We start from the raw sequence: 55,481 nt of genomic DNA, 5'->3' as shown, positions 1-55,481 counted from the left end.
CATCGTGGTGGAGCCGGAGGGGCCGCCGTGCGCGTGCGGCGGCCGGGGCTGCCTGGAGGCCGTCGCGCGCGGGCCGGGCCTGGTCGCGTGGGCGCAGGCGCACGGCTGGCGGACCGGCGAGGAGATGACCGGCGTCGACCTCGCCGCCGACGCCCGGCGCGGCGTCCCGTCCGCCGTCCGCGCGCTGCGCCGGGCGGGCGGCGCGCTCGGCGTCGCGATCGCGTCCGCGACGCACCTGTGCGACCTGGACGTCGTCGCGATCGGCGGCGGGCTGTCCCAGGCGGGCGCCCCGCTGTTCGGCCCGCTCGCCGCCGCGCTGCGCGCCCACGCCCGGATGCCGTTCGCGGCGCGCGTCGAGGTCGTCCCCGCCGCCCTCGGCCAGGGCGCGGGCCTGGTCGGCGCCGCCGCGCTCATCCTGGCCGGCGACCGCTACTGGCCCGCGCCCTGAAGCCCGGCCGCGCGGTCAGCGGCGCAGCGTGACGAACTGGCCGATGACCAGTGGGAAGAACATCGCGCCGCCGCTGGCCGCGAACATGCAGAGGGCGTTGACCCGTCCGTTCATCGCGCCGCGCTGGTTGAGCATCGTGAACGCCGCCGGGAAGATCGACGCCATCGACAGGCCGAACGCGAACGTCCAGAACACGACGAACAGCGACGTCGACCCGAACAGCAGCAGCGCGGCGAGCGTCGTGCAGCACGCCGCGAGGCTGGTGAGCAGGATGCGCTCGGCGGGGGTCCGGCGGGCGATCGGCAGGCAGAGCAGCCGGCCGAGCGTCATCGCGATCCAGAACACCGACGTGTAGTACGCCGCCGTCCCGGACGAGTCCGTGATGCCCTGGTCGAGGGTGAAGGACGGCAGCCAGCCGGAGAAGCCGATCTCCGCGCCCTCGTAGAAGAAGAACAGGACCGCGACCGTCAGGACGATGCGCCGGTGCCGCGCCCGCAGGTCGGGTTCCTCGGGTTCGGGGGCGGTGGGGGCCGGGACGGGGAGCGCGCGCAGCCGGGCGACCAGCAGCACGGCCAGCCCGGTCATCGCCCAGTAGGCGAGGTGGAGCCCGCCGGTGGCGCCGAGGGCCTGCGCGATGAGGGCGGGCATCAGCAGCGAGCCGAGCCCGGCGAAGAACTGCGCCGCGTTGACGTACGGTCCCGCGCCCTCGCCGCGCTGCCGCATGAGCAGCGTGTTGGCCGTGACGAGGACGAAGATCTTGGACGCGCCGAGCGCCCACCAGCCGAGGACGAGCAGGAGCAGGGAGTCGGCCAGCGGGATCGCCGCCACGGCCGCCGCGAGGCCGCCGAGGCCGAGCGCCAGCTGGACGTGCGGGTCGAGGCGGTCGAACACGCGGCCCGCGAACAGCGAGCCGCAGACGGCCCCGACGGAGTCGGCCGTGAACAGCACCGACAGGGACGAGGCGGACAGGCCGGACGCGTCCGACAGCACGGGCAGCGACGGCCCGAGCATCGCCGATGTCGCGCCGACCATCGCGAAGCACACGAAGTAGGCGGTGGTGACCGACCGCGCCGCCGCGCCGCCGAGCCCCTTCTCTCTGGTTTCGAGCACATGACCTCCAAATCCGTCGCCGCCGGACCGCGGCATCGGTCGCCGTCCGGTCACCGGCGGGTGATCCGCTGTCTGGTGGCGCCGCCGGGCGCGTGCCCGGCCGGCGCCGCTTCCCCGGGGACGGGGACCCGCGCGCTGGAGGGATTCGCGCGGTATTCGCGCCGGGATGCTCCCGGAGACTTCATGTGCCGTTCCTGGGCGGCGGTGTTTGGAACGTTCCCACAGCGAGGCGAACAACGGCGCCCGCGCACTGCCGGTTTTTTCGGACGAGCACTCTCCCGAGCCGTCCGTACGAAACGGTCATTTTTCCTTCCTGCTGGTCTCACCTGGGACGTTGCCGGAGGTCGACCGCCTGTCGGGGAGCGGTGCACCGTTTTCGTCGGCAATGCCTATTTCCGTGGAGAAACTTTCTCCCACAAAACAAGGGTGGTATCAGCGCCGCTCCCGCGCAATGCCCTTGGCATTGATTGTCGGTGAGCAAATATTGGCGTCGCCCGGACGGGTCCCTCACTGCGGAAGTGAGTACAGGGAATGCACCGGACCGTCCAGGAGAGCCCGCCGAATTCCGGCGCCCGCCCGGCGCCGTTCGCGCGCCCGCGCGTGGAAGGATCGAAGGATGGCACCAGTCTCACTGGACGACGTGCGGACGGCCCGCGACCTGCTGCACGACGTGGTCGTCCCGACGCCGCTGCTCCACTCCCCGGCCCTGTCGGACCTGCTCGGCGGCCCCGTCTACCTCAAGTGCGAGAACCTTCAGCGCACCGGCTCGTTCAAGATCCGCGGCGCGTACCTGCGGATCGCGCGGCTGACCGACGCCGAGCGGGCGCGCGGGGTCGTCGCGGCGAGCGCCGGGAACCACGCGCAGGGCGTCGCGCTCGCGGCGGCGACGCTGGGCGCCCGCGCGACCGTCTACATGCCGAAGGGCGCGCCGCTGCCGAAGATCGCCGCGACGACCGGCTACGGCGCCGAGGTCCGCTTCCCCGGCCCGACCGTGGACGAGTGCCTGGTCGCCGCCGAGCGGCACGCCGAGGAGACCGGCGCGGTGTTCATCCACCCGTTCGACCACCCCGACGTCGTCGCGGGGCAGGCCACGATCGGGCTGGAGATCATGGAGCAGCTCCCGGGCGCCGCGACGATCGTCGGCGCGGTCGGCGGCGGGGGCCTCATGGCCGGGATCGCCGCCGCCGTGAAGGCGCTGACGGCCGAGCGCGGCGGCCCGGACGTCAAGATCGTCGGCGCGCAGGCCAAGCGGGCGGCCTCGTTCCCGCCGTCGCTGGCGGCCGGGCGGCCGGTGCGGGTCGAGGTGCGGCCGACGATGGCGGACGGCATCGCGGTCGGCCGGCCGGGCGACCTCACCTACGGCCTCGTCGCCGACCTGGTGGACGCCGTCGTCACGGTCACCGAGGAATCCCTGTCGCAGGCGCTGCTGCTCTGCCTCGAACGGGCCAAGCAGGTCGTGGAGCCCGCCGGGGCCGCCGGGGTGGCGGCCGTCCTGGAGCACGGGTACGCGATCCGGACGCCCGCCGTCGTCCTGCTGTCGGGCGGCAACATCGACCCGCTGCTGCTGTCGCGGCTGCTGCGGCACGGGCTGGCCGGGGCGGGACGGTACCTGGTCGTCCGCTGCCGCCTGAAGGACAAGCCGGGCGCGCTCGTCACGCTGCTCGGCGAGGTGGCCGACCTCGGGGTGAACGTCCTGGACGTCCGGCACGAGCGGGTCGCCGCGCGGCTGCCGGTGGAGGAGGCCGAGGTGGTGATGCACCTGGAGACGCGCGGCGCCGACCACAGCGAGCAGGTGGTCGCCCACCTGCGCGGACGCGGCTACACCGTCACGACGCCCTGACACCGGCCCATACCGGGTATTTATAAGGGAGCGCTTGCGATTCCGCGCGCGGGCCGCGTACCGTGTCCCACATCACGAAACTTGCGTCCTCTAAAATAGGACAGTGAAGGAGGCGCGGCGTGGCACCCCAACGCAGCGGAGCCCCGGAGCCGAAGATCGAGCGTTCGCTCACCCTGCACCTGCGGGGCGACTGGGGCGGTGCCAACCTGCACCGCATCTGCGGCTGGATCGCCCAGGAACTCGCCGACCGGTGCGGCCCGTACACGCGGATCGCGACGTGGAACAGCCGCGGCTTCGTGGACGCCGTCCGCGCCGTCGGACGCGGCGAGGTCCAGGTCGCGCTGGCCACCCCCGCCGCGTTCGTCACGGCCGCGCTGGACGGCCGGGGCCCGTACGCCGACGAGCACTACCCGGACCTGCGCGCCCTCGGCGTCCTGCCGCAGCGCGACCGGCTCGTCGTCGGCGTGCGGCGCTCGTTCGGCGTCCGGACGTTCGCCGAACTGCGCGAGCGCAAGCCCGCGCTGCGCGTCGCGACGTCGGTGAACGACGGCGTCAACCACGTCGGCGTGGCCGCCCACGCCCTGCTGGAGCGCGCCGGCGTGGACGTCACCGGCTGGGGCGGCGAGTTCCTGTCCGACGAGCGCCCGTTCGAGTCCTTCGACCACGTGCTGGCGGGACGCGCGGACGCGATCGTCCACGAGGCCATCATGCTTCCCGCCTGGCAGGAGTTCGGGAAGGACATGCACTTCCTGGAGGTCGAGCCGGACGTCCTGGAGGCGCTGGAGGCCGAGCAGGGCTGGCCCGCCGCCGACGTCGCCGACGGCTACTTCCCCGACACGCCCGCGTTCCGCACCCTCGACTTCTCCGACTTCCTCGTGCTGGCCCGCGCCGACCTCCCCGACGACGTCGCCTACGCCATCGCCTGGGTGCTCGGCGAGACCCGCGAGGTCATCGAGCGCCAGTACCGGCACATCCCGCCCGACCACAGTCCGATCACCTACCCGCTGGACCCGGTCGCGATCGGACGCACCCCCGTCCCGCTGCATCCGGGCGCCGCCGCCTACTACGAGCAGCTCGAAGCCTGACCGCGACCACCGAGGAGGAACGCATGGGGATCGTCCGGGAGGACGTCGCCGTCCTCGGCGCCGACGCGCCGCTGCGCACCGTCGAGCGCGACGAGGACCTGCTGCTCGCCGCGCCGCACCCAGGCCCGATGAAGCTGTGGCGCGATCACGACCCGCTGACCGTCGTCCACTACCCGCAGGAGTACGCCGCGCAGCCGTTCGCGCCGCCGCGCGGCGTCTACGAGAGCGAGTCGATCCGCGTCGAGTGGCAGACGATGAACAACCGTCAGCCCTTCTACCACCGCAACACCGACGTGGACGAGATCTCGTACCAGATCGCCGGTGAGCGGACGCTGATGACCGAGTACGGGGTGATCGAGCACCGTACGGGCGAGTTCTCCCGCCTGCCGCGCGGGCTCGGCCACGACAACTACGGACGCGAGGAGAGCCACCTGCTCTTCTACACGCCCGCGACGGTCGCCGAGGAGCGCGCCGCCGAGCGGACGTCCGAGCCGGTGTTCCCGCCGTTCCCCGGCTGGGAGCCCGGGAACGTCAACGAGGCCGTCACGCAGTGCATGGGCGCGCCCGGCCACGACATCACGGTGTTCCCGATCGACGAGCGGCTGCTGCTCGACCAGGTCCATCGCGAGAAGGAGCGGCTGAACGTCCTGCGCGCCGCCGAGGGCGCCGGGACGACCTGGCTCTACCGCTCGGACGGCTTCCGGCTCGGCGTCGTCCGGCTCGCCGCGTCCGACGGGACGGTCTACCGCCGCACCCTGGACGCCGACGAGGTCCAGTACCAGATCAGCGGCACGCGCACGCTGATCTCGCAGCGCGGGATCGTCGACCTCGGCCCCGGCGACTTCGTCCGGATCCCGCAGGGCCTCGCCCACACGTCCGTCACGTCCGGCGACGCCGAGCACATCGTGCTGCTGTCGGGCCGCGACCTGCCGCAGGTCGCCGCGACGGCCCGGACCGCCGAACCCCCCACCCCCGCGCGGGTCGCCGCCGCGCGCGCCGAAAGGACGAGCCGTTGAGCGAGATGCTGGCCGTGCGGGCGCACGCCGACTCCACCGAGCTGCACGTCACGAAGATCCCGGTGCCCGAGGTCGGGCCGCAGGACGTCCTCGTCCGCGTCGCCGCCGCCGGGCTCGCCCCCGGCATGATGACGCTGCTCGCGCGCGGCGCGTTCCGGCACCTGCCGACGACGCTCGGCCACGAGGCGGCGGGCACCGTCGTCGCGGTCGGCGACCAGGTCACGGGCGTCGCGGAGGGCACGCGGGTGCGCGTCCACCCGAACCTGACGTGCCGGTCGTGCGAGTACTGCCGCACCGACCGCGAGATGATGTGCGCGCAGCAGGCGATGATGGGACACGCGGCGTTCAGTCCCGTGCCGATGCCGCTCTACGCCGAGTACCACGACGGCGGGCTCGCCGAGTACGTCCGCGTCCCGCACTGGCTGGTGGACCCGCTGCCGGACAACGTGAGCTTCGACGTCGGCGCGAAGGTCCACGACCTCGCCAACGCCGTCCGCGCGCTGAAGCTCGCCGACCTGACGCCGGGCGCCACGCTCGTCGTCACGGCCGCGACCGGCACGATGGGCACCGCGACGGTCAAGCTGGCGCCGCACTTCGGCGTCGGCCGGCTCGTCCTCGTCGGACGGTCGGCCGAGCGGCTGGCCGACGTCGCGCGGATCAGCCCGCTGCCCGTCGAGACCGTCGCGTGCGAGAGCCTGCCGGACGGCTGGGAGAAGACCGCCGGCCTGACCCGGCGGCTGCGCGAGATCGTTCCGGGCGGCGCGCACGCGGTGCTCGACTTCGCCCCGGCGGGACGGATGACGGCGCAGTCCATGGCCGCCATGCGCACCGGCGGGACCATCGTCCACATGGGCGCGAGCCAGGAGCCGCTCGACCTGCCCGCCGCGGTCATGATGGTCAACTGCTGGCGGTTCGTGGGCACCCGCGCCTGCACCCGCACCGACGCGCGCGAGGTCCTGGCGCTGCTGGACTCCGGCGCGCTGCGGGTGGACGACCTCATCACGCACCGCTTCCCGCTCACCGACGCGCGGGCGGCCGTCGCGGCGATGCAGAGCCGCACCGAGCCGATCTGGATGGCGGTCGTCAACCCCTAGCAGGGGGCGCCGTTGAGGACGCAGGCGGAGGGCGAGCCGGGCGGCCGGCCCTCCGCCTGGAACCCGAGCTGGACGGTCGCGCCGGGCGCGAGCGGGCCGCCCGTGCCGAGCAGCCGGTTCACGTCGTGGTCGGCGCCGGTGCCCCACGCCCAGGTGATGCGGGCGCCGGGGAACGAGGCGCTCAGGTTCCAGGCGTTCACGGTCGCCTGGCCCGTGTTGACGACCGTGATCTGCCCGACGAAGCCCGAGTCCCAGCGGTCGCTGGTCGTGTAGGTGGCCTGGAGGCCGGTCGTCCGGGTGCGCCCCGGCGGACCCTGGCGGTACGGCGGCCCGTGGTGCTTGTGCCTCTTCCCGATCCCGGGCGCGGACGTCCGGGACGGGCGCGCGGACGCCGTGGCCGACGCCGACGGGGACGCGCTCGGCGACGGCGCGACGGTCTGCGCCTGCGGGCGCTCCTTCGTCCCGGTGGGCGAGACCGGCACGGTCGGCAGCGCGCACCCGTTGCGGCAGTCGCCCGGCGAGCCGCCGGGACGCGGCGCGGAGCCGTCCTCGGAGGCGGCGCGCAGCCCGAACGCGCTCGCGCCGGCGACCGCGACGCCCGCCACGGCCAGGAACACGACGGGCCGGCGGCGCCGCCCGTCCGGCCGCTCGCGGCGCCGTCCGCCCGGAGCGCGCCGCCGCCCTCGCCCGGTGGCCTCCGTCACTCGGATCCCTCGCTTCCGCCCTGCCCGACTTGTCACGGATTCGACGGGAATCTAGCAGGCGGACGATCGACGAGGGCGGCGGACGCGCCTAGTACGTCCGAAGCGCGGGTTTGCCGGACGTGTAGATCCAGTCCTTGAACAGGGCGCCGAGGTCCCGTCCCGACAGCCGCTCGGCGAACCGGACGAAGTCGGCGCTGGACGCGTTCCGTCCCTTGTAGGCGGCGGGCCACTCCTTCAGCAGCCGGAAGAACTTCTCGTCGCCGATCGTCTTCCGGAGCACCTGGAGCGTCATCGCGCCCCGCTCGTAGACGGTCGCGTCGAACAGCCCGTCGCGTCCCGGATCGGCGGTCCTCGGCTTCCACAGGTCGCCGCTGGACGGCGTCCGGTACGCCTTGTCGAAGTTCTTCTGGACGGGCGTGTCCAGGTACTTCGCGGCGTACAGCCACTCGGCGTAGGTGGCGAAGCCCTCGTTCAGCCAGATGTCCTTCCACCGCGCGGGCGTGACGCTGTCGCCGAACCACTGGTGCGCCAGCTCGTGCGCGAGCAGCTCGCCGTCGGGGATCTCGCCGGAGCCCCGGAGGTCGTAGACGGGCCGGCCCTGCGACTCCAGCGCGTACCCGACGCCCGCCTTCACGACGATCCCGCCGGTGGACGAGAACGGGTACCGGCCGAACCGCGTCTCCTCGAACGCGACGACGCTCGCGGTCTGCGCGTTGAAGGCGCGGGCGTTCTTCGCGGAGACCTTCGCCGCGTCCTGGACGGCCGTGACGTTCGTCCGGCCGCCCGCCCGGGTCGCCGTCACCGCGTACTTCCCGATCGCGATCATCGACAGCTCGCTCGCCATCGGGCTGCGCATCTCCCAGCGCGTCGTCACGGCGCCGCCGCGCGCGGACGTCCCGGCCGGGTCGCCGTTCGCCAGCGTCGTGAGGCCCCGCGGCGCCGTCAGCGCGAACGAGTAGGTCGCCTTGTCGCGCGGCGTGTCGTTCACCGGGAACACCGTCGCGGCGCCGGTCGGCTGGTTGAGCATGACGCCGCCGTCCGGCGTGGCGATCCAGCCCGACTCACCGAGCGCCGGATCGTTGATGCCGCGCGGCACGCCCGCGTACGCGACCCGCACCCGGAACCGTGTTCCCTTTCGCAGGCCCCGGCGCGGCGTGATCTGGAGTTCCTGCGCGCCGGTGCGGGCGAACTTGGCCGGACGCCCGTCCACCGCCAGCGCGGAGATCTTCAGCGGGCCGCGGAAGTCCAGGTTGAAGCGGGACAGGTCCTGCGCGGCCGTCGCATTGATCGTCGTGACGGCCCGGATGCCCTTCGTCCCGGGGTCGTACGTGAGGTCGACGGCGTAGTGGGCGACGTCGTAGCCGCCGTTGCCCATGTCGGGGAAGTAGGGATCGCCCGCGCCCGGGGCGCCCGGCGTGAAGTGCGCCGCCGCGTCCGCCGGGAGGGCCGTGACCAGCACGGCCGCCGCGACGGACAGCGCGGCGGCCGGGGTTCGGAATCTCATGGGCCAAGGCTTCCGGCCGGGGCCGCGCCGATCAAGCGCGGCCCGGTCTCGGGTTCGTCAGGACGGCTGGGGCGCGGGCGGCTTGGCGCCGGTGAACAGCCACGCGTCGAAGAACCGGTCCAGATCCTTGCCGGTCTCGCGCTCGGCGAAGGCGACGAAGTCCGTCGAGCCCGCGTTGCGGCCCGCGAACCGGGCGGGCCAGCCGCGCAGGACGCGGAAGAACGCCTTGTCGCCGACGGTCCGGCGCAGCGCCTCCAGCGTCATCGCGCCCCGGTCGTAGATCGCGAAGCCGTCGAACATGCCGCGCTGGCCCGGCTCGCCCGTCCTGATCGTCCACGCCTTGTCGGACGCGGGCTTGGCGTACAGCTTCGCGAACCGCTGCGCCGTGGACTTGCCGCCGTGCGCGGCCGTCCACAGCCACTCGGCGTAGGTCGCGAAGCCCTCGTTCAGCCAGATGTCCTTCCAGCGCGCCACGCTCACGCTGTCGCCGAACCACTGGTGGGCCAGCTCGTGGACGAGGATGATCCGGTCGGTCGTCCCCGGGTACACCGGGCGGTTCTGGGTCTCCAGGGCGTAGCTGACGTCCACGTCGTCGGCGACGCCGCCGGTCGAGCGGAACGGGAAGCGGCCGAACGTCCGGGCCTCCCAGTCGGTGACGGCGGCGGTGTCGCGCTGGAACTTCGCGCCGTTCACGTCCGTCAGGACCGGGTCGACGGCGGTGATCGTCCGGACGCCGCCGGGGGAGCGGCCGTCGCGCACCCGGAACCGCCCGATCGCGACCATCGCCAGGTACGGGGCCATCGGGTGGGACGAGCGCCAGCGGTAGGTCGTCCGGCCGTGCCGCGCCGCGATCCCGGCGGGCTCGCCGTTCGCCAGGGCGCGCAGCCCCTTCGGGACGGTGATCGCGTACGAGAACAGCGCCTTGTCGGACGGGTGGTCGCTCACCGGGAACCACGTCGAGGACCCGACCGGCTGCGACAGCGTGACGGCGCCGTCCTTGGTGCGGATCCAGCCCGTCTGGCCGAGTTCGGGGTCCTTGTTGGCGCCCGGACGCCCGTGGTACGTCACCGCGACGGTGAACTCGTGGCCCTGCGGCAGCCCGCGCGCGGGCGTGATGACGAGTTCGCCGCCGTCGCGCCGGTACCGCGCCCTGGCGCCGTCGACGGTGACCGACCCGATCGTGTTGCCGGCGAAGTCCAGGTCGAAGCGCGACAGGTTCTGGGTGGCGGTGGCCGTGATCCGGGTCGTCGCGGCGATCCGCCGCGTCTTCGGCGTGTACGCGAGCGAGATCGCGTACGACCCGACGTCGAACCCGCCGTTCCCCGCGTTCGGGAAGTACGGATCGCCCGCGCCGGGCGCGCCCGGCGTGAACGGACCGGACAGCGGCAGGACGGCCGCCGTCAGGACGGCGGCGAGCCCGTGGGACGCCACGGGAGGCAGGACCGGGAGCACGTGAGCGGGGCCTTTCCGTCGACCGCGCCCCCCGGCCGGAGAGCGCGCTCAACAGCGTGGCCACGCGCGCGCGGACCTGTCCCGGTCATCCGCACGCCTTTGACCTACCCTTGCCCCCCATTGACCACCCCTTGAGCCCTTGGACTCAGAGCTTGGGGCGGCCTCGGTCGTAGAGCCAGGACTTGAAGAAGGAGTCGAGGTTCTTGCCCGACACCTTCCCCGCCGTCGTGATGAACTCCGGCGTCGTGCCCGTGCCGTGCCGGTGCTCCTTGGCCCAGGTCTGGAGGATCTTGAAGAAGGTGCCGTCGCCGACCTTGAGGCGCAGCGCGTGCAGCGTCATGCCGCCCCGGTCGTACACCGACCGGCCGAACAGGTCGCGGCGGCCCGGGTTGCCCGGCGGGACCTCCCACAGCTCCCCGGCGTTCGGGTTCTTGTAGACGCTGTCGAACTGCTGCTGGACCTTCGGCCCGCCCGCCTTCTCGTTCCACATCCACTCGGCGTAGGTGGCGAAGCCCTCGTTCAGCCAGATGTCCTGCCAGCGGCGCAGCCCGACGCTGTCGCCGAACCACTGGTGGGCCAGCTCGTGCGCGACGACGGACTGCTGCAGCCCGAACGACCCGTACACCGGACGGGTCTGGGTCTCCAGCGCGAAGTCCACCGAGGCGTTGTCGATGAGCCCGCCGCTGGAGGTGAAGGGGAACGCGCCGAACCGCCGCGTCCACTCGTCGGTGACGGCGATGTTCAGCGCGTGGAAGGCGTCGAGGTCGGCGCCCGGCACGGTCGGGTCCACGGCGGTGATCACCGGGATCCCGGCGGGCGTGCGGCCGGTGCGGACCTGGAAGCGGCCGACGTCCACGGTCGCCAGGTAGGTCTGCATCGGGTCGGTGACCTTCCACGTGGTCGTGGACGGCCCCCGGCGGAACCCGGCGGGCACGATGGCGGGGCCGCCGCCCGGGTCGGTGGACGGCGGGACGCCCGGCTGCGTCGGTACCTGGGGCGTTCCACCGCCGCTGCTCGGGATCGGCGACGTCGGCTCGCCGTTGGCGATGGCGGTCAGGCCCTCGGGCACGGTGATGACGAACTCGAACGTCGCCTTGTCCGACGGGTGGTCGTTGGACGGGAACCAGGTGTGCGCGCCGCTCGGCTGGCAGGCGACGAACACGCCGTCCGGCGTGCGGATCCAGCCGTAGCGGCCGAGGACCGGGTCGGTCACCGGACGCGGCGTCCCCGAGTACTTCACGCTGGTGACGAACGTCGCGCCCTTGTTCAGCGGACGCGCCGGGCTGATGACCAGCTCGGTGCCGTCCCGGACGAACCGGGCGGGCGCCCCGTCCACGGTCACCGACGCGACGTCGAGCCCGGTGAGGTCCAGGTCGAACCGGTTCATCTGCTCGGTGGCCTTCGCGGTGATCTCCGCGGTGCCGTCCAGCTCCTTCGGCCCGCCGGGCGTGATCGCCAGCGTCAGCTTGTAGTGCTGGACGTCGTAGCCGCCGTTCCCGTCGCCCGGCGTGTACGGGTCCCCGACCGACGCCTGCCCGCCGGGCCCGGACGCCACGTCCGGCGGCGGCTCGGACGCCGGGTCGGTCGCGACCGCCCGGCAGCCGGCCAGCGCCGCGACGCAGCCGAGCGCGACGGCCGCGGCGGCGCCGCGCAGGGCCGGACGGCGGGGCCGGGGACGGACCGGCGGTGGCGGTGCTACTGGCGAGGACACGGGCCAAGCCTGCCGGTTCGTGACAGGCGCGGCAACTCGGATCTACCGGACGGCGATCAGTACCGTCCGCTGTGCCCGCCGTGCGTCCCGGCCACGAGGACGAGGATCCAGTAGATGATCCAGCCGACGAGCGCGAGGTAGCCGAGGACGAGCCCGGCGAGCGCCATGCCGCGTCCGCGCCGTCCGGTGGCCTGGATCCTGCGGATCGACAGGTGCCCGAGCACGACGGCGACGAGCGAGAGGATCCCGCAGGTGAACAGCCCGACGATCCCGGCGACGAGGCTCCAGATCGCCAGCGGCTCGGTGCGGCCGTCCCCGCCGGGCGGCTGCTGCCCGTAGTACGGGTTGCCGTACGGCGGCTGCTGCTCGCCGTACGGGCTGCCGCCCGGGTAGGGCTGTTGGCCGCCGTACGGGTTCTGCTGCTGCTCCCCGTACTGCGGGTAGTTGGGGTCGCGGGAGTACGACGGCGGCCGGGGCTGCTCGGGCTGGTCCCCGGGCTGTCCAGAATCATGCGGCGGTTGCGTCATATCGGTAGAAGTCCCCCAACGCACCGGCCGGACGGCACCGGTTGACCAGGACTTGGGCCGCCGCCAGGGCAAAGGTTGCCCGCCGGTGACCCGCTAGAGGTTCCCGCGCGCCTCCTGCTCCCGCTCGATCGCCTCGAACAGCGCCTTGAAGTTGCCCTTGCCGAACCCGAGCGACCCGTGCCGCTCGATCAGCTCGTAGAACACGGTCGGACGGTCCTGGACGGGCTGGGTGAAGATCTGGAGCAGGTAGCCGTCCTCGTCCCGGTCCACGAGGACGCCCCGCGAGCGCAGCTCCTCCACCGGCACCCGCACCTCGCCGATCCGGGCGCGCAGCTCGGGGTCGTCGTAGTAGGACGCGGGCGTGGACAGGAACGCGACGCCCGCCGCGCGCATCCGGTCCACCGACGCGAGGATGTCGTCGGTGGCGAGCGCGATGTGCTGCACGCCGGGACCGCCGTAGAACTCCAGGTACTCGTCGATCTGGGAGCGGCGCGGCCCGTCGGCGGGCTCGTTGAGCGGGAACTTGACGCGGCGCGAGCCGTCCGCGACGACCTTGGACATGAGCGCGGAGTACTCGGTGGCGATGTCGTCGCCGACGAACTCGGCCATGTCGGTGAAGCCCATGACGCGGTGGTAGTAGTCGGCCCACTCGTCCATGCGCTCCACATTGCCGACGCAGTGGTCGATGCCGGTGAAGAACGGACGGTCCGGCGCCGCGGCCACGGGATCGGCGGCGACGAATCCCGGCAGGTAGGGGCCGCTGTAGTTGGACCGGTCCACCAGCGAGTGGCGGGTCTCGCCGTACGTCGCGACGGCCGCGAGCACGACCTTGCCGTACTCGTCCTCCAGGACGTGCGGCTCCTCCACGCCGGTCGCGCCCCGCTCCAGCGCGTGCCGGTAGGCCGCCGCGACGTCCGGCACCGCGATGGCGAGGTCGGTCACGCCGTCGCCGTGCGCCGCGACGTGGCGGCCGAGATCGGTGCCCGCGCGCACCGGTCCCCGGAGCACGAACCGGGCCGTCCCGGACTCCAGGACGTGCACCGCCTCGTCCGGGCTCCCGTTCTCGGGGCCGCGATAGGCGACGCGGCGCATGCCGAAGGCGGTCGAGTAGAAGTGGGCGGCCTGACGCGCGTTGCCGACCGCGAACACGACGGCGTCCATGCCCAGCACCGGGAAGTCATCCATGACCCCAATGTCGACAACGCACGGCAGAGTGCGCAAGAGTAGTCGGAAACACTGGACAACCTGCCCAGCCAACGCACGAATCCACCGGACGATCTGCACAGACTGACCACGGGAGAGGACATGTCCCCGATCGACGCCCTCGACGCCCGCGTCCTGGAGCTGTTCGCCGCCGAGCCCCGGATCGGCGTGCTGGAGGCGTCCCGGCGGCTCGGCGTCGCGCGCGGGACCGTCCAGGCCCGGCTGGACCGGCTGGCGCGCACCGGCGTCGTCCGAGGCTTCGGCCCGGAGATCGACCCGGCCGCGCTCGGCTACGCGGTCACGGCGTTCGTCACGCTCCAGCTCGCGCAGGGCCGGGGGCACGACCCGGTCGCGGCGCGGCTCGCCGCAGTCCCCGAGGTCATCGAGGCGCACACGATCACCGGGTCCGCCGACATGCTCTGCCGCGTCGTCGCGCGCGGCAACCGCGACCTCCAGCGCGTCATCGACATGATCGTCGCGGTGCGGGGCGTCGAGCGCGCGTCCACGGTGATCTCGCTGGCCGACCAGATCCCGCACCGGACGCTCCCGCTCGTCCGCGCCGCCGCGCAGCAGCCCTGAAACGACGACGGACCCGCCGCGGCGCGCGCGGCGGGTCCGTCGGGGGTCCTGCGATCAGCCCCCCTGGTACGGGGTGGCGTCCAGGATCTCGACCGTCATGCTCCGGCCGTTCGGCAGCGAGTACGTGGCCTTGTCGCCGACCCGCTTGCCGTTGATCGCGGCGCCGAGCGGGGACTTCGGCGAGTAGACGTCGATCGGCCCGCTCTCCTCGCGGGACGCGAGCAGGAACGTGACCTCCTCGTCGTCGCCCTCGAAGGCGATGGTGACCGTCATCCCGGGGCCGACGACGCCCTCGGCGCGCGGCGCCTCACCGATCCGGGCGTTCTCCAGGATGCCCTGGAGCTGGAGGATGCGGCCCTCGATCTTGCCCTGCTCCTCCTTGGCCGCGTGGTAGCCGCCGTTCTCCCGGAGGTCGCCCTCCTCGCGAGCGGCCTCGATCTTCTTCGCGATCTCGGTGCGCCCCGGGCCAGACAGATGGTCCAGCTCGTTCTTGAGCCGGTCGTACGCCTCCTGGGTGAGCCAGGTGACGTTGTCAGCGCGGGTCTCGGTCACGGGTACTCCTCATCACATGGTGCGATCGTCGCACGCCCCGGACGGGCGGGGGCTCACATCGCCGGCAAGTGCGGCCGGATGAAATCTCAAGCCTATCCGGTGCGTGCGGGTAAAGGTTCCCTTAACGGGTGGTTCGCAATCCGTCCACGGCGTTCGGCTTCACCTGGCGTTTCGCCGGTGGGGCGCCGAGCGCGGGAACGGTCCCGGGATCAGACGGTCCGGCAGTCCCGGATCCGCGCCCCGGTCGCCTTGCGCGGCGTGGTCAGCGTCTGCTCGGCGGCGAGGCGCTCGCGTCCCGCCGGGACGATCACCTCGCGTCGGGCCAGGACCTCGAAGTTGGCGTCGAAGGCGTCCACCACGCACCGCACCCGCTCGTCCTTCGGCTTGACCACCGTGTACGAGACGTCAACGGCGGACGCGCTCCGGATGTTCCAGGCCGTGGCCTCGGCCGAGATGCCCGGCGTCTGCCCGACGTTCGCGTAGATCACCGCCCAGCCGGCCGCGAAGACGGCCGTCAGCCCGCCGATCACGATCCAGCCCAGCGGGCCGAGACCGCGCTTGTCCCGGGCCGGGGCCGCGGGGTCGGTCGCCGGTCCGGACGGTGCGCTGAGGGTCATCGCGTCGGAATCTCTCTGCGGGGTTCGGGCGTTGTCATGGACAATTCTCGTCTGCCGCGCCGGATGCTCCGAACCGGGGTGCCCCTCCGGCGCGTCCTGACGTTTCCACGATCGCGTTGACGAGGGAGTCCCACGGTGACCGAGGCCCTGGACCGCGCCGCCCCCGACCCGAGCCCGGGGGCCGGGAACCGGCTGCGGCTGATGGCGGTGCACGCCCACCCCGACGACGAGTCCAGCAAGGGCGCGGCGACGATGGCCCGCTACGCCGCCGAGGGCGTGGACGTCCTCGTCGTCACCTGCACCGGGGGCGAGCGCGGCAGCATCCTGAACCCGGCGATGGACCGGCCGGAGATCGAGGCCGACATCGGCCGCGTCCGCACCGAGGAGATGGCGCGCGCCCGGGAGATCCTCGGCGTCGAGCAGCGCTGGCTCGGCTTCGTGGACTCCGGCTTCCCCGAGGGCGACCCGCCGCCCCCGCTGCCCGAGGGCTGTTTCGCGCTGGAGCCGCTGGAGACGGCCGCCGAGCCGCTGGTGCGGGCGATGCGCGAGTTCCGCCCGCACGTCGTGCTGACCTATGACGAGAAGGGCGGCTACCCGCATCCGGACCACGTGAAGTGCCACGAGGTGTCGGTGGAGGCGTTCGACGCGGCGGGCGACCCCGAGCGCTATCCCGGGACGGGCGAGCCCTGGCAGCCCCTCAAGCTCTACTACCACATGAGCTTCAGCAAGGAGCGGACGCTCGCGTTGCACGACGCCATGGTCGGCGCGGGCCTGGAGTCGCCCTACGCCGAGTGGCTGGCCCGGTTCGCCGAGGACGACGCCCCGCCACCGTGGCAGGTCACGACCCGCGTCCCGTGCGGCGACTACTTCGAGACCCGCGACCGGGCGCTGCTGGCCCACGCCACCCAGATCGACCCGAACGGGTTCTGGTTCCAGGTCCCGCTGGACCTCCAGCGCGAGCACTGGCCGACCGAGGACTACCATCTGGCCAGGTCCCTGGTCGATACCGAGGTGCCGGAGGACGACCTGTTCGCCGGCGTCCGGGAGAAGGTGTTTTCGTAGTGCGAACCCTCGCCGTCCCCGTCCACGCGATCCCGCTGAACGACGACACGGTCTCCCCGGGCCTGCTCGGCTTCGGGGTGTTCCTGCTGCTCGCGGTCGCGCTGGTCTTCCTCGTCCGCTCGATGAACAAGCGGCTGCGGCGCATCGACGCCGCGCGCAACAAGGAGCTGTGGGAGGCGGACGAGGCCCCCGCCGAGAACCCCCGCTGACGCGGAACGGGTCCCCGTCCCCCGGCGCGGTGGGGGGCGGAGACCCGCGGGTCCTACTTGGGCGTCTGCCCGGTCATCTCCGACAGGCAGGCGCGCGTCGCCTCCTGCACCTTCTGCGCGTCCTGCTTGGCCGAGGCCGACGCGCTCGGCCCGGGGCTCGGCAGGACGACGCCGTGCTGCTTCATGCACGCGGTGAACTTGTCGGCGGCCTTCTTGATGTCCGCGCTGGTCGACGGCGTCGGGAACGGCGGGCTCGCCGGGGTGCCGGCGGCCGTGGGCGCGGTTCCGCTCGGGGCCGCCGCCTTCTCCCCTCCGCCGGAGCCGCCGCAGCCGGCGAGACCGAGGACGAGCGCCGGAACGAGGGCGGCGACGGCGAGATGACTGCGGTTCATGGGTGCCTCTCTGCGGGTGGGAGCGCCATGATGCGCGGCGCGGGCTTCCCTCCGATACCGGCCCTCCCGAACAAACGCGGACGGCGTTTTAGCACCTGGGCACACATTTCCGAGCCATCTGGACGTAACAGGACGCTCCGGACAAGCCATGCTCCCGTCTCCCCGACACCAGCCAACACTCGCCTCCCACGGGGTTTCAGCGGCGCCGCGCCCCTGGTAGACAGGAGGTCCCGGCGGCCCCGCCGGTCCCGAGCGACCGAGGAAGCCTGATGAAACGGACGACCGACGGCCGGGGACCGTCGCCGCTCCCGGCGCCGTCCGGCGTCACGGCCGCCGCCGTGTTCCGGCCCGTCCGATCGGGCAACGCGTTCGAGGAGACGGTCGAGCGGCTGCTCCAGGCGATCAAGCTCGGCGTCCTGGACCACGGCGACCGGCTGCCGCCCGAGCGCGAGCTGGCGCCGCTGCTCGGCATCGGCCGGGTCACGCTGCGCGAGGCGATCCACGTCCTCCAGCAGGAGGGTTACGTCGAGTCGCGGCGCGGCCGGTCGGGCGGCACGTTCGTCGTCTACCGGCGGCCCAAGCCCCGCGAGGACGACCTGCGCCGCGCCGTCGCGCGCATGGGCGACCGCCTGTCGGACACGCTGACCTTCCGGATGGCCGTGGAGACCGGCGCGGTCGAGGCCCTCGCCACCTCGTCGCTCAGCTCCGACCAGCGGACGCTGCTGCGCACCCGGCTGGCGGAGGTCAACGCGGCCCGGCCCGGCGAGTACCGGCGCCTCGACACGGTGTTCCACCTGACGATCGCGGAGCTGACGGGCTCGCGGCTGCTGGCCAACGCGTGCGCCGACGCCCGGATGCGCGTGACCGACCTGCTGAACGCGATCCCCGTCCTCGGCCCGAACATCGAGCACGCCGCGGCCCAGCACGCGGCCATCGTGGACGCGGTCCTGCTCGGCGATCCGGTGGCCGCCCGGACGGCCGTCGCCGAGCACCTGGAGGCCACCGCGTCGCTGCTGCGGGGCTTCCTCGGCTAGCCGCGCGCATGACGTACGCTGAGGACGTTCCTGAAGATCGCGGAGGGCGACGCGCATGATCTGGCTGGCCGGTGTGCTGATCCTTTTCTTCGGCCTGCTGGTGTCCATCGCGCTGCACGAGCTGGGGCACTTCTCGTTCGCCAAGCTGTTCGGCGTCCGCGTCCCGCAGTACATGGTCGGCTTCGGCCCGACGCTGTGGTCGAAGACCAAGGGCGAGACCGAGTACGGCGTCAAGTGGATCCCGCTCGGCGGCTACATCCGCATGATCGGGATGCTGCCGCCCCGGCGCGGCGACGCGTCCGGCAAGGTCCGCAGCGTCAGCACCGGCCCGTGGCAGGGCCTCATCGAGTCGGCGCGCGGCGCGGCCCTGGAAGAGGTGCGGCCCGGCGACGAGGACCGCGTCTTCTACAGCAAGAAGTGGTGGCAGAAGCTCATCATCATGTTCGCGGGCCCGGCCGTGAACCTGGTGCTCGCCGTCGTGATCTTCGCGTTCCTGCTGATGGGGCTCGGCGCGCAGACGCTCAAGACCGACCCGGTGGTGAGCAGCGTCGCCAAGTGCGTCGTCCCGGCGACGTCCACGGCCGAGACGTGCCCGTCCGACGCGCCGCTCACCCCGGCCGCCAAGGCGGGCCTCCAGGCGGGTGACACCTTCGTCACCTTCGACGGGCGGAAGGTCACCGACTACGCGCAGGTGCAGGAGCTGATCCGGCAGTCGGCGGGCAGGACCGTCACGCTCGGGCTGCGCCGCCACGGCGCGGACGTCACCACGCGCGTCTCGATCATCCCGAACCGGATGCCCGACCTGAAGGACGAGAACAAGACCGTCACCGTCGGGTACCTCGGCATCGCCCCGGTCACCCACGTCGCCTACGAGCGGCAGGGGCCGGGCGCCGTCGCCCGCTACATCGGCCAGCTGACGTCCCACACGGCGGGCGCGCTGGTGCGGATGCCGCAGCGGATGGTCGGCGTCTGGCACGCGGCGTTCGGCGGCGAGAAGCGCGACCCGAACGGCCCGATCGGCGTCGTCGGCGTCAGCCGGCTCGGCGGCGAGGTCGCGGCGGCGCACGAGCCGGTGAAGACCAAGGTCTGGCTGCTGATCAGCCTGATCGGGTCGCTGAACCTCGCGGTCGGGCTGTTCAACCTGATCCCGCTGCTGCCGCTGGACGGCGGGCACATGGCGGGCGCGCTGCTGGAGGCGCTGAAGAAGGCGTTCGCGCGGGTGTTCAGCCGTCCCGACCCCGGGCCGGTGGACGTCGCCAAGGCGCTGCCCGTCACCTACGTCATGGCGGCGGTCCTGATCGTCATGGGCGGGCTGCTGATCTACGCGGACCTGTTCAACCCGATCCGGCTGTCGGGCTAGCGCCCGTCGCGCGGAAGGCGCGCAGCCCGGCCAGGTACGGCGCGACGTCCAGGCCCTGCTGCGTCAGCCACGCGTCCGAGCCGTAGGTGTGGGCGTAGCGGTCGGCGCCGTCGCAGATCAGCGTGACGACGCTGCCGCGCTCGCCGCGCTCGACCATCTCCGCGATGAGCAGCGCGGCGCCCCACAGGTTCGTGCCGGTGGAGCCGCCGACGCCGAGCCCGGTGACCTCGGCGGCCCAGCGCATCCCGGCGACGGACGCGGCGTCCGGCACCCGGATCATCCGGTCGATCACCGACGGCAGGAACGACGGCTCGACGCGCGGGCGCCCGATGCCCTCGATCCGCGAGCCGGGCGCGGTGCCGTCGGTCGCGCCGCGCTCGTAGGCGTCGAAGAACGCCGAGCCCTCGGGGTCCACGACGGCGACGCGGGTGGCGAACCGGCGGTAGCGGGCGTAGCGGCCGAGGGTGGCGGACGTCCCGCCCGTCCCGGCCCCGACGACGATCCAGGACGGCTCCGGATACCGCTCCAGCGCCATCTGCTCGAAAATGGCCTCGGCGATGTTGTTGTTGCCCCGCCAGTCCGTGGCGCGCTCGGCGTAGGTGAACTGGTCCATGAAGTGGCCGTCGCACTCGCGGGCCAGCCGGTGGGACTCGGCGTAGATGGCCGACGGGTCGTCCACGAGGTGGCAGCGCCCGCCGTAGAACTCGATGAGCGCGATCTTCTCCGGGCTGGTGGACGCGGGCATGACCGCGACGAACGGCAGCCCGAGCAGCCGCGCGAAGTACGCCTCGCTGACCGCCGTCGACCCGCTGGACGCCTCGATGATCGTGGTGCCCTCGCAGATCCAGCCGTTGGCGAGGCCGTACAGGAACAGCGACCGCGCGAGCCGGTGCTTCAGCGACCCGGTCGGGTGGACGGACTCGTCCTTGAGGTACAGGTCGACGCCCCACGCGGCGGGCAGCGGGAAGACGTGCAGGTGCGTGTCGGCGCTGCGGTTGGCGTCGGCCTCGACGACGCGGACGGCCTCGGCGATCCACGCGCGGCGGCCGGGGTCGCAGCGGTCGGCGAAGTGGCCCATCCCCGCAGCGTACTGAGCCGCCCTGAAGCGTCAGCTCACCGGGCGCGGGCGGGGAACGCGAACCACGACGGCGCGTTCGGCGTCCCGACCTGGAAGCGCGGGCCCGGCGCGGTGAACGGCAGCAGCACCGGGCAGCGCTCCCGCGTCCGGTACGCCGGACGGGGCTCGGGCCGCTCGGGGCCGCCGCGCAGCACCAGCGGGTGGTAGACGGGCCGGGGCTCGGGCGCGGCGGCCGTGTCCCGGGTCCCAGCGGCGGGCGGCACCTTGTTCGGCGGCGGGCACACCCGGTCCGGCCCGGGACTGGCCAGCGCGGCCGTGCCGAGGGCCGCGCCGATCGTCGGCGCCGCGAGCGCGGCCCCGGCGAGCGCGGCCGGCAGGATGATCGCCATGCGGGTACCCATCGTCACCTCCGTACGACACCGGGTGACCATCCTCGCGGAGCGCGCCCGGCCCGTCCGGGACCGACAGGTAAAACCTCAGTCGATCACCGGGGCGACGGCGCGCACGGTCTCGACGGTGTCGGCGTCCGCCGCGCGCTTGTCCGGCCGGTAGCGCAGGACGCGCGCGAACCGCAGCGCCATCCCGCCGGGGTAGCGGGTGCTGCGCTGGACGCCGTCGAACGCGATCTCCACGACCAGCTCGGGCCGCACCCGGACGGTGTGCGCGTCCTCGTCCACGGCCAGCTCCCGCAGCCGCTCGGTCTGCCAGGCCAGCAGCTCGTCGGTCATGCCCTTGAACGTCTTGCCGAGCATGACGAACTCCCCGGTCGCCGCGTCGCGCGCGCCGAGGTGCAGGTTGGACAGGTAGCCGCGCCGCCGCCCGTGCCCCCACTCGGCGGCGAGGACGACGAGGTCGAGCGTGTGGCGGGGCTTCACCTTGATCCAGCCCGCGCCGCGCCGCCCGGCCGTGTAGGGCGTGTCCAGCGACTTGACGACGACGCCCTCGTGCCCGCGCTCCACGGCCTCGGCGAACAGGTCGGCGGCGCGGGCGGGGTCGGCGGTGACCAGGCGCGGCATCCGCAGCTCCTCGGGGACGACCCGGGCGAGCGCCGCGTGCCGTTCCGTGCCCGGACGGTCGAGCAGGTCCTCGCCGTCCAGGTGCAGGACGTCGAACAGGAACACCGACAGTGGGACGGGCCCCTCGGCGCGCCGGGTGGCGGCGCGGGCGGCGGTGACCTGGAACGGGTGCGGGGTGCCGTCGGGGCGGAGCGCGATCAGCTCGCCGTCCAGCACCGCGTCGCGCACCGGCAGCCGGGACAGGACGGCCGTGACCTCGGGCAGCCGCACGGTGATCTCGTCCAGCGTGCGGGTGAACACGCGGACCTCGCCGCCGGTGATGTGGATCTGGGCGCGGATGCCGTCGAGCTTCCACTCCACGGCGGCGGGGCCGTCGAGGCGGGCGAGGGCGGCGGGCAGGTCGGGCTCGGACGCGGCGAGCATCGGCTTCACGGGCCGTCCGACCTCCAGCCCGAACGCGGCCAGCCCTTCTTCCCCGGACGCGAGCGCGGCGGTCGCGACGGCGCCGAGCGAGCCGCGCAGCATGACCGCGCGGCGCACGGCGGCGGCCGGGACGGCGGCGGCGCCCGCGACGGCGTCGGCCATGACCCCGTCCAGCGCGCCCTGCCGCAGCTCGCCCGACAGCAGCCGGACGAGGAACCACTGCTCGTCCCGGGTGGCGCGGGCGAACAGCGCCGCGACCAGCTCCCGCCGCCGCGCGACCGACCCCGGCCCGGCGACGGCGCCGATGGCGGAGAAGGCGGCGTCCACCTCGGCTACCGTCAGCGTGGCGTCCGCGGCGGGCGCGGGCAGGTCGCGCAGGGCCGCGTAGCCGACCCCGATCTGCCGCTGCGGCAGCTCGCCGGACAGGTAGGCGACGACGGTCGCGGCCTCGGCGGGTTCCGCGTCGCGCAGGCAGGCGGCGAGCGCGGCGGCCTTGGCGCGCCGCGACGCGGTGCCCGCGACCGTCCCGGACGTTCGCGCGATCTCGGAGAGCAGCACGTTCCCATTGTGGAGCGCAGGTACGACACTCGGATCGTCCGGGTGCGGGACGGTGACCGGATCGCCTTTTCGGTGCGTAGGTCGTTGGGAAAAATGCGGTAAGGCTCGCCAAAAGGGGTGGTGGTGGGAAAAGGATCGGGGATCGGGCCGAAGCGCCCGCAGGAGCGGTTCGAGCGCGTCTACTCCGGGCCCGAGCGGCCCCGGGGACCGCGCCGTCCGCGCGCGCTCCCGCTCGTCCTCACGGCGGCGGCCGTCGTCCTGGCCGGGGGCGTCGCGCTCGTGCTCATGCCCGGCGGGGGATCGGGGGAGCGGCGCCCTCCGCCGCCGTCCGCCGTGCCGTCGCACTCGGCCGCGCCGCCTCCGGGCGCCCCGATCACGCGGCTCGGCGATCCCTGCGCCGGGGTCGGCCGCGCGACGCTGGACCGGCTCGTCCCGGGCGCGACGTCCCGGCGGCACACCGACGCGGCCACGGCGACCTGCACGTTCACGGCGCCGGGAAAGCGGTACCGGTGGCTGACGGTGGACGAACGGCTCGTAGCGGCGACCGGCGGCGATCCGTCCGGCGCCGCCCGGCAGACCTTCGCCGCCGCGCTGCGCCAGGCGACCGGCGAGCCCGCCCAGCGGACGCTCACGCTGGAGCGGATCGACGGGCTCGGCGACGAGGCGTTCCACTGGTTCACGGTGGACGAGCCGCCGAGCACCGTGACCGGGCAGGTCACCGTCCGCGTCCGCAACGTCGTGCTGACCGTCGCCTACAGCGAGGCGGCCCCGGAGAGCGGCGGGCCGGCCGCCGCGCGGCGCGCGTGCCTGGCGAACGCCGAGGGGGCGGCGCGGGAAGTGCTGGCGGGTTTTCGGTGAACCATTTATGACCTCAATCGGCCGATCATGGCATAAGAGAAGTCCCTCGCTTCTAAGGTTGTTTCGTGAAAGGGGAGGGAAGCGCCGGTCGCCGTCGGCCGTCGCAGGCTGGCACGGCGCGGCCGGTGCTCGACACGCCAAGGGGAGGAGGAGGCGTCGTCGTGACCGCACAACGCGCGGGAGTGTCCTGGGTGTAGATAACCCCAGGTGAAGGGGCGGGTACTCCGCCGCGAGGCCGCCGGGCCGCACGGGTCCGGCGGCCTCGGTGCTTCCCGTCGGTCCGATATATACGAAATAGTCTGAGATGTACTGAAGGTGTGCTCGGGAATGGGCGGCGGCGCCGCCGGAATGGGAGTCGGGGTGGAACCAGTCACCGTCTGGTGGGCGTCGCTGGACGCGGTGCGACCGGCCCACGCGGCACTGCTCGACCCGGTCGAGAAGGAGCGGCGCGCCAAGTACCTCCGCGACGCCGACCGCGACCGCTTCACGCTCGGCGTCGCGCTCACCCGGATCACGGTCGGTGCCCGGCTCGGCGTCGCGCCCGCGGCCGTCCCGGTCGACCGGACCTGCCCGGACTGCGACCAGCCGCACGGCCGGCCGGTGATCCCGGGCGGCCCGCACCTGTCGATCTCGCACTCCGGCGACCGGGTCGTCCTCGCCCTGTCCCCGCACGGGCCGCTCGGCGTGGACGTCGAGGAGGCCTCCGGACGGCTGAACGACAGCTTCGCCGACCACGTCCTCGCCGAGGGGGAGCGGGGGTCCGGCGAGACCGAACTGCTCGCCTACTGGACGCGCAAGGAGGCCCTTCTCAAGGCCACCGGAGACGGACTGCGCGAGCCGATGACGAAGCTGCGGGTTTCCGGTCCTTCCGAAAACCCCCAGTTGCTCGACTGGTCCGGACGGCCCGAACTCGTCGGGAGGATCACCATGCGCACGCTCGATCCCGGTCCGGGGTACGCCGCGTGCCTCGCGCTGCTCGACCAGCCCGCCGACGTCCCGGTGGAGGAGCGGCCGTTCACTCCAGCAGACCCCCGTTGACCCAGATCCGCCGGGCGGGTCCGTCCAGGTAGCCGACCTCGTCCAGGAACGCGGTGCACTTGCGGAACGACCACGCGAGCGTCGCGCGGCGGTGCGGGCTGGCCGCCGCCGCGCGCCGCGCCGCGCGCGGGTCCAGGCCCACCGCCGTGTAGCACGACGGATGGACGACCTGCGAGGTGATCAGCCGCGTCGCGTACGCCAGCCCGGCCGCCGCGAGCCGCCGGCGCGGCGCGGACGCCGCGGCGACCAGCCGCTTCAGCTCCTCGCGCGCGTACCGGATGTGCCGCGCCTCCTCGATGACGTGGATCCGCGTCACCTGCCGGACGAGCGGCTGGATCTCCTCGTCGGGGAAGCTGAGCCGCTGGAACGCGTCGGTGAACTCCTCCACGACGAGCGTCCCCGCGAACTTGACCAGCGGGTCGTACACCGCGCCCGACACCACGCCCGCCGAGTACTGGAGCGCGTTCGGCCGGTGGGTGCGCAGGCCGAACGTCCGGACCATCCGCCCGAACATGATCGAGTGACGGCACTCGTCCGCGATCTCGGTGAGCGCGTACGCCACGTGCTCGCTGTCGTAGCGGTGCCGGTGACAGTGCTGGACGAGCGCCTGCATCAGCATGAACTCGGCCCAGATGCCGAAGGACGCGATGCTCGCCATCTCCCGCTTGGACAGCTCGACGCGCTGCCGGTGCGTCAGGCCGTCCCACAGCGGCGTCTCGTACAGCGACACGAGGACGGGCGGCAGGTAGTAGACGTCGGGGTCCTGCGGGACGTCCCAGTCCACGTCCACGTCGGGATCGAAGGAGTGCTTGCGGGACGCGTCCAGCAGGCGGCGCGCGACGGCGTCGCGGTCGGTCAGCGCGAGCGTGTGGTCGCCGTCGCGGCAGCGGACGACCGCGGTGCGTTCGGGGGCGGTGGTGGGCATGCTCTCCTCCTCGCGGGGGGTCAGGACGACGCGGCCTCGGCGGCGATGACGGCGTCCACCTCGGCCTTGCGGGCGGCCTCCTCGGCGGCGAACCGCTCGGCGTCCAGGCGGTCGGCGATCTCCTCGTCGCCGCGCATGAGGGCGTCCAGGTCGGCGCGGGACGCGTCCAGCACGCCCATCTCCGCGAAGGTCTCCTGGATCCTCGGGCTCCACAGGCCGATGTCCTTCACGCACGGGACGATCCGGCTGAACAGCAGGCTCTGGAACATCCGCATGTACGGGGACTCGTCGATCAGCTTGCGGACCTCGGGGGTGGCGAGGCCGAAGTTCTCCCAGACCTCGCGGCTGCGGATGCGGTCGCGCATGAGGTGGCAGCCCTGGATCACGAACTCCTCGCGGTCCTTGCGCTCGGCGGCGGAGAGGTCGCGGTAGAGGTCGCGCAGCGCCATCCGGCCGAACGCGACGTGGCGGGCCTCGTCCTGCATGACGTAGGCGAGGATCTGGCGGGGGAGCGGCTGCGTCGTGACGTCCCGCATGACGCCGAACGCCGCGAGCGCGAGCCCTTCGATGAGCACCTGCATCCCGAGGAACGGCATGTCCCAGCGGGAGTCGGTCAGCGTCTCGGCGAGCAGGTCCTGGAGCTTGGTGTTGATCGGGTAGACGAGCCCGATCTTGTCCTGGAGGAAGCGGGCGAAGACCTCGACGTGGCGGGCCTCGTCCATCGTCTGGGTGGCGGAGTAGAACTTGGCGTCCAGGTCCGGCGCGGTCTCCACGATCTTCGCGGCGGTGACCATCGCGCCCTGCTCGCCGTGCATGAACTGGCTGAACTGCCAGGACGCCGAGTGCCGCCGCAGCTCAGCCCGTTCCTTCGGGCTGAGTTTGTCCCAGTACTTCGTGCCGTAGATGGCCAGCGACTGGTCGGGGATGCCGAGGACGTTGTACGGATCGACGTCCAGGTCCCAGTCGATGCGCTTGACCGAGTCCCACTGCCGGTCCTTGCCCTTCTGGTACAGGGCGAGCAGCTTCTCGCGCCCGTCGTCGTACTCCCATGTGAACCGCGTGCTTCCCGCGGGCGTGACCTCGCGGGTGGACTCGGGGACGGGGGTGATGTAGAGGTCGTGGGTCGACACGGCCGCCTCCTGGGGGAGCGCTGGCGTACGATGTACGTACGTACGTTGTACGTCACCGTGTCATGGGCCACTTACCCTGTCAACGGAAGCGGAGACCCGACCCGATGCCGAGACGAGTGACGTCCGCCACGCCGCCCCGGGCCGTCCTCACGCGCGACCGGATCGTCCGGGCCGCCGTGGACCTCATCGAACGCGACGGCGAGCACGCCCTGTCCATGCGCGCCGTCGCGGCGGAGCTGGACGTCGCCGTGATGTCGCTCTACAACCACGTCCCGAACAAGGCGGCGCTGCTGAGCGGCGTCGCCGAGCACGTCGTCGCGGGCATGGACCTGTCGTTCGACCCCGCCGAGGACTGGGCCGACCGCGCCCGCGCGCTCGCCCGCGCGTTCCGCAAGATCGCGGCGGACTACCCGCGCTGCATGACGATCGTCCTCACCCAGCGGATCGAGAGCATGGTGGGGCTGCTGCCCGCCGAGCGGGCGCTCGCGCTCGCCGCCGCGGCGGGCTTCGACGAGCAGACGGCCGTGCGCGTCACCCGTGCGCTCATGGCGTACACGCTCGGGACGCAGCTGCGCGAGGCAGGCATGGCCAAGGCGCTCGGGAACCGTCCGGACAAGTTCGAGGACCTGGACGCCGAGCGGTTCCCGCACGTCAGCGCGAGCGCCGCCGCGCTGGCCCGCCGCGAGCCGGACGCCGACTTCGAGTTCGGGCTCGACCTGCTGCTGGACGCGATCGACCGGCTGCCGCGCCGAAGCGACGGTCAGGCCACGTAGGGCGCGAGGCCCTGCCAGCAGAAGTCGATCATGTAGGCGGCGGCGTCGCGGGCGGCGACGTCGGGCCGTCCGGTCTGCCACAGCGCGAGCCGTTCGCTGCCGCCCATGATGATCTCGGTGAACGCGGCCAGCTCCGGTTCGGGGAGCGCGGGCGCGAACGTCCGCAGCACGCCCGCGATGAGGTCGCTCTGCTGCGCCCGCGTCTCCCGGATCGCCTCGACGCTCTCGGGCGGCCCGCCGTGGTCGGTGAGCAGCGTCGCGAACGACCGGCTGTGCGAGCCGACGAACTCGAAGTAGGCCGTCATGCCGCGCGTGAGGATGTCCTTCGGGTCGGTGGCGCCCGCCATCGCCTTGTGGGTGACGTCGAACAGCTCGGCCCGCGACCGGGCGATGCACGCGACGAGCAGGCCCTCCTTGGACCCGAAGTACTCGTAGATCATCGGCTTGGAGACGCCGCAGCGCTCGGCGACCTCGTCCATCGACGTCGCCGCGTAGCCCCGTTCGCCGAAGATCTCCTCGGCGACGTCCAGCATCTGCCGCTCGCGGTCCGCCCGCGACATGCGGCGGCGCCGGGGCGGCGGCGTGGCGGTGCTCACAGCGGTTCCCTCCGATCGGACCTACCGGGAGTAGCCTACTCATAGTAACTTACTGAGAGTAGGAAAACCGGGGAGAAGGTAGGCAGAACATGAACGAGCGCACCCCCGCCGTCGTGATCGTCGGGTCGGGCTTCGCCGGACTCGGCATGGGCATCCAGCTCCGCAAGGCCGGGTTCGACGACTTCGTCATCCTGGAGAAGAGCGAGGCCCTCGGCGGGACCTGGCACGACAACACCTACCCGGGGTGCGCGTGCGACGTCCCGTCCCACATGTACTCGTTCTCGTTCGAGCTGAACCCGGACTGGACGCGCATGTTCGCCCCCCAGCCCGAGATCCGCGCCTACCTGGAGCGCACCGCCGACAAGTACGGCGTCCGCGACCACATCCGCTTCGGCGCGGCCGTCGAGAGCATGGAGTACGACGACGCGGCCAAGCGCTGGAACGTGACGCTCGCCGACGGGTCCGTGCTGACGCCGAAGGCCGTCGTGTCGGGCGTCGGGGCGCTGCACGTCCCGTCCTACCCGGACCTGCCGGGCATCGAGCGGTTCCAGGGGACGGCCTTCCACTCGGCCGAGTGGAACCACGACTACGACCTGGCAGGCAAACGCGTCGCCGTGATCGGGACGGGCGCGTCGGCGATCCAGTTCGTCCCGAAGGTCGCCAAGCAGGCCGACCACCTCGTGCTGTTCCAGCGGACGCCGCCGTGGATCCAGCCGAAGCCGGACCGGCCGATCCCGCCGGCCGTCCGGACCGCCCTGGCCAAGGTGCCCGGCGCGGCCCGCGCGCTGCGCTCGTCCATCTACTGGACGCTGGAGGCCCGCGCGGTCGGCTTCACCATCGACCCGCGCCTGTCGCTGCCGATGGAGAAGCTCGCCCGCTGGCACATCAAGCGGCAGATCGCCGACCCCGAGCTGCGCGCCAAGGTGACGCCGGACTACACGATCGGCTGCAAGCGGGTGCTGCTGTCCAACGACTACTATCCGGCGCTCACCCGGCCGAACGTGGACGTGGAGACGTCCGCCATCGCCGAGGTCCGCGAGAACTCCGTCGTCACCGCGGACGGCCGCGAGTACGAGGTCGACTGCATCATCTACGGCACCGGCTTCAAGGTGACGGACGCGGTCGCCGAGCAGCGGATCGTCGGCCGCGACGGCCTGAAGATCCAGGAGGCGTTCGCGAACGGCATCGAGGTCTACCGGGGCACGACGATCCCGGGCTTCCCGAACCTGTTCATGCTGCTCGGCCCGAACACCGGCCTCGGCCACAACTCCGTCGTCTTCATGATCGAGGTGCAGATCCAGCACGTCCTGTCCTGCCTGCGCCTGCTCCAGGAGAAGGGCGCGGACGCGCTGGAGCCCAAGCCCGAGGCGCTGCGCGCGTTCAACGACCGCATGCACCGCCGCCTGCGCCGCGCGGTCTGGAACGAGGGCGGCTGCCAGTCCTGGTACCTGGACGAGAACGGCGTCAACCGCACCCTCTGGCCCGGCCACACCTTCGAGTTCTGGGCCGGCACCCGCCGCGCGAAGGAAGAGGACTACACCTTCACCTACTGACGGCCGAGCGAGGTCAGGCGGGCGGGGCGAACATGGGCTTGACGCCCTCGATGAGGCGGCGGATGACCGGGCGCTGTTCGGCGGGCGTCCGGCCCCGCAGGCCGAGGACGGGGTCCAGGCCGTCGTAGTACGGGGCGAGGGCGAGGTGCGGGAGCGTCATCAGCAGCAGGGTCGCGAGGACGTCGATGTCGGCGTCGGCACGGATGTCGCCCCGCTCCTGCCACAGCTTCAGCGTCGGGTGGACGACCTGCAGATAGTGCTGGTTGGCGGTGTCGCGGACGACCGACCGCACGCTGTTGTCCAGCTCGAAGTTGGTCGCGGCCGTGACCGCGCGCTCCAGCGGGTGGTCGCTCCAGTACTCCGTCCACTCGCAGAGGACGTCGAACAGCCACTCGTCGAAGGGCTGGTCGAAGTCGACGCGGGCGATGCGGCGCTCCATCTCCTCGCGGATGCGCCGGGACGCCTCGTCGCAGACGAACGCGAAGAACTCCAGCTTGTCGGTGAAGTACTGGAACAGCGAGCCCTTGGCGATGCCCGCCTCGCGCGCGATCGTGTTCAGGCTGCCGGTCGAGTAGCCGTGCTCCCCGAACTCGCGCATGGCCACCTCAAGGACCCGCTCACGCTTGGCCACGTTGAGGCGAAACCACGTCGAGGTTGGCATGGACCCCTTCGACTTTCCGTCATGTATCGGTAACCCGACGGTCAGGATAGCGGTACGTCGCCGGGCGTGCGAGGCGCGCCCCTCTCCCAGCTCACACCCCCCGCACCTGGAGTCCCGCACATCACCGCCCGGCCGAGACGATCACGGACGGCCCGCTGGACGCGGTCGAGCGCGTCCGGAAAGGCGGCGCGCGAAGTTCACCGCCGGCACGGCTCGGACAACGCCGAGGCGGGCGGCACTGGTGGGCGTGACCGGGTACGCGCGGCGCGAGCTGGTCGATCCGGTCGCGGGGCTAGACGCGGTCGGCGAGGTGGAGGGGTTCGGTGCGGTCGGCGGCGCAGTCCGGGCAGCGCGAGACCGCGGGCGCGCGGTGCGTACCGGGCGTCCCGAGCGTGATGACGAGCCCCGCCCCGAAGCAGGTCAGACAGAGGGGCGCGGGGACGACGGGCGATGCTTCCACGGTGTCGGTCATGACGGGCACGAGCTTGCCACACCGCACCGACATCCCGCCCGCGAATAACACAGCCGGTCAGCCCGGGCGGAACGCGGCACGAAACCCCTGCATGATCGTTCTTCCGGCGGGCACGGGTGCGGTGGCGGAGTCGTTTGCGGACGTGAACACCGGGAGGCGGTGCGGGTGGGGCCGGGCGAGGACGCGGTGGCGCGCAATCGGGCGCTCCAGGCCGAGTGGTACGGCGAACCGCTGGGGGACCGCGTCCGGCGGATCCTGGACGGGCTCGGCCTGTCCCAGTCGGCGCTCGCGCGCGTGCTCGGCCTGTCGCCGCCGATGTTGTCGCAGCTCATGTCCGGCCACCGCGCCAAGATCAGCAATCCGGCGGTGCTCGGGCGGCTGCTCGCCGTCGAGGACCTGGCCGCCGACCCGGCGACCGCCGCGCTGTCCGCCGGGGAGCTGCGCGCGCGCCTGGACGAGATCCGCTCGGTGGCCGCCCCCGCGCTCGGCAGGCCGCCGCTGGAGCGGCCCACCGCCGTCCGGGCGGTGCAGGCGCTGCTGCGCGAGGTCGCGTCCGCCGCCGAGATCGAGGCCGCCGCCGCGCTCATCGCCGCCGAATTCCCCGACCTCGCCGACGTCCTCCGCATTTACGGGACGGGCCGCGCCGGCGACGCCGAGGAGCATTTCCGCCGAATCCTCGGAAACTGACCCGGGGCCCGGGACGCCCCGCGTCCCATGCCGTGTGGCGCTCGTCTCAATAGCCAGCGGCCATAGGCAATGGTTATGGCCGAAACGAGGTCGAGCGGGCAAAGCGGACGGGCCGTATCTGTGGCCGGAGTCACACCAGAGGGCGGCTGTTATGTATGTCACAGTCGCACCACGGTGGCGTAAGGTCGCTTCGCTGGTAGCGCGAACGGCGCGTCCGCGCACGTCACCGAAGGCGGCGCGGCACGACGGCCGGACGCGTGGCCGCCCACCACGGGGGCCGTCACGACCCGAGCCCAGGGAGCGACCAATGAGCACACTGGAGGCGCCGGACAGGACGCGCGCCCGCATCGGGAAACGCACGCTCCGCAAGGACGACTGGCGCGTCTATCCCCTCACCACCCTCGTCATCTTCACCGCCTGGGTGGTCTACGCGACGATCCGGGCCTTCTGGGGAGCGGCGTTCTACGTCCCCGAATTCCATTACCTGACGCCGTTCTACTCGCCGTGCCTCAACGAGATCTGCGACAGCGTCACGGTGAACCACCACACCGGCAGCGCGGCGGAGTTCGGCACCTTCCTCCCGGCGGGCACGCGCGGCTGGATCCCGTTCGCGGCGATCTCCCTGCCGTTCCTGCTGCTGTTCCGCCTGACCTGCTACTACTACCGCAAGGCGTACTACCGCTCGTACTGGGCGTCGCCGCCCGCCTGCGCCGTCGCCGAGCCGCACAAGAAGTACACCGGCGAGACCCGGTTCCCGCTCCTCGGCCAGAACCTGCACCGCTACTTCTGGCTCGCCGCCGTCGCCATCTCCCTGATCAACACCTGGGACGCGATCCGCGCCTTCCACGGCTCCGACGGCGGCTTCGGCATCGGCCTCGGCACGCTCATCCTGGTCGCCAACGTCGTCCTGCTGTGGGCGTACACGCTGTCGTGCCACTCGTGCCGCCACATCGTCGGCGGACGCCTCAAGCACTTCTCCAAGCACCCCGTCCGCTACCGGCTCTGGGAGTGGGTGTCCAAGCTCAACGCGCGGCACGGCCAGTTCGCGCTGATCACGCTGGGCTCGCTCGTCGCGGCCGACCTGTACGTGGCGCTGGTCGCCAGCGGCACCATCTCCGACCTGCGACTGTTCAACTAGAGGGAGCCTGCGCGACATGACGGAGATCGAACGGCACCGGTACGACGTCGTGGTGATCGGCGCCGGCGGCGCGGGCCTGCGCGCCGCGATCGAGGCCCGGCTCCAGGGCAAGAAGACGGCGATCATCTCCAAATCGCTGTTCGGCAAGGCGCACACGGTCATGGCCGAGGGCGGCGCCGCCGCGTCGATGGGGAACGTCAACCCCAACGACAACTGGCAGGTCCACTTCCGCGACACGATGCGCGGCGGGAAGTTCCTCAACAACTGGCGGATGGCCGAGCTGCACGCCAAGGAGGCGCCCGACCGCGTCTGGGAGCTGGAGCACTGGGGCGCGCTGTTCGACCGCACCAAGGACGGCAAGATCAGCCAGCGCAACTTCGGCGGCCACGAGTACCCGCGCCTCGCGCACGTCGGCGACCGCACCGGGCTGGAGCTGATCCGCACCACGCAGCAGAAGATCGTCGCGCTCCAGCAGGAGGACCACCGCGTCCACGGCGACTACGACGCCCGCATCAAGGTCTGGGCCGAGACGACCGTCACCCGCCTGCTGCTGGACGGCGACCGCGTCGCCGGCGCGTTCGCCTACGTCCGCGAGACCGGGAAGTTCGTCGTGTTCGAGGCGCCCGCGGTGATCCTCGCGACCGGCGGCATCGGCAAGACGTTCAAGGTCACGTCCAACTCCTGGGAGTACACCGGCGACGGCCACGCCCTCGCGCTGCTCGCCGGCGCGACGCTCCTGAACATGGAGTTCGTCCAGTTCCACCCCACCGGGATGGTCTGGCCGCCGTCGGTGAAGGGCATCCTCGTCACCGAGTCGGTGCGCGGCGACCGCGGCGTCCTGAAGAACTCCGACGGCGAACGGTTCATGTTCAAGTACATCCCCGAGGTGTTCAAGGCGCAGTACGCCACCACCGAGGACGAGGCCGACCGCTGGTACGACGACCCCGACAACAACCGCCGCCCGCCCGAGCTGCTGCCCCGCGACGAGGTCGCCCGCGCCATCAACGCCGAGGTCAAGGCCGGACGCGGCTCCCCGCACGGCGGCGTGTTCCTGACGGTCGTCGACCGGATGCCCGGCGGCGCCGAGGAGATCCGCCGCCGCCTGCCCGCCATGCACCACCAGTTCAAGGAGCTGGCGGACGTCGACATCACCGCCGAGCCGATGGAGGTCGGCCCGACCTGCCACTACGTCATGGGCGGCGTCGAGGTGGACCCCGACACCGGCGCGGCGCTCGTCCCCGGCCTGTTCGCGGCGGGCGAGTGCTCGGGCGGGATGCACGGCTCCAACCGGCTCGGCGGCAACTCGCTCACCGACCTGCTCGTGTTCGGGCGGCGCTGCGGGCTCGGCGCGTCCGCGTACGTGGACGGCCTCGCCGAGCGTCCGGCCGTCGCCGACGACGAGGTCGCCCGCGCCACCGCCGAGGCCCTCGCCCCACTGGAGCGCGAGGGCGGCGAGAGCCCCTACACCGTCCACCTCGAACTCCAGCAGACGATGAACGACCTCGTCGGCATCATCCGCCGCGAGGACGAGCTGAAGCAGGCCGTCGAAGCCCTCGACAAGCTGCGCGAACGCGTCCGGACGGTGTCGGTGCAGCCCGTCGCCGTCGGGGCCGGCGGACGCGGCTACCACCCCGCCTGGCACCTCGCGCTCGACCTGCGGAACATGCTGCTCGTCGCCGAGGCGATCGCGAAGGCCGCTTTGGAGCGCGAGGAGAGCCGCGGCGGCCACACCCGCGACGACCACCCGTCGATGTCGCCGGAGTGGCGGAAGGTCAACCTCGTCTGCCGCCTCACCGGCGACCCCGCCGACCCCCGCGTCGAGCTGCGGCGCCAGCCGCTCGATCTGATGCGCGACGACCTCATCGCGCTGTTCGAGACGTCCGAACTGAAGAAGTACCTCACCGCCGAAGAACTCCCCGAGGAGGCCCGATGAGCTACGAGGCCAAATTCCGCGTCTGGCGCGGGGACGACGGTGACGGCGAGCTGGTCGACTACGCGGTCGAGGTGAACGAGGGCGAGGTCGTCCTCGACATCATCCACCGGCTCCAGCAGACGCAGGCGCCCGACCTCGCCGTCCGGTGGAACTGCAAGGCGGGCAAGTGCGGGTCGTGCTCGGCGGAGATCAACGGGATGCCGCGCCTGATGTGCATGACGCGGATGTCCACGTTCACCGAGGACGAGACCATCACCGTCACGCCCGTCCGGACGTTCCCGGTGATCCGCGACCTGGTCACCGACGTGTCGTTCAACTACGAGAAGGCGCGGCAGATCCCGGCGTTCGACCCGGGCGACGTCGCGCCGGGCGACATCCGGATGCAGCAGGTGGACGTGCAGCGCTCGCAGGAGTTCCGCAAGTGCATCGAGTGCTTCCTGTGCAACAACGTCTGCCACGTCATCCGCGACCACGACGAGAACAAGCCGGAGTTCGCGGGGCCGCGCTTCCTCATGCGGATCGCGGAACTGGAGATGCACCCGGCCGACGTCGCCGACCGCCGGAATATCGCCCAGAACGACCATGGGCTCGGATTTTGCAACATTACTAAATGTTGCACCGAAGTGTGTCCCGAGCACATCAAAATCACCGACAACGCGCTGATCCCGATGAAAGAGCGGGTCGTCGGCAAGAAATACGATCCGATCGTCTGGCTCGGCAGCAAGCTCGGCATCGTCCGCAAGGGCCAGGACACCCCGTCCGCGTGACGTGCGGGACGGGCGGCCGTGCCCCCGCGACACCGCCGCCCGTCCGTCCGCCGCTCCCCGGAGGGGACCGCGCCGCGCCCCCGGCGGGGCGGGTCCGGGCCGGCGGGGGAACGCGGGCACACCCGCCCCACTGTCGCCGTCCCGCGCCCCGGCGAATAGGAAGAAGTACACAGAACGCGTAATGGTTTCGTGATTGCCGCGCGGGCACGGTGCGGCGCCCGGCCCTCTAGCGTGGACGGCATGACCCCCTACGAGGAGGGATCGTTCCTCGCCGAACTGTCCCCGGACGACCGTGACGACCTGCAGCGCCTCGGCCGTCCCCGCGCGTTCCGGCGCGGCGAGACGATCTTCCGGGAGGGCGAGCACTCGACCTGGGCGGCGGTGCTGACGTCCGGTCACGTCAAGGCCTACTCCGACCGCGAGCAGGGCGGCGAGGCGCTGCTCGCGGTGCGCGGGCCCGGCGCGCTGCTCGGCGAGGTCGCGGTGATCGACGGCGGGCCGCGTTCGGCGACGGTCGCGGCGCTGGAGCCGGTCAAGCTGCTGACCATCACCGGCGAGCAGTTCATGGAGTTCCTGCGGACGCACGGCGGCGCGTCCGTCCTCATCATGCGGACGCTCTGCCAGCGGTTCCGCGACGCCGACCGCAAGCGCATCGAGTTCGGCATGTTCGACGCCACCGGACGCGTCGCGCAGCGCCTGGTGGAGCTGGCCGAGCGGTTCGGCGTCCCGGACGACACGGCGGCGGGCGGCGGCGTCCGCATCAACCTCAACCTGTCGCAGGAGGAGCTGGCGGGCTGGGTCGGCGCGTCCCGCGAGGCCGTCAGCAAGGCGCTCGGGACGCTGCGCCGGCACGGACTGATCGAGACGGGACGCCGCAAGTTCGTCGTCCGCGACCTGCCGGCGCTGCGCCGCCATGCGCGCTGACGGCCCGGCCGCGCTCGGCGGCGTTTCGGTCGCGCCGTAACCTGGGTCGGTGCAACTCCAGCAGCTCGCCTACTTCGTGGCCGTCGCCGAGGTCCGCCACTTCACCCAGGCGGCGGAGCTGCTGCGCGTCGCCCAGCCGTCGCTGTCCAAGCAGATCCGCGCGCTGGAGACCGATCTCGGCGCGTCGCTGTTCAGCCGCGCGCGCGGCAACATCACGCTCACTCCGGCGGGGGAGGCGCTGCTGCCGCTGGCCAAGCGCATCCTCGCCGACGTCGACACCGCGCGGCACGAGGTGCAGGAACTCGCGGGGCTGCGACGCGGGCGGGTGCGGCTCGGCGCGACGCCGTCGCTGTGCGCGGGGCTGCTCGGGGACGTCCTGCGCCGCTTCCACGACGCCTACTCCGGCATCGAGATCCTGGTCGAGGAGGGCGGGTCCCGCGACCTCGTGCGCGAGCTGACGCGCGGGCTGCTCGACCTCGCCCTGGTGATCCTGCCGCTGCACGGCGACGCGCCGCTGGACACCCGGCCGATCCTGCGCGAACGGCTCGTCGTGGCGTCCCCGGCGGACGGCGAGCGCTCCGTCCCCGGCCCGCCCGGCGGACGGCTGCCGCGCCGCGCCGTCCCGCGCCGCGCGACGCTGCGGATCGCGGACCTGCGGGACCGCCCGATGGTGATGTTCCGCTCCGGCTACGACCTGCGCGAGGCGACGATCAGCGCGTGCCGGGCGGAGGGCTTCGAGCCGCGCTTCGCCGTCGAGGGCGGCGAGATGGACGCCGTGCTGCGGTTCGTGGAGGCGGGCCTCGGCATCGCGGTGGTGCCGAGCATGGTGCTGGCCGGACGGCCGGGGCTGCGCGGGACGCCGCTCGTCCAGGCCGACGACGGCGACGGCGGCCACCCGTCCCTGCTGCGGACGATCGCGCTCGCCCACCGCAAGGACGTCTCGCTCACCCACGCCGCCCGCGCCTTCCAGGACACCCTGGAGACGTTCCTCGTGGAAGCGGCCCTCGCGGGCAGCCTCCCGGCCGGCGTCGAAACGCTCCTGGAACGCTGACCGCGGCGCAACGGTGAGCGCCCCGGGCCGGAGCCCGGGGCGCTGAAAGCCGTGACTACATGAACGCCACGGCAGGAGGGGCCCCGCAACGGAGACCGCCGGTCGGCTTCCGACGGTGGTTCTTACCGAACGTCAACGGAATCTTACTGCTTACGTCCGCCGGCGGTGGCCTTGATGTAGTCGTGGTTCAGCCGTCCGATGACGTCCAGCGGGATGCCCTTCGGGCACGCCACCGTGCACTCGCCGGTGTTGGTGCAGCCGCCGAAGCCCTCCGCGTCGTGCGTCTCCAGCATCGAGACCACGCGGTCCCAGCGCTCGGGCTGGCCCTGCGGCATGAGCCCGAGGTGGGTGACCTTCGCGCCGAGGAACAGCGACGCCGACCCGTTCGGGCAGGCCGCCACGCACGCGCCGCAGCCGATGCACTCGGCCGCCTCGAACGCCCGGTCGGCGTCGGGCTTGGGCACCGGCGTGGAGTGCGCCTCGGGCGCGGTGCCGGTCGGCGCGGAGATGAACCCGCCGGACTTGATGATCCGGTCGAACGCGCCCCGGTCCACGACGAGGTCCTTGACGACCGGGAACGCCTTCGCGCGCCACGGCTCGACGTCGATGACTTCGCCGTCCCTGAACTTGCGCATGTGGAGCTGGCAGGTCGTGGTGTTGCGCTCGGGGCCGTGCGGCGTCCCGTTGATCACCAGCGAGCACATGCCGCAGATGCCCTCGCGGCAGTCGTGGTCGAACGCCACGGGCTCCTCGCCCTTGGCGATCAGCTCCTCGTTGAGAACGTCCAGCATTTCGAGGAACGACGCGTCCTCCGAGATCCCGTCGACGGGGTACTCGACCATCGCGCCCTTGTCGCCCGGGCCCTTCTGCCGCCAGATCCGCAGTGTGAGCTTCATTACTTGTACGACCTCTGCGTGGGGTGAACGTATTCGAATTCGAGCGCTTCCTTGTGGAGGATCGGCTGCTCGTCCGATCCGGCCCACTCCCAGGCGGCGACGTAGGAGAAGTTCTCGTCGTCGCGCTTGGCCTCGCCGTCCTCGTCCTGGCTCTCGGCGCGGAAGTGGCCGCCGCAGGACTCGGTGCGGTGCAGCGCGTCGATCACCATCAGCTCGCCGAGTTCGAGGAAGTCGGCGACGCGTCCGGCCTTTTCGAGCTGCTGGTTCAGCTCGGCGTCGGTGCCGGTGACCTTGACGCGCGACCAGAACTCGGCGCGCAGCGCGGGGATCAGCTCCAGCGCCTTGCGCAGGCCCTCCTCGGTACGTTCCATGCCGCAGTACTCCCACATGATGTGGCCGAGTTCGCGGTGGAAGGAGTCGACGGAGCGGTCGCCGTCGATGGCGAGGAGCCGGTCGATCTGCTCCGTGACGCGGGTCTCGGCCTCGGCGATCGCCGTCTCGGAGACGGGGCCGAGGTTGTTGCGGGCGATGTAGTCGCCGAGGCCGGTCGGCAGGACGAAGTACCCGTCGGCGAGGCCCTGCATCAGCGCGGACGCGCCGAGCCGGTTGGCGCCGTGGTCGGAGAAGTTCGCCTCGCCGGTGACGAACAGGCCGGGGATGTTGGACTGGAGGTCGTAGTCCACCCACAGCCCGCCCATCGTGTAGTGGACGGCCGGGTAGATGCGCATCGGCGTCTCGTACGGGTTCTCGCCCGTGATCCGCTCGTACATCTCGAACAGGTTCCCGTACTTGGCCTCGACGGTCTTGCGGCCGAGCCGCCCGATCGCGTCGGCGAAGTCCAGGTAGACGCCGAGCCCGCCGGGGCCGACGCCGCGGCCCTCGTCGCAGACGTTCTTGGCGGCGCGCGAGGCGATGTCGCGGGGGACGAGGTTGCCGAACGAGGGGTAGATGCGCTCCAGGTAGTAGTCGCGCTCGTCCTCGGGGATGTCGGCGGGACGGCGCGTGTCGCCGCCCTTCTTCGGCACCCACACGCGGCCGTCGTTGCGCAGCGACTCCGACATCAGCGTCAGCTTGGACTGGTGGTCGCCGCTGACGGGGATGCACGTCGGGTGGATCTGCGTGTAGCACGGGTTGGCGAAGTAGGCGCCGTGCCGGTGCGCGCGCCAGGACGCGGTGACGTTCGAGCCCATCGCGTTGGTGGACAGGAAGTATACGTTCCCGTAGCCGCCGCTGGCGAGGACGACCGCGTCGGCGGTGTGGTGCCTGATCTCGCCGGTCAGCAGGTTGCGGACGACGACGCCGCGCGCCCGCCCGTCCTCCATGATGAGGTCGAGCATCTCGTGCCGCGGGTACAGCTCGACGTTCCCGGCGTCCACCTGGCGCATGAGGGCCTGGTAGGCGCCGAGCAGGAGCTGCTGGCCCGTCTGCCCGCGCGCGTAGAACGTCCGGGAGACCTGGGTGCCGCCGAACGAGCGGTTGTCGAGCAGGCCGCCGTACTCGCGGGCGAACGGGACGCCCTGCGCGACGCACTGGTCGATGATCTGCGTGGAGATCTCGGCGAGGCGGTGGACGTTGGACTCGCGGGCGCGGAAGTCGCCGCCCTTGACGGTGTCGTAGAACAGCCGGTGGACGCTGTCGCCGTCGTTGCGGTAGTTCTTCGCGGCGTTGATCCCGCCCTGCGCGGCGATGGAGTGGGCGCGGCGCGGGCTGTCCTGGAAGCAGAACTGGACGACGTGGTACCCGGCCTCGCCGAGCGTGGCGCCGGCCGCGCCGCCCGCCAGCCCGGTGCCGACGATGATGATCTTCTTCTTGCGCTTGTTGGCGGGGTTGACGAGCTTGGCCTCGAACTTGCGCGTCGTCCACCGCTGCTCGATGGGGCCCTGCGGGGCCTTGGCGTCGGCGATCGGCTCGCCGGACTTGTAGAAGGCGTCGACCATGATCAGCTCACCCATCCGAAGGTGACAGAGAGGGGCACGGAGATGAACCCGAGGGTCACCACCCCGGCGACGGCGAACGCGAGGCCGCGCAGCGTGCGGTCGTTGCGCGGGGTGCGCCAGCCGAGGGTGTTGAAGGCGCTCCACACGCCGTGGTTGAGGTGCAGGCCGACGAGCACGACGGCGAGCACGTACCAGACGGTGATGTACCAGCGGGACGCGTCGAAGTCGGCGACGACGCGCTCGTAGGGGGTGTAGCCGTCGCCCTTGGGGTTCACGACGTGGAACGTGAGGTCCAGGAGGTGCCAGACGATGAACAGCAGGATGATGACGCCGCCGTAGCGCATCGTGTGGGTGGCATAGCCCTGCGCGTGCGACTTCTTGCGGGACTGGTACTTCACCGGGCGGGCGCGGCGGGCGCGCAGCGCCAGCGAGGTCGCCGACCACATGTGGAGGATCACGGCGACCACGAGGACGATCTCCAGGACCGTCAGCAGGGTCCGGTGCGGGACGGCCGGCTCGCCCATCGTCCGGAGCCACTCGGAGTAGTGGTCGAAGTCGTCGGCGCCCAGGAAGACCTTCAGGTTGCCGATCATGTGCGCGAGGAGGAAGAACACGAGGATCGCGCCGGTGACGGCCATGACGGCCTTCTTGCCGACGGTCGATCTGTAGACCTTGGGGATCGCTATAGCCACGGTGCGAACGGTAGGTCCGGGACGCACGAGAACACCAAGTCATGGGCGCACTCGTTTCGATAGCCGGTGGCTATGACCCGTGCAGCACAGGGGTTCTCCTTAAGTTGCCTGGTCATGTGAGGTGATGGACCTCACATGACAAGAGGGAACCCCGTTCTTAGCACCGGTCTCAACAAAATGACTGTCGGGTCACGCCCGGGTCACGTCGTGGGAGAGCAGGAGGACGGCGAGGTCGTCGGTGAGCGCGTCGCCGTTCAGCTCCTCGACCTCGGCGACGAGCGCGTCGATCAGCGCGCGCCCGGCCGCGCCCCGGCGGTGGGCGCCGCGCGCCAGCCGGACGAGCCCGTCGGTGCCGAGCCGTTCGGGTCCCCGGCCGACGCGGCCCTCGATGAGGCCGTCGGTGTAGAGCATGAGCGTCCAGGCGGCGCCCAGCTCGATGTCGGTGCCCGGCCACTCGGCGCCGGGGATGAGGCCGAGCGCGGGGCCGAGCGCGTCGTCGGGCAGCGCGGCGGCGCCGGGGACGCCGTCGGGGCCCGTCCCGAACAGCAGCGGCGCCGGGTGCCCGGCCAGGTACAGCCGCGCGGTGCGGCGGTCCGGCGCGATCGTGACCATGCACAGCGTCGTGAAGATCTCGTCGCTGCGCCGCTCGTGGCCGAGGACGGTGTCGAGCGTGCCGAGCAGCCGCTCCCCGGTGTGCCCGGCGAGGACGAGCGTCCGCCACGCCATGCGGAGCTGGACGCCGAGCGCCGCCTCGTCCGGGCCGTGCCCGCACACGTCGCCGATCATGAGGTGGACGGTGCCGTCCTCGGTCTGGACGGTGTCGTAGAAGTCGCCGCCGAGCAGCGCGCGGCGCCGTCCCGGCCGGTATCGGGTGTGGTGGCGCAGGCGCGGGTCGTCGATGAGCGGGACGGGCAGCAGCCCCCGCTCCAGCCGGGCGTTCTCGCGGCCGAGGATGCGCGCCTCGACCAGCCGCCGCTCGGTGTCCTCGGCGCGCTTGCGCTCGATGGCGTAGCGGATGGCGCGGGCGAGGAGCGGGCCGTCCACCTCCTGCTTGACGAGGTAGTCGGCGGCGCCGGTCGCGACGGCGCGGACGCCGAGGTCGTCGTCGTCCAGCGCGGTGAGCACGACGACGGCCGTGGACCCCGACAGCGCGATGACGTCCCGCAGCGCCTCGATCCGGTCGATGTCGGGCGCGGACAGGTCCACGATGATGCACTGGGTGCGGCGGGTGAGCCGGCCGCGCGCGCCGTCGAGGTCCCGGGCGACCGCCAGCCGCGCGTCCAGGCCGCTCTCGGCGAGCATCCGCTCGACCAGGAACACGTCGGACGGGTCGTCGCCGATGAGCAGCAGGTCCAAAGTGCCCTCGGCGCCCGGTCCCGACCCCGAGGAGCGTGCCGGGCGGCCGTGTCCGGGCACCGGCGGGACGGAGTGCGGCTGGCGGCTGAGCGTGCTCACAGATGGTTTCCGGACTGTCGGCGAGTGGCGCACGGACGGCGGGCCGGACCCGGCCCGCGGGCGGGTCCGCGCCGGGCGGCGGCGGGCCGCGGGCGGCCCGGCTCGGCGAGCGGAGTGGATCATCGCTCCGCCTCCGACCCTAGCGTCCCGGCACGCCGTCCCGCATCCCGGCCGGACCCGATCGCCGCCCGCGGCCTGTCCGAATCGCCTAGCCGAGGTTGCTGCGCAGGAACTCGACCTGGAGGTGCAGCAGGTTCTCGGCGACGACCTCCTGCGGCGTCATGTGGGTGACGCCCGACAGCGGCAGCACGGTGTGCGGGCGGCCCGCCGCGAGCAGCGCCGACGACAGCCGCAGCGTGTGGGCCACGACCACGTTGTCGTCGGCGAGCCCGTGGATGAGCAGGAGCGGGCGCTTCAGGTCGGGCGCGCGGTCGATGAGGGACTGGACGGCGTACGTCTCGGGCTCCTCGTCCGGATGCCCGAGATACCGCTCGGTGTAGTGGGTGTCGTACAGCCGCCAGTCGGTCACGGGCGCGCCCGCGACGCCCGCGTGGAACACGTCCGGCCGGGCCAGGACGGCGAGCGCCGCGAGCCAGCCGCCGAACGACCAGCCCCGGACGCCGACGCGGTCCAGGTCGAGCGCGCCGGGGTGGCGGCGCGCGGCCTCCATCATCCCGGCGATCTGGTCGTCCAGGACGGGCGTGACGAAGTCGCCCTGGACGGCCCGCTCGAACGCCGGCCCGCGTCCCGGCGTGCCGCGCCCGTCGGTGATGACGACCGCGAAGCCCTGGTCGGCGAGCCACTGCGACTCCAGGTAGGCGCGCCGCGTGGCGAGGACGCGCTGCGCGTGCGGCCCGCCGTAGGGGTCGAGGACGACCGGCAGCCGCCCGTCCGACGGCTCCCAGCCGGTGGGCAGGACGACGGCGGTGCGCAGCTCCCGGTCCCCGGCGGCGATCAGCTCGACGCGCGGCGTCAGCACGGGCGTCTGCGCGTGCGACGCGACCGGGTGGACGCCGTTCGGGCCGCGCACCTCGATCTGCGCGCCGTCGCCGTCCAGCCGGGACCCGCTGACGACCGTGACGCCGCCCGCGCGCACGGCCGAGAACACGCCGCGCCCCTCGGTGAGCCTGGTGAGCGTGTCCGGCCGGTACTCCCAGACGTGGATCTCGGTCGGGTCCTCGGACGCGGTGAACAGGACCTCGTCGCCGTCCACGCCGAGCACGCCCCGCACCTGGAGCCCCGGCGGCGTGACGGCCTTCCCGCCGACCGTGAGCCGCCGCGTGTCGGCCGCGCGGTCCTCGGTGATCCACACCAGCTCACCGCCGGGCGTCCGCGCCGGGACGCCCGGGACGATCTCCGACCACTGCGGGTCGTGCTCGGTGTGCAGCAGGGCGGTCTCGCCGCTCAGCGCGTCCACCCGCAGGGCGCGCTGGCTGCGCTGGTCGCGCGGCTGGACGACGATCGCGGGGCCGTGCCGGTCCCACAGGGCGGTGACCACGTAGGGGTACTGGCCCCGGTCCCACGCGACGCTGGTCCGGCGGCCCTCCAGCGAGACGAGCGCGAGCGACACGATGGCGTTCGGCGTCCCGGCGGCGGGATAGGCGACCTCGGTGGCGGGCCGGTCGGGGTTGGCGGGGTCGGCGATGTGCCAGCGCGCGACGGGCGTCTCGTCCACCCGCGCGGCGAGCAGCGCCGAGCCGTCCGGGGACCACCAGAAGCCCCGGAACCGGCCCATCTCCTCGGCGGCGATGAACTCGGCGAGGCCGTAGGAGATCTGGTCGCTCTCGGGCGTCGCGAGCGCCCGGTCGTCGGCGCCGTCCACGCCGATGACCCGCAGCGCGCGGCCCGAGACGTACGCGACGTGCCGTCCGGCCGGGTCCGGACGGGGGTCGAACACCGGCTCGGCGGCGGGCAGCGCGCGGACCGTCGCGGCGGCGAGGTCGGCGACGAACAGCTTCCCGGCCAGCGTGAACACCGCGATCCGCAGCTCCCGGTCGGTCGCGTAGCCGACGATGCCGCCCGCCTGCTCGCGGGCGCGCTCGCGGCGGGCGCGCTCCTCGGCGGGCAGGTCCGCCTCGCCGGGCAGGTCCAGCGCGGCCGGGTCGGCGACGAGTGTCTCGGCGCCGGTCGCCGGATCGAGCGTCCACAGGCAGGTGACCGGGTCGTCGCCGGCCCGGGTGCGCAGGAAGGCCGCGCGGGACCCGTCCGGCGCGATCTGGAACGCGCGCGGGGCGCCGAGCGTGAACCGTCGCGTGCGGGCGCTCTGCCGCGGATAGCTGATGCTCATGAACCGAGTCTGCCCGGTTCTCGCGGCCGATGCCCACCGGGGCGCCCCGGGCCGGGACGAATCGGGACCGCGAACCGGCCCGGACGTCCCGCGCGCTCGGTAGGCTCTGGATCTCCCGCGATGGACGCGCCGCCCCCCGCTGTGACACGGAGAAGGAGAGCCCATGCCTGTGCTTCAGCCGGGAGACCCCCGGAGGCTGGGGTCGTACGAGGTGCTGGAACGACTCGGCGAGGGCGGGCAGGGCGTCGTCTACCTGGGCGTGGACGGGTCCGGGGGCAAGGCCGCGATCAAGCTGCTGCGCGCCGACCTGGCCGGCGACGCCGAGGCGCGCAACCGGTTCGTCCGCGAGGCGCAGGCCGCCAAGCAGGTCGCCCGGTTCTGCACGGCGCAGGTGCTGGAGGCCGACGTCGCGGGCGACCAGCCGTACATCGCGAGCGAGTACGTCCCGGGGCCGTCCCTCTACAAGCAGATCACCGAGCAGGGGCCGCTGACCGGCGCGGGGCTGGAGCGGCTCGCGATCGGGACGGCGACGGCGCTCGTCGCGATCCACCAGGCGGGCATCGTCCACCGCGACTTCAAGCCGCACAACGTGATCATGGCGCCGGACGGGCCGCGCGTCATCGACTTCGGCATCGCGCGCGCCCTGGACGTCGGGCAGACGTCGGCGACCAAGGCGATCGGCACGCCGTCCTACATGGCGCCCGAGCAGGTCGCCGGGCAGCGGCTCACCGAGGCCGTGGACGTGTGGGCGTGGGCGGCGACGATGGTGTTCGCGGCGACGGGCCGTCCGCCGTTCGGCGAGGACACGGTCGTCGCGGTGATCAACCGGGTGATGCACGAGCCGCCGTCGCTGGACGGCGTCCCCGACGACCTGTACGGGCTGCTGGCGTCGTGCCTGGTCAAGGAGCCGGGACGGCGGCCGGGCGCGCAGCAGCTCATGATGGGCATGATCGGCGGCGGCCAGCCCGGGCAGACCCGCATGGACGACCCGGCGCAGGCGACCGCGCTGCTGGCCGAGGGCTCGCAGCTCGCGGGCGGCTCCACGATGCGGCAGCCGTCCCCGCACGAGACGCGTCCGGCCGGGCCGGGCGGCGTCGCGCCGCAGGACTTCACCGGAACGCTCCCGCCCGCGCCCGGCTACGGCGACGGGCCGCGCCGCGTGGACCGGGGCGGGGGCCGTGAGGGCGGCGGCGGGGCGCGCTGGGCCGTCGTCGGCGCGGTGCTGTTCGTGCTGCTGCTCGCGGTCGTCATCGGCGTCGCGCTGGCGAAGTCGGGCGGGGACAACGGGCCGGGCGGCGGCTCGTCGGGCTCGCCGTCGGCGTCGCCGTCCACCGAGGACAGCGGCGGTCAGTCGGAGGAACCGGAACCGACGGCCACCCGGCCGCGCACGACGACCCCGACGACGCACGCGCCGACCACGCGCCCGCCGACGTCCGAGCCGCCCACGTCCGCCCCGCCGACCGAGCCGTCGACCCCGCCCACCACCCCGACGACCCCCGGCGACGGCGGGTCGGGCGGCGGCGGCTCCGGCGGCGGGGGCGCGGGCGGCGGCTCCGGCGGCGGTTCGGGCGGCGGGGGCGGCGCCGGCGGCGGGACCGGCGCCGAGGGCGGCGGCGCGGGCATGCCGTAAGGGCGGCTCGCATGGCGCGCCCGTGCCCTGAGTACCCTCAAGTCCTATGACCGAGCCGTGCATCCTGTTCGTCCACGCCCATCCGGACGACGAGTCCATCGGGACCGGGGCGACCATCGCCAAGTACGCGGCGCAGGGCGCCCGCGTCCACCTGGTCACCTGCACGCTGGGCGAGGAGGGCGAGATCATCCCGCCCGAGCTGCGGCACCTGGCGGCGGACCGGGAGGACCGGCTCGGCGAGCACCGGATCGGGGAGCTGGCGCAGGCGTGCGCGACGCTCGGCGTCACCGAGCACCGCTACCTCGGCGGGCCGGGCCGGTGGCGCGACTCGGGGATGATGGGCGCGCCGTCCAACGACGACCCGCGCTGCTTCTGGCGGGCGGACGTCGAGGAGGCCGCCGGGGAGCTGGCCGCCGTGATCCGTGAGATCCGGCCGCAGGCGATCGTCACCTACGACGAGCGCGGCAACTACGGCCACCCCGACCACATCCAGGCGCACCGGGTGACGCGGCGGGCGTTCGACCTCGCCGCCGACCCCGCGTTCACCCCCGGCGGCGAGCCGTGGCGGACGCCGAAGCTGTACGCGTACGCGACGCCCCGGACCGTCCTCGCCCGCGCCATCGCGGTCATGCGGGAGGCGAAGCTGCCGTTCGCGCGGGTCGCGGGCCTGGACGAGCTGGGCTCGGGCGTTCCCGACGACGAGATCACCACCGCCGTGGACGCCCGCCCGCACCTGCCCGCCAAGCTCGCCGCGCTGCGCGCCCACCGCACGCAGATCACGGTCGCGCCGGACGACGCGGGACCGTTCTTCGCGCTGTCGAACAACCTCGGGCAGCAGGCGTTCGGCACCGAGTACTACATCCTGCTGGAGGGCGAGCCGGGTCCGGGCAAGCCGCCGTCCGGCCGCGAGACCGATCTGCTCGCCGAGCCCGCGGCCGACGCGCCGGACGACCGGACGCACGCCTCCGGGTCGCTACCCTGACGGGCGTGCGGATCGACGATGAGGCGCCGCCGGCCACCCGGCGCGGGGACCGGCCGCTGGACGCGATGGTGACCGGCGCGGCCTACGCCGTCCTGGCCCTGCTGGGCGCGGTCGTGGGCGTGTTCGGCGCGGTCGTGCAGCTCTGGCCGGTCACGCCGGCGGTCGCCCCGGCGCTGGCGGCGGCGCTGGCCGTCTTCGCGCTCACCTACCTGGCGGGACGCGGGATGGGGTCCCGGGCGGGCGCGATCGTCCCCGGCACCGCCTGGCTGGTGGTGACGCTCGTGCTGTCCGCGCAGCGCTCGGAGGGGGACCTGCTGATCCTCGGGAACGCCGCCGGGTACGTCTACATGGCCGCCGGGGTCCTCGCGGTCGTGGCGGCGCCGCTGCTCGTCCCGGCGAAGAACCCGGCCGGTTCCTGGCTGACCCGGCGCTGACGCGTTCCGCCGCTGTGCCCAGGGTCACATTGGCGAGTCTCTTTACTTAGGTTAGCCTCACCTAAGTTTTGTTGATCCGAGTGTCCCGGAGGCGTGCCGCATGGCCGTTGAATCGACCACCGCGGCGCCGTCCGGCCGACGCCGCACGCGCCGGAGCGTGCGCAAGCGAACGAAACGGGCGCTCGTCGTGACGCACCGCTGGGCGTCGCTGATCCTCGGCGCTGTGCTGCTCGTCGTCACGACGTCCGGCGCGGTCGTGCTGTACGCGCCGGAGTACTTCCGGGCCACGCACCCGGCGCTGTTCCACCACACCGACAGCGCGCGTCCGCTCAGCCCGGGGCAGGCGCTCGACGTCGTCCGGCGGGCGCACCCCGAGTTCCCCGCGACGATGGTCAACTTCGACCACGGCGTCTACGAGGTCGGGAGTTCGGAGGGGAGCGGCCCGCTGTACGGCGTCGACCCCGGCACCGGGCGCATCACCGGACGGGCCGACGCCAACGGCGGCTTCATGGGCTTCATGGTCAACCTGCACGCGTGCGGGCTGACCTGCGCGGGCTACCCCGGGTACGTGCCGTGGTTCGACAAGGCGATGCCGACGTTCGGGCAGTCGTGGATGAAGGACGTCAAGGTCGGTGGCTTCGTCCTCGCTTTCACCGGCGTCGTTCTCCTGCTGCTGGCGCTGTCGGGCGTCGTGCTGTGGTGGCCCGGTGTGCGCCGCTGGCGGCAGGGCTTCCGCGTGCGGTTCGGCCGGGGGCGGTTCGCCCGCGACTACGACCTGCACCAGGTGGTCGGCCTGGCCGTCGTGCCGTTCCTGCTCATGTGGAGCGTCACCGGCGTCAGCTTCGAGTTCCCCGCCGTGAGCCGCGCCTGGTACGCGGTCACCGGCGGCCGGACGGTCGCCGAGCCCGTGTTCGCGTCGGGCGCGTCGTCCGGGCCCGACATCACGGTGGACGCCGCCGTCGCCTCCGCGCTCGGCGCGCTGCGTCCCACCGAGCCCGCCGGGACGCCCGACCGCGTCGTCTACGTCAGCCTGCCCGACGCGGACGATCCCGCCGGGTACTACGACGTCATCGTGGCGCGCGGCCTCGATCCCTGGAGGTACGGGGTGTATCCGGGGCAGGTGTCCGTCGGCGTGGACCGCCACGATCCGCGGCACGTCGCCGTGCTCAACCCCGCGCACGGGCCGACGCTGTCGAACACCGTCTGGGACCAGTGGCGCGCGCCGATGTTCCACTACGGCTACTCGGTCAACGGGTGGTGGCGGCTGGTCTGGCTGCTGTTCGGGCTGAGCCCGCTGGTGCTCGCCGCGACGGGCGTGTCGACCTGGCTGTACCGGCGCGGCACCCGCCGTCGCCGCGCCGCCGCGCGCGCGGCATGACCGCGCCGTTCGGCGCGGCCGTCGTCCTGTACGGCGTGCTGCTGGCCGTCCTCGCCGGGTGGTCCGCGGTCGTGGGACGGCCCCGTCCCGGCGCGCTGCCCGCCGGGCTCGTCGTCCTGGAGGGGGCGCTGCTCGTCCAGGCGGGCGTGGACCTGGCCGGCCCGCGCGCCGCCGAGCCCGGCGTGCACCTCGGCTACCTCGTGACGTCGGTGGTCCTGCTGCCGGTCGCCGGGACGGCGTTCGCCCGCGACCGGGGCCGCTGGGCCTGCGCGGCGCTCGCCGCCGTGTGCGTCGCCGTCGCCGTCGTCACCGTCCGCCTGCACGCCACCGGCGCCCCCCGTGCCTGACCGCCCCGTGCCCGACCGACCCGTGCCCGACCGACCCGTGCCCGACCGACCCGTGCCCGACCGTCCGGCACGTCCGGTGCCTGACCGGGGCGGCGCGGGGCCTGCGCGTGCGCTGGCGGCGGGGTACGCGCTGTTCGCGCTCGCCGCCGGGGCGCGCGGCGCCGTCCAGCTCCTCACGGACGCCGGACGGGCGCCCCTCGCCTACGCGCTGTCGGTGGGCGCCGGGCTCACCTACCTGGCGGGAGCGCTGCTGCTGGCCGGGGCCGACCGCCGTCCCCGCCTGCGGGCCGCCGCGTGCGCCCTCGCGGCGGCCGAGTTCGGCGGAGTCCTGGCGGTCGGCACCCTCAGCGTCCTCGTGCCGTCCGCGTTCCCGGACGCGACCGTCTGGTCGTGGTACGGCGCGGGGTACGGGTTCGTCCCGCTCGTCCTTCCCCTGCTGGCGCTGCTGTGGGGATGGATCAGCCCTTGTGGGACGCGGGCTCGGGGGACTGGGCGGCCTGCTGCTCGGGGGCGCGGTAGCGCTTGACGCCGAGGCACGCCGCCGCGCCGACGAAGATCAGCAGGATCGGCATGAGCATCGTGGGCTTCATCGCGTCCACCAGGCCGTGGGTGAAGACCTGGCCGCCCAGCTCCTGGAGCTTGTGCGCGACCGCCTGCGGCACCCCGGGCGGGGGAGCGGTCGTCTGCTGGGACGTCCCGACCTCCAGCCCGCCCTTGCCCGCGTTCGCGAAGCCCTGCACGAACTGGCCCCGGTACTGCGGGGGCAGCTCGGCGGACCGCTTGACGGCCTCGTCCCGCAGCGACGACGCGAGCTGGTTCTGCAGCAGCGCGCCGACGGCCGCGCCGCCGACCACGGACCCGATCTGCCGGATCGTGTTGTTCACGCCGGACGCGGCGCCCGCCAGCATCGGCGGGACGTTGCGCGTCGCCTCGGTCGCCATCGGCGCGAACACGCCGCCGATGCCGATGCCCGCGAGGACGAACGGCGGCATGAACGCCACCCACGACGTGTCGGTCTTGGCGATGAGCACGACCCACAGCATCCCGAGCCCGTACAGGGTGAGCCCGCCGAGCAGGATGAACCGTCCGCCGACGCGGTCCGACAGCCGTCCGGCCAGCGGCGCGAGGAACATCGACACGATCGAGGACGGCGCCATGATCAGCCCGGCCTCCAGCGCGCTGTGCCCCTGCGCGGACTGGAAGTAGAACGTCAGCGGCAGGAAGATCCCGAGCATGCCGATCGACACGATCGCGCCGATGGCGCTGAGGATCGAGAAGTTGCGGTCGGCGAACAGCACGAACGGCATCAGCGGGTCGCGGTCCTGGCGCATCTTCTGCTGGACGAGGAACAGCGCCAGCAGCACGACCGACGCGCCGATCAGCGCCCAGATCCACGCGGCCCAGTTGTACTTCTGGCCCTCGGTCAAGCCGAACACCAGGCAGAACAGCGTGGCGCTCGCGAGGACGACGCCGGTGATGTCGAACCGGTGCCGCGCGCCCTTGATGTGCGCGGGCAGGATCGGCAGCGCCATCACGAGCACGAGGATCCCGATGGGCAGGTTGACGAAGAAGATCCACCGCCAGTCCAGCGCGCTGACCAGCAGGCCGCCGATCGTCGGCCCGGCGATGGTGGAGATGCCCGCGACGCCGCCCCAGACGCCGAGCGCCGCGCCGCGCTTCTCCGGCGGGAACGTCGCGATGATGAGCGACATCGTCTGCGGCATCAGCATCGCGGCGCCGAGGCCCTGCACGGCGCGGGCGACGATGAGCTGCGTCGGGTCCTGCGAGATCCCGCAGGCCAGGCTGGCGAGCGTGAACAGCGCGACGCCGGCGACGAAGAGGTTCTTCTTGCCGAGCAGGTCGCCGAGGCGGCCCGCGGTGATCAGCAGCACCGCGAGGACGAGCGTGTAGGCGTTGGTCACCCACAGGATCTCGTCCAGGGACGCGTGCAGTTTGTCGGTCATGCTCGGGATCGCGATGTTCACGATCGTCAGGTCGAGCAGCGTCATGAAGAACCCGAGGGACAGGGTGATGAGGATCGCCCACGGGTTTCCGCGCCATCTGGTCAACTGGACTCCTCGGTGGAGGGACGTTCGGGGGAGCGGGACGCGTCGGCGTCCCGGAAGGTGAGGCGGCCGGTCTCCAGGTCGTCGGCGAGCGCCCGGCAGAACTCCAGCTCGGTGAGGAGCTGGGCGATCGTCAGCTCGTGGTCGAGGAGCTTGTAGCGCTCCAGACCGCGCTTGTCGAACGCCTCCTGCATGGTGAGGTGGCCCGCCAGCGACGCCTCCAGCGCGATGACGCGGCGCCGCAGCAGCGCGGCCACCTCGCTCTCGGGCAGGAGGTTGACGAAGGCGAGCGCCGTCCCGAACAGCGGAAATTCGGGGTTCGGGCGGGAGAGCAGCTCGGCCATGCGGAGTTGGGCCGCGTCGCGTCCCGTCGTCGTGACGGCGTAGACCGTGCGTTCGGGCCGCCGCCCCTCGCGGTTCGTCTCGACGGGCTCGATGAGCCCGGCGGAGGCGAGCCGCTCCACCCAGTGGTACAGCGCGCCGTGCGTGATCTTCACGGCGGCGTCGTAGTGGTGGTCGCGGATCTGCTGCTGCATCTCGTACGGGTGCATCGGGCGGTCGCACAACATGCGCAGCACCGTGAGCGCCAGGGGGGTCAGGGGTCGGCCCACGCGGGCCACCGTCCTCGTCGTCGGTTCGGATTGATCTGTTTGGATTAGTTTATACCGACGAGGTCGGACATTTTCGGCTCACCCGTGTAACAGCCGACCGCCCGTGCGGGCTTCCCCGCAGGTCAGGCCTTGAGCGCGGCCTCCAGCTGGTCCAGCGCCCAGTCGAGGTCGTCGCGCTCCACGACGAGCGGCGGCGCGAGGCGCAGCGTCGTGTCGTGCGTCTCCTTCGCCAGGACGCCCAGCTCCATCAGCCGCTCGCTGACCGGCCGCGCGAGCCCGTTCAGCTCGATGCCCGCCCACAGGCCGCGTCCGCGCACCTCCCGGACCATCCCGAGGTCCAGCGCGCCGAGCCGGCCGTGCAGGTGCGCGCCGAGGTCGCGGGACCGGGCCTGGAACTCGCCGGTCTTCAGCATCGCGATGACCTCGCGGGCGATCGCGCAGGCCATCGGGTTGCCGCCGAACGTCGAGCCGTGCTCGCCCGGCTTGTAGACGCCGAGGACGCCGGTGTCGGCCACGACCGCCGAGACCGGGACGATGCCGCCGCCGAGGGCCTTGCCGAGGACGTAGACGTCCGGCACCACGTCCTCGTGCTCGCACGCGAACGTCGTGCCGGTGCGGCCGAGGCCGGTCTGCACCTCGTCGGCGATCATCAGCGCGCCGCGCTCGTCGCACAGGTCCCTGACGGCCCGCAGGTAGCCGGGCGGCGGCACCAGCACCCCCGCCTCGCCCTGGATCGGCTCGACCAGGACGCCGACGGTGTTCGCGTCCATCGCGTCGCGCAGCGCGTCCGCGTCGCCGTAGGGGACCGTCCGGAACCCCGGCGTGTACGGGCCGTAGGATGCCTTGGCGACCGGGTCGGTGGAGAAGCTGACGATCGTCGTCGTCCGGCCGTGGAAGTTGCCGACGAACGTGACGATGTTCGCTTGGTCCGCCGGGACGCCCTTGACCTCGTACCCCCACTTGCGGGCCGTCTTCAGCGCCGTCTCCACCGCCTCCGCGCCGGTGTTCATCGGCAGCACCATGTCCTTGCCGCACAGCGCGGCCAGCTCGGCGCAGAACGGGCCGAACTGGTCGTGGTCGAACGCGCGGCTGACCAGCGTCACCCGCCCGAGCTGCCGCTCGGCGGCGGCGACGAGCCTGGGGTTGCGGTGCCCGAAGTTGACGGCCGAGTACGCCGACAGCATGTCGAGATAGCGCCGCCCGTCCACGTCGGTGACGAACGCCCCGTCCGCCTCCGCGACCACGATCGGCAGCGGGTGGTAGTTGTGCGCGCTGTGCTCGTCCGACAACCGCCGCAACCGCTCGGTCTCAGCACTCGCCCCGGTCTTCTCGCTCATTGTGCCTCCCCGGCGGTCGGTCGTCCGTCCTTCAGCGTACGTTCGGTGCGGGCGCCGGACGGGGGCCGAACAGGCACTTCGGAGCGGATGTTGGCCGCGTCTTGACGGATCGTCCGGGTCACAGCACGGCCGCATTTCGTGCGCGAAGCCGTGGTTTTTAGTAGAAACAGGGGGCCGCACCCCCTTGGAGGCCCTATGCCAGCGCCCGTTCCGGTGTATGAGCCCCGCACGCCGGAGGATCCGCCGCTCATCGGCGGGTACCGCGTCCTCGCCCGCATCGGCGCGGGCGGGATGGGCCGCGTCTACCTCGCCACGACGCAGAGCGGACGCAAGCTCGCCATCAAGGTCGTGCGGCCCGAGTTCGCCGAGGACCCCGAGTTCCGGCGGCGCTTCCAGCAGGAGATCGCCGCCGCGCAGCGGGTGCAGAGCTTCTACACCGCCCCCGTCATCGACGCGCACGCCGACGGCCCGCAGCCGTGGCTGGCCACCGCGCACGTGCCGGGGCCGTCGCTGGCGCAGACGGTCGTGGAACTCGGTCCGCTGCCGGAGGCGTCGGTCCGGGCGGTGTTCGCCGGGGTCGCCGAGGCGTTGCAGGCCGTCCACGCGGCGGGGGTGGTGCACCGGGACCTGAAGCCGTCCAACGTGCTGCTGGCGCCGGACGGTCCGCGCGTCATCGACTTCGGCATCGCCCGCGCCGCCGACACGACCCCGCTCACGCGCACCGGGATGCGGATCGGCTCGCCGCAGTACATGGCGCCCGAGCAGGCGCTCGGTCAGCCGTCCACCCCGGCGATCGACATGTTCGCGCTGGCGGGCGTCGTGCTGTTCGCGGCGACCGGACGGACGCCGTTCGGCGAGGGCCCGGCCGAGGCGGTGCTGTTCCGGGTCGTCCACGAGGAGCCGGTGCTGGACGGCTGCCCCGAGAGCCTGCGCGACCTGGTCGAACGCTGCCTCGCCAAGGACCCGGCGGACCGTCCGACGCCGCGCGACGTCCTCGACGCCCTGGACGCCGGCACCGAGCCGCCCGGCGCGGGCTGGCTCCCCGAGGACGTCACGCGCCGCCTCCCCGCCTACTCGGCCGAGCCGCCGCGTCCGATGGGGCCGCCGACGAGCGGTCCGGGGTTCGATCCCGTCCCGGCGCCGCCCGCGGGGGCGCCCGTGCCGCCCGCACCGTCCGTCCCGGCCGTGCGGCTGCTGCTGCTCGCGCTCGCGGCGGCGGGCGCGGTGATCGTCGTGCTGGCGGTGGCGCTGGTCGTGCTGCGGCCGTGGGAGCGGGACGCGCCGGACGCCGCCGCGCACCGTCCGTCCGCGTCCCTGCCCGCCGCGCACGAGTCGTCCACCGCGACGCAGACGGCCGGCCCCGACCTCGGCGGCCCGACGCGGCCCGCGCCCGGCGGCGTCGGCACGCAGCTCGGCCACTACGCCGACATCAACCTGAGCAGCGGCTACGCGATCAACCTGAGCGACGACCCGAAGCACCCGAAGGCGTCCAGCGGCGGCGAGGACCTGCGCTACGACGGCACGCTGTGGGGCGACCGCCTGTCGGTGCTCGCGCCCGGCCAGCCCGGCGGCTACGAGGCGTGCCGCGACAACACCCGCTACGCCGACTACCTGGGCGACGACTACCTCATCAAGGGCAAGAGGATCTGCGTGACGACCGAGAGCGGCCTCGTCGGGCTGGTGGAGGTGCGCGGGACGGGCGACAAGCCGTCCGCCTACCTCGCCTTCGACCTGACCGTCTGGCAGGGCGTCCCGCCCACCCCCGGCGGCTAGCCGGTTACCGATCGGTAGGCTGCCTGCCATGACCTCCTTCGCCACCGCCGACCTCATCGACGACTTCGGCGACGAACTGCGGAGCTGCGAGACCCAGTTCCGCCAGTTCGGCGCCCGCACCGCCTTCGCCGGCCCGGTCGCGACCGTCCGCTGCTTCCGCGACAACGGCCTGGTGAAAAAGCTCCTGAACACCCCGGGCGAGGGCCGGGTCCTGGTGGTGGACGGCGCCGCCTCGACGGCCTCGGCCCTCATGGGCGACCTGATCGCGGCGGCGGCGGTGGCGAACGCCTGGTCCGGTGTGGTGATCAACGGCGTGGTACGCGACGTGGCGACCCTCCGCACCCTGGACCTGGGCATCAAGGCCCTGGGCTCCAACCCCCGCAAGAGCGCCAAAGACGCCGCGGGCGCGGTGGACGTACCCGTGGAGTTCGGCAACGTGGAATTCCGCCCCGGCGACTGGCTCTACAGCGACGAGGACGGCATCGTCGTGGCCTCCCGCAGCCTCCTCTGACCCCCGAGCCCCGCGCCCGTCCGTCGCGGCTCGGGGGCATCGGGCGGGCGGCGCGGGTCAGCGGG

General features: G+C 72.9%; 55 protein-coding genes (2 of these 55 cut by a window edge). 28 read left to right on the top strand and 27 right to left on the bottom strand.

Annotated features, from left to right (window positions below):
* Positions 1-448, top strand: partial view of an ROK family protein gene (locus tag GQ466_RS18980; RefSeq protein ID WP_161104295.1) — the 3' end only. The gene continues 485 nt to the left of window position 1, outside the view; only the last 448 of its 933 coding nucleotides appear in the window; its start codon lies beyond the left edge, outside the window; the stop codon is at positions 446-448.
* A gap of 15 nt (positions 449-463) precedes the next feature.
* Here the strand turns inward: GQ466_RS18980 and GQ466_RS18975 are convergent, their stop codons facing one another.
* Positions 464-1,558, bottom strand: coding sequence for an MFS transporter (locus GQ466_RS18975; RefSeq protein WP_161104294.1), 1,095 nt, complete (start codon positions 1,556-1,558; stop codon positions 464-466).
* A 616-nt stretch (positions 1,559-2,174) separates the two neighbouring features.
* Between GQ466_RS18975 and ilvA the strand changes: the two genes are divergently transcribed.
* From ilvA to GQ466_RS18955, 4 genes are all read left to right on the top strand, one after another.
* The gene (ilvA, locus tag GQ466_RS18970) at positions 2,175-3,398 is read left to right on the top strand and encodes a threonine ammonia-lyase (protein ID WP_161104293.1); all 1,224 of its coding nucleotides are present in this window, start codon (positions 2,175-2,177) and stop codon (positions 3,396-3,398) included.
* A gap of 119 nt (positions 3,399-3,517) precedes the next feature.
* Complete coding sequence (locus GQ466_RS18965) at positions 3,518-4,483, top strand: TAXI family TRAP transporter solute-binding subunit (RefSeq protein ID WP_161104292.1); 966 nt, start codon at positions 3,518-3,520, stop codon at positions 4,481-4,483.
* Positions 4,484-4,506: 23 nt separating this feature from the next.
* Positions 4,507-5,499: a cupin domain-containing protein gene (locus GQ466_RS18960; RefSeq protein ID WP_161104291.1), complete on the top strand. Its 993-nt coding sequence runs from the start codon at positions 4,507-4,509 to the stop codon at positions 5,497-5,499.
* A 5-nt stretch (positions 5,500-5,504) separates the two neighbouring features.
* Positions 5,505-6,593, top strand: coding sequence for an alcohol dehydrogenase catalytic domain-containing protein (locus tag GQ466_RS18955; protein ID WP_237418173.1), 1,089 nt, complete (start codon positions 5,505-5,507; stop codon positions 6,591-6,593).
* Here GQ466_RS18955 and GQ466_RS18950 read toward each other — a convergent pair.
* The 6 genes from GQ466_RS18950 to hppD all read right to left on the bottom strand — a co-directional run bounded on the left by GQ466_RS18950 (position 6,590) and on the right by hppD (position 13,676).
* On the bottom strand, positions 6,590-7,297 hold the full coding sequence (locus tag GQ466_RS18950; RefSeq protein ID WP_161104289.1) for a cellulose binding domain-containing protein: 708 nt from the start codon (positions 7,295-7,297) through the stop codon (positions 6,590-6,592). The genes GQ466_RS18955 and GQ466_RS18950 overlap by 4 nt on opposite strands.
* Positions 7,298-7,385: 88 nt before the next feature.
* Positions 7,386-8,801: a M1 family metallopeptidase gene (locus GQ466_RS18945; RefSeq protein WP_161104288.1), complete on the bottom strand. Its 1,416-nt coding sequence runs from the start codon at positions 8,799-8,801 to the stop codon at positions 7,386-7,388.
* 57 nt (positions 8,802-8,858) lie between these two features.
* Positions 8,859-10,232 (bottom strand): M1 family metallopeptidase, encoded by a 1,374-nt coding sequence (locus tag GQ466_RS18940; RefSeq protein WP_337193539.1) that lies wholly within the window; start codon positions 10,230-10,232, stop codon positions 8,859-8,861.
* A 166-nt stretch (positions 10,233-10,398) separates the two neighbouring features.
* Positions 10,399-11,964: a M1 family aminopeptidase gene (locus tag GQ466_RS18935; protein WP_161104286.1), complete on the bottom strand. Its 1,566-nt coding sequence runs from the start codon at positions 11,962-11,964 to the stop codon at positions 10,399-10,401.
* 56 nt (positions 11,965-12,020) lie between these two features.
* Complete coding sequence (locus tag GQ466_RS18930) at positions 12,021-12,491, bottom strand: DUF4190 domain-containing protein (protein WP_161104285.1); 471 nt, start codon at positions 12,489-12,491, stop codon at positions 12,021-12,023.
* 93 nt (positions 12,492-12,584) lie between these two features.
* Positions 12,585-13,676 carry a 4-hydroxyphenylpyruvate dioxygenase gene (gene hppD / locus GQ466_RS18925; protein ID WP_161104284.1) on the bottom strand — a complete coding sequence of 364 codons (1,092 nt, stop codon included), beginning with the start codon at positions 13,674-13,676 and terminating at the stop codon, positions 12,585-12,587.
* A 120-nt stretch (positions 13,677-13,796) separates the two neighbouring features.
* On the opposite strand from hppD, the gene GQ466_RS18920 reads away from it, so the two are divergent.
* Positions 13,797-14,273: an Lrp/AsnC family transcriptional regulator gene (locus tag GQ466_RS18920; protein ID WP_202420729.1), complete on the top strand. Its 477-nt coding sequence runs from the start codon at positions 13,797-13,799 to the stop codon at positions 14,271-14,273.
* Between the two features lie 54 nt (positions 14,274-14,327).
* On the opposite strand, the gene greA is transcribed toward GQ466_RS18920, so the two are convergent.
* Both greA and GQ466_RS18910 read right to left on the bottom strand, forming a co-directional pair.
* Positions 14,328-14,825 (bottom strand): transcription elongation factor GreA, encoded by a 498-nt coding sequence (gene greA, locus GQ466_RS18915; protein ID WP_161104283.1) that lies wholly within the window; start codon positions 14,823-14,825, stop codon positions 14,328-14,330.
* A 209-nt stretch (positions 14,826-15,034) separates the two neighbouring features.
* Positions 15,035-15,442, bottom strand: a complete 408-nt coding sequence (locus GQ466_RS18910) for a DUF4307 domain-containing protein (RefSeq protein WP_161104282.1) — start codon at positions 15,440-15,442, stop codon at positions 15,035-15,037.
* Positions 15,443-15,643: 201 nt separating this feature from the next.
* Here GQ466_RS18910 and mca point away from each other — a divergent pair, with 201 nt between their 5' ends.
* Both mca and GQ466_RS30895 read left to right on the top strand, forming a co-directional pair.
* On the top strand, positions 15,644-16,504 hold the full coding sequence (gene mca / locus GQ466_RS18905; RefSeq protein WP_161104387.1) for a mycothiol conjugate amidase Mca: 861 nt from the start codon (positions 15,644-15,646) through the stop codon (positions 16,502-16,504).
* On the top strand, positions 16,504-16,713 hold the full coding sequence (locus GQ466_RS30895) for a hypothetical protein (RefSeq protein ID WP_202420728.1): 210 nt from the start codon (positions 16,504-16,506) through the stop codon (positions 16,711-16,713). Before mca ends, GQ466_RS30895 begins: the two co-directional genes overlap by 1 nt.
* A 53-nt stretch (positions 16,714-16,766) precedes the next feature.
* Here GQ466_RS30895 and GQ466_RS18900 read toward each other — a convergent pair whose 3' ends face one another.
* Positions 16,767-17,105: a hypothetical protein gene (locus GQ466_RS18900; RefSeq protein ID WP_161104281.1), complete on the bottom strand. Its 339-nt coding sequence runs from the start codon at positions 17,103-17,105 to the stop codon at positions 16,767-16,769.
* A 269-nt stretch (positions 17,106-17,374) separates the two neighbouring features.
* Between GQ466_RS18900 and GQ466_RS18895 the strand changes: the two genes are divergently transcribed.
* Together GQ466_RS18895 and GQ466_RS18890 are read left to right on the top strand one after the other, a co-directional pair.
* Positions 17,375-18,139, top strand: a complete 765-nt coding sequence (locus GQ466_RS18895) for a FadR/GntR family transcriptional regulator (RefSeq protein WP_161104280.1) — start codon at positions 17,375-17,377, stop codon at positions 18,137-18,139.
* A 55-nt stretch (positions 18,140-18,194) separates the two neighbouring features.
* The gene (locus GQ466_RS18890; protein WP_161104279.1) at positions 18,195-19,499 is read left to right on the top strand and encodes a M50 family metallopeptidase; all 1,305 of its coding nucleotides are present in this window, start codon (positions 18,195-18,197) and stop codon (positions 19,497-19,499) included.
* Here the strand turns inward: GQ466_RS18890 and cds1 are convergent.
* The 3 genes from cds1 to GQ466_RS18875 form a co-directional block, all read right to left on the bottom strand.
* Positions 19,474-20,577 carry an L-cysteine desulfhydrase Cds1 gene (gene cds1, locus GQ466_RS18885; RefSeq protein ID WP_161104278.1) on the bottom strand — a complete coding sequence of 368 codons (1,104 nt, stop codon included), beginning with the start codon at positions 20,575-20,577 and terminating at the stop codon, positions 19,474-19,476. The two genes, GQ466_RS18890 and cds1, sit on opposite strands and share 26 nt — an antisense overlap.
* A 35-nt stretch (positions 20,578-20,612) precedes the next feature.
* A complete protein-coding gene (locus GQ466_RS18880; RefSeq protein ID WP_161104277.1) occupies positions 20,613-20,978 on the bottom strand; it encodes a hypothetical protein in 366 nt (121 codons plus the stop codon).
* Between the two features lie 75 nt (positions 20,979-21,053).
* Positions 21,054-22,574 carry an ATP-dependent DNA ligase gene (locus GQ466_RS18875; RefSeq protein WP_161104276.1) on the bottom strand — a complete coding sequence of 507 codons (1,521 nt, stop codon included), beginning with the start codon at positions 22,572-22,574 and terminating at the stop codon, positions 21,054-21,056.
* Between the two features lie 123 nt (positions 22,575-22,697).
* Between GQ466_RS18875 and GQ466_RS18870 the strand changes: the two genes are divergently transcribed.
* Together GQ466_RS18870 and GQ466_RS18865 are read left to right on the top strand one after the other, a co-directional pair.
* A complete protein-coding gene (locus GQ466_RS18870) occupies positions 22,698-23,432 on the top strand; it encodes a hypothetical protein (protein WP_161104275.1) in 735 nt (244 codons plus the stop codon).
* A 360-nt stretch (positions 23,433-23,792) separates the two neighbouring features.
* Positions 23,793-24,470 carry a 4'-phosphopantetheinyl transferase superfamily protein gene (locus GQ466_RS18865; protein ID WP_161104274.1) on the top strand — a complete coding sequence of 226 codons (678 nt, stop codon included), beginning with the start codon at positions 23,793-23,795 and terminating at the stop codon, positions 24,468-24,470.
* On the opposite strand, the gene GQ466_RS18860 is transcribed toward GQ466_RS18865, so the two are convergent.
* Both GQ466_RS18860 and GQ466_RS18855 read right to left on the bottom strand, forming a co-directional pair.
* A complete protein-coding gene (locus GQ466_RS18860; RefSeq protein WP_161104273.1) occupies positions 24,448-25,395 on the bottom strand; it encodes an AurF N-oxygenase family protein in 948 nt (315 codons plus the stop codon). The genes GQ466_RS18865 and GQ466_RS18860 overlap by 23 nt on opposite strands.
* Before the next feature lie 20 nt (positions 25,396-25,415).
* Positions 25,416-26,525 (bottom strand): diiron oxygenase, encoded by a 1,110-nt coding sequence (locus GQ466_RS18855; protein ID WP_161104272.1) that lies wholly within the window; start codon positions 26,523-26,525, stop codon positions 25,416-25,418.
* A gap of 104 nt (positions 26,526-26,629) precedes the next feature.
* Between GQ466_RS18855 and GQ466_RS18850 the strand changes: the two genes are divergently transcribed.
* Positions 26,630-27,298 carry a TetR/AcrR family transcriptional regulator gene (locus GQ466_RS18850; protein WP_161104271.1) on the top strand — a complete coding sequence of 223 codons (669 nt, stop codon included), beginning with the start codon at positions 26,630-26,632 and terminating at the stop codon, positions 27,296-27,298.
* Here the strand turns inward: GQ466_RS18850 and GQ466_RS18845 are convergent.
* Positions 27,286-27,894 (bottom strand): TetR/AcrR family transcriptional regulator, encoded by a 609-nt coding sequence (locus GQ466_RS18845; RefSeq protein ID WP_337193538.1) that lies wholly within the window; start codon positions 27,892-27,894, stop codon positions 27,286-27,288. The two genes, GQ466_RS18850 and GQ466_RS18845, sit on opposite strands and share 13 nt — an antisense overlap.
* A gap of 89 nt (positions 27,895-27,983) precedes the next feature.
* Between GQ466_RS18845 and GQ466_RS18840 the strand changes: the two genes are divergently transcribed.
* Entirely contained in the window at positions 27,984-29,447 is a 1,464-nt protein-coding gene (locus tag GQ466_RS18840) for a flavin-containing monooxygenase (protein WP_161104270.1), read from the top strand.
* A 13-nt stretch (positions 29,448-29,460) separates the two neighbouring features.
* Here GQ466_RS18840 and GQ466_RS18835 read toward each other — a convergent pair whose 3' ends face one another.
* Together GQ466_RS18835 and GQ466_RS18830 are read right to left on the bottom strand one after the other, a co-directional pair.
* Positions 29,461-30,045: a TetR/AcrR family transcriptional regulator gene (locus tag GQ466_RS18835; RefSeq protein ID WP_237418114.1), complete on the bottom strand. Its 585-nt coding sequence runs from the start codon at positions 30,043-30,045 to the stop codon at positions 29,461-29,463.
* A gap of 355 nt (positions 30,046-30,400) precedes the next feature.
* A complete protein-coding gene (locus tag GQ466_RS18830; protein WP_161104268.1) occupies positions 30,401-30,580 on the bottom strand; it encodes a hypothetical protein in 180 nt (59 codons plus the stop codon).
* Positions 30,581-30,745: 165 nt separating this feature from the next.
* Here GQ466_RS18830 and GQ466_RS18825 point away from each other — a divergent pair, with 165 nt between their 5' ends.
* The 6 genes from GQ466_RS18825 (at position 30,746) to GQ466_RS18800 (ending at position 37,080) form a co-directional block, all read left to right on the top strand.
* On the top strand, positions 30,746-31,267 hold the full coding sequence (locus tag GQ466_RS18825; protein WP_161104267.1) for a helix-turn-helix domain-containing protein: 522 nt from the start codon (positions 30,746-30,748) through the stop codon (positions 31,265-31,267).
* Positions 31,268-31,574: 307 nt separating this feature from the next.
* A complete protein-coding gene (locus GQ466_RS18820) occupies positions 31,575-32,405 on the top strand; it encodes a hypothetical protein (protein ID WP_161104266.1) in 831 nt (276 codons plus the stop codon).
* 16 nt (positions 32,406-32,421) lie between these two features.
* A complete protein-coding gene (locus tag GQ466_RS18815; RefSeq protein ID WP_161104265.1) occupies positions 32,422-34,338 on the top strand; it encodes a fumarate reductase/succinate dehydrogenase flavoprotein subunit in 1,917 nt (638 codons plus the stop codon).
* Complete coding sequence (locus tag GQ466_RS18810; RefSeq protein ID WP_161104264.1) at positions 34,335-35,105, top strand: succinate dehydrogenase/fumarate reductase iron-sulfur subunit; 771 nt, start codon at positions 34,335-34,337, stop codon at positions 35,103-35,105. Before GQ466_RS18815 ends, GQ466_RS18810 begins: the two co-directional genes overlap by 4 nt.
* 240 nt (positions 35,106-35,345) lie before the next feature.
* Positions 35,346-36,029: a Crp/Fnr family transcriptional regulator gene (locus GQ466_RS18805; RefSeq protein WP_161104263.1), complete on the top strand. Its 684-nt coding sequence runs from the start codon at positions 35,346-35,348 to the stop codon at positions 36,027-36,029.
* 49 nt (positions 36,030-36,078) lie between these two features.
* On the top strand, positions 36,079-37,080 hold the full coding sequence (locus GQ466_RS18800) for a LysR substrate-binding domain-containing protein (protein WP_161104262.1): 1,002 nt from the start codon (positions 36,079-36,081) through the stop codon (positions 37,078-37,080).
* A gap of 143 nt (positions 37,081-37,223) precedes the next feature.
* Here the strand turns inward: GQ466_RS18800 and GQ466_RS18795 are convergent, their stop codons facing one another.
* The 5 genes from GQ466_RS18795 to GQ466_RS18775 form a co-directional block, all read right to left on the bottom strand.
* Positions 37,224-37,976 (bottom strand): succinate dehydrogenase/fumarate reductase iron-sulfur subunit, encoded by a 753-nt coding sequence (locus GQ466_RS18795; protein WP_161104261.1) that lies wholly within the window; start codon positions 37,974-37,976, stop codon positions 37,224-37,226.
* On the bottom strand, positions 37,976-39,913 hold the full coding sequence (locus GQ466_RS18790) for a fumarate reductase/succinate dehydrogenase flavoprotein subunit (protein ID WP_161104385.1): 1,938 nt from the start codon (positions 39,911-39,913) through the stop codon (positions 37,976-37,978). Before GQ466_RS18790 ends, GQ466_RS18795 begins: the two co-directional genes overlap by 1 nt.
* Positions 39,914-39,915: 2 nt before the next feature.
* A complete protein-coding gene (locus GQ466_RS18785; RefSeq protein ID WP_161104260.1) occupies positions 39,916-40,605 on the bottom strand; it encodes a succinate dehydrogenase/fumarate reductase transmembrane subunit in 690 nt (229 codons plus the stop codon).
* A gap of 189 nt (positions 40,606-40,794) precedes the next feature.
* Positions 40,795-42,060, bottom strand: a complete 1,266-nt coding sequence (locus GQ466_RS18780) for a SpoIIE family protein phosphatase (protein WP_161104259.1) — start codon at positions 42,058-42,060, stop codon at positions 40,795-40,797.
* 208 nt (positions 42,061-42,268) lie between these two features.
* The gene (locus tag GQ466_RS18775; RefSeq protein WP_161104258.1) at positions 42,269-44,347 is read right to left on the bottom strand and encodes a S9 family peptidase; all 2,079 of its coding nucleotides are present in this window, start codon (positions 44,345-44,347) and stop codon (positions 42,269-42,271) included.
* Between the two features lie 163 nt (positions 44,348-44,510).
* Between GQ466_RS18775 and GQ466_RS18770 the strand changes: the two genes are divergently transcribed.
* The 6 genes from GQ466_RS18770 to GQ466_RS18745 all read left to right on the top strand — a co-directional run bounded on the left by GQ466_RS18770 (position 44,511) and on the right by GQ466_RS18745 (position 49,644).
* Entirely contained in the window at positions 44,511-45,977 is a 1,467-nt protein-coding gene (locus tag GQ466_RS18770) for a serine/threonine-protein kinase (RefSeq protein WP_161104257.1), read from the top strand.
* A gap of 46 nt (positions 45,978-46,023) precedes the next feature.
* Positions 46,024-46,959 carry an N-acetyl-1-D-myo-inositol-2-amino-2-deoxy-alpha-D-glucopyranoside deacetylase gene (mshB, locus tag GQ466_RS18765; protein WP_161104256.1) on the top strand — a complete coding sequence of 312 codons (936 nt, stop codon included), beginning with the start codon at positions 46,024-46,026 and terminating at the stop codon, positions 46,957-46,959.
* 5 nt (positions 46,960-46,964) lie between these two features.
* A complete protein-coding gene (locus GQ466_RS18760) occupies positions 46,965-47,393 on the top strand; it encodes a DUF6113 family protein (RefSeq protein WP_161104255.1) in 429 nt (142 codons plus the stop codon).
* Between the two features lie 157 nt (positions 47,394-47,550).
* Positions 47,551-48,771: a PepSY domain-containing protein gene (locus GQ466_RS18755; RefSeq protein ID WP_161104254.1), complete on the top strand. Its 1,221-nt coding sequence runs from the start codon at positions 47,551-47,553 to the stop codon at positions 48,769-48,771.
* Positions 48,768-49,118, top strand: coding sequence for a hypothetical protein (locus tag GQ466_RS18750; RefSeq protein WP_161104253.1), 351 nt, complete (start codon positions 48,768-48,770; stop codon positions 49,116-49,118). Before GQ466_RS18755 ends, GQ466_RS18750 begins: the two co-directional genes overlap by 4 nt.
* Before the next feature lie 37 nt (positions 49,119-49,155).
* Positions 49,156-49,644, top strand: a complete 489-nt coding sequence (locus GQ466_RS18745; RefSeq protein WP_337193537.1) for a hypothetical protein — start codon at positions 49,156-49,158, stop codon at positions 49,642-49,644.
* On the opposite strand, the gene GQ466_RS18740 is transcribed toward GQ466_RS18745, so the two are convergent.
* From GQ466_RS18740 to rocD, 3 genes are all read right to left on the bottom strand, one after another.
* The gene (locus tag GQ466_RS18740) at positions 49,577-51,187 is read right to left on the bottom strand and encodes an MFS transporter (protein WP_161104252.1); all 1,611 of its coding nucleotides are present in this window, start codon (positions 51,185-51,187) and stop codon (positions 49,577-49,579) included. The genes GQ466_RS18745 and GQ466_RS18740 overlap by 68 nt on opposite strands.
* The gene (locus GQ466_RS18735; RefSeq protein WP_161104251.1) at positions 51,184-51,795 is read right to left on the bottom strand and encodes a helix-turn-helix transcriptional regulator; all 612 of its coding nucleotides are present in this window, start codon (positions 51,793-51,795) and stop codon (positions 51,184-51,186) included. The genes GQ466_RS18740 and GQ466_RS18735 overlap by 4 nt, the downstream gene beginning before the upstream one ends.
* Positions 51,796-51,917: 122 nt before the next feature.
* Positions 51,918-53,132, bottom strand: a complete 1,215-nt coding sequence (gene rocD / locus GQ466_RS18730) for an ornithine--oxo-acid transaminase (protein ID WP_161104250.1) — start codon at positions 53,130-53,132, stop codon at positions 51,918-51,920.
* A gap of 195 nt (positions 53,133-53,327) precedes the next feature.
* On the opposite strand from rocD, the gene GQ466_RS18725 reads away from it, so the two are divergent.
* A complete protein-coding gene (locus GQ466_RS18725) occupies positions 53,328-54,905 on the top strand; it encodes a serine/threonine-protein kinase (protein ID WP_202420726.1) in 1,578 nt (525 codons plus the stop codon).
* Positions 54,906-54,933: 28 nt separating this feature from the next.
* On the top strand, positions 54,934-55,416 hold the full coding sequence (rraA, locus tag GQ466_RS18720; RefSeq protein WP_161104249.1) for a ribonuclease E activity regulator RraA: 483 nt from the start codon (positions 54,934-54,936) through the stop codon (positions 55,414-55,416).
* Between the two features lie 57 nt (positions 55,417-55,473).
* Here rraA and rpsD read toward each other — a convergent pair whose 3' ends face one another.
* On the bottom strand, positions 55,474-55,481 hold the end of the coding sequence (gene rpsD / locus GQ466_RS18715) for a 30S ribosomal protein S4 (protein WP_161104248.1). 598 nt of this gene lie beyond the right edge of the window; 8 of the gene's 606 nt are visible here — the last part of the coding sequence; its start codon lies off the right edge, out of view; it ends in the stop codon at positions 55,474-55,476.

It is taken from the genome of Actinomadura rayongensis (assembly GCF_009831215.1).
Classification (GTDB): Bacteria; Actinomycetota; Actinomycetes; order Streptosporangiales; family Streptosporangiaceae; genus Spirillospora; species Spirillospora rayongensis.
Note: the sequence above shows the minus strand (reverse complement) of the source record. Positions and strands in the feature narration are given on the sequence as shown.

Excerpts from the sequence above, each read along its gene's own strand:
- ilvA (WP_161104293.1), top strand. The coding sequence starts at position 2,175 with ATGGCACCAGTCTCACTGGACGACGTGCGGACGGCCCGCGACCTGCTG.
- GQ466_RS18960 (WP_161104291.1), top strand. The coding sequence starts at position 4,507 with ATGGGGATCGTCCGGGAGGACGTCGCCGTCCTCGGCGCCGACGCGCCG.
- GQ466_RS18955 (WP_237418173.1), top strand. The coding sequence starts at position 5,505 with ATGCTGGCCGTGCGGGCGCACGCCGACTCCACCGAGCTGCACGTCACG.
- GQ466_RS18945 (WP_161104288.1), bottom strand. The coding sequence starts at position 8,801 with ATGAGATTCCGAACCCCGGCCGCCGCGCTGTCCGTCGCGGCGGCCGTG.
- GQ466_RS18930 (WP_161104285.1), bottom strand. The coding sequence starts at position 12,491 with ATGACGCAACCGCCGCATGATTCTGGACAGCCCGGGGACCAGCCCGAG.
- hppD (WP_161104284.1), bottom strand. The coding sequence starts at position 13,676 with ATGGATGACTTCCCGGTGCTGGGCATGGACGCCGTCGTGTTCGCGGTC.
- GQ466_RS18920 (WP_202420729.1), top strand. The coding sequence starts at position 13,797 with ATGTCCCCGATCGACGCCCTCGACGCCCGCGTCCTGGAGCTGTTCGCC.
- GQ466_RS18910 (WP_161104282.1), bottom strand. The coding sequence starts at position 15,442 with ATGACCCTCAGCGCACCGTCCGGACCGGCGACCGACCCCGCGGCCCCG.
- mca (WP_161104387.1), top strand. The coding sequence starts at position 15,644 with ATGGCGGTGCACGCCCACCCCGACGACGAGTCCAGCAAGGGCGCGGCG.
- GQ466_RS18900 (WP_161104281.1), bottom strand. The coding sequence starts at position 17,105 with ATGAACCGCAGTCATCTCGCCGTCGCCGCCCTCGTTCCGGCGCTCGTC.
- GQ466_RS18895 (WP_161104280.1), top strand. The coding sequence starts at position 17,375 with ATGAAACGGACGACCGACGGCCGGGGACCGTCGCCGCTCCCGGCGCCG.
- GQ466_RS18890 (WP_161104279.1), top strand. The coding sequence starts at position 18,195 with ATGATCTGGCTGGCCGGTGTGCTGATCCTTTTCTTCGGCCTGCTGGTG.
- cds1 (WP_161104278.1), bottom strand. The coding sequence starts at position 20,577 with ATGGGCCACTTCGCCGACCGCTGCGACCCCGGCCGCCGCGCGTGGATC.
- GQ466_RS18880 (WP_161104277.1), bottom strand. The coding sequence starts at position 20,978 with ATGGGTACCCGCATGGCGATCATCCTGCCGGCCGCGCTCGCCGGGGCC.
- GQ466_RS18860 (WP_161104273.1), bottom strand. The coding sequence starts at position 25,395 with ATGCCCACCACCGCCCCCGAACGCACCGCGGTCGTCCGCTGCCGCGAC.
- GQ466_RS18850 (WP_161104271.1), top strand. The coding sequence starts at position 26,630 with ATGCCGAGACGAGTGACGTCCGCCACGCCGCCCCGGGCCGTCCTCACG.
- GQ466_RS18840 (WP_161104270.1), top strand. The coding sequence starts at position 27,984 with ATGAACGAGCGCACCCCCGCCGTCGTGATCGTCGGGTCGGGCTTCGCC.
- GQ466_RS18835 (WP_237418114.1), bottom strand. The coding sequence starts at position 30,045 with ATGCGCGAGTTCGGGGAGCACGGCTACTCGACCGGCAGCCTGAACACG.
- GQ466_RS18830 (WP_161104268.1), bottom strand. The coding sequence starts at position 30,580 with ATGACCGACACCGTGGAAGCATCGCCCGTCGTCCCCGCGCCCCTCTGT.
- GQ466_RS18820 (WP_161104266.1), top strand. The coding sequence starts at position 31,575 with ATGAGCACACTGGAGGCGCCGGACAGGACGCGCGCCCGCATCGGGAAA.
- GQ466_RS18815 (WP_161104265.1), top strand. The coding sequence starts at position 32,422 with ATGACGGAGATCGAACGGCACCGGTACGACGTCGTGGTGATCGGCGCC.
- GQ466_RS18810 (WP_161104264.1), top strand. The coding sequence starts at position 34,335 with ATGAGCTACGAGGCCAAATTCCGCGTCTGGCGCGGGGACGACGGTGAC.
- GQ466_RS18805 (WP_161104263.1), top strand. The coding sequence starts at position 35,346 with ATGACCCCCTACGAGGAGGGATCGTTCCTCGCCGAACTGTCCCCGGAC.
- GQ466_RS18795 (WP_161104261.1), bottom strand. The coding sequence starts at position 37,976 with ATGAAGCTCACACTGCGGATCTGGCGGCAGAAGGGCCCGGGCGACAAG.
- GQ466_RS18790 (WP_161104385.1), bottom strand. The coding sequence starts at position 39,913 with ATGGTCGACGCCTTCTACAAGTCCGGCGAGCCGATCGCCGACGCCAAG.
- GQ466_RS18775 (WP_161104258.1), bottom strand. The coding sequence starts at position 44,347 with ATGAGCATCAGCTATCCGCGGCAGAGCGCCCGCACGCGACGGTTCACG.
- GQ466_RS18770 (WP_161104257.1), top strand. The coding sequence starts at position 44,511 with ATGCCTGTGCTTCAGCCGGGAGACCCCCGGAGGCTGGGGTCGTACGAG.
- mshB (WP_161104256.1), top strand. The coding sequence starts at position 46,024 with ATGACCGAGCCGTGCATCCTGTTCGTCCACGCCCATCCGGACGACGAG.
- GQ466_RS18750 (WP_161104253.1), top strand. The coding sequence starts at position 48,768 with ATGACCGCGCCGTTCGGCGCGGCCGTCGTCCTGTACGGCGTGCTGCTG.
- rocD (WP_161104250.1), bottom strand. The coding sequence starts at position 53,132 with ATGAGCGAGAAGACCGGGGCGAGTGCTGAGACCGAGCGGTTGCGGCGG.
- GQ466_RS18725 (WP_202420726.1), top strand. The coding sequence starts at position 53,328 with ATGCCAGCGCCCGTTCCGGTGTATGAGCCCCGCACGCCGGAGGATCCG.
- rraA (WP_161104249.1), top strand. The coding sequence starts at position 54,934 with ATGACCTCCTTCGCCACCGCCGACCTCATCGACGACTTCGGCGACGAA.